Raw genomic sequence first — 50,549 nt, 5'->3', positions numbered from 1 at the left:
TAGGAACCTTTTTCATTGAGGTTTATGGGTATTGGTCAGGGGCATGGAGACTCTCTTTTAACTTTAACTTTAGTTACTTTGCAATTACGCTGGGATTAATGATAGTAACAAGTTATTATGTATGGATACGGAGGACAGAAGGAGCAGGATCCATTGTCTTTCGGAATAAAAACATAATTGATTATCTTAAATATTTTTCCCTAGGAAATCTTTGGATGTATGTATTGTATGAAAGTCGCTATCTTTATGAGCAATGGATTCCTCGTGAGTTTCCATTATATACGTTTTATGAAATGATGCTTATGGCGTTTGTAACAATTGGCTTAGCATACGCTTTAACAAAGGCGACGTTCTTGTATGACAAAGTCGTAAAATATTATTGCCTCTTCCTTTATGGAATAGGTTCGTTAATTGGTCTTGTTGTCACATTCACCACTCCTACGTTACAGCGGAATTTTTCCGAAAATACTGCAATTGAATTTCTAGCTCTAGGTATGTTAATTACGTTCAATGTACTTGTCTTTTATAGTGGAAGGGATATATTGATTTCCTTTATTCGTCAACAGTATAAGAACCTTGAACTGTATCCTCTAATTCTTGCTGTTTATTTATTAGGTGTTCTCGCTGCTTTCATAAATGTTCAGCTTCATCTTGGGGATGTTGGCTTTGTTTTTAGCTCCGTTTTCTTAGTGGTAGCAATAGCATATATTTTATATGGATTTCAAAAAAAATATGTGTATATTCGACGCCTAGGCTTAGGATTAACACTCCTTTCCACAGGGAAATTGATTTTGTATGATTTATCGTTCTTAACAGAAAGTAGTAAAATTCTTGCTTATTTCTGCTTTGGAATTGCCTTATTAGGAATTTCATATATGTATCAAAAGGTGTCCAGTAATCAAGAAGCGATTTCACATCGAAAGGATGGAAATACCTTTTGATTTGAATACAAGAAAAGATGTGAAGAGTCCTTAAAATGGGGCTCTTTTTGTCCGTATACTTATGGGAGTTTGGATTAAAAGAATAAAAGAAAGGTTAAAATAAAGTATAGGAAAGAAACAGACCACGTGCGTTGTAGTGTACGACACGGGGTGGTCTTTTTTTATCCATAGATAGTTAGCTAGTTATTGTTTAGAAATAAACAGTAGTCAGTAAGTTGAGGGAGAATACAATATAAGGGGAGTTACAAAAGAATACTGATATAGCATCGTAAGTAGAACCGTTTCCATAGTTTCAAGGGAGGAGTTATTTTATGGAAAATGTTGTTTATGTAGGATTCTTGAGAAGGTTTTTTGCTTTTTTTGTGGACATGTTGGTCATTCTTTATCCGTTAAATCTATTCAATCATCTTGTATTTGGATTGGGTGGAGAAAAGGATACGATATGGTTTAACATCCCCATTTTAGTCATCTGGTCTTTGTATAGAATCATCTTACCTGTTACTAAGCTTCAAGGTACAGTTGGAAAAGCACTATTCGGCTTGAAAATAATAGATCACAAAGGAAATAAATTAACGCTAGCAAAATCCACTGGAAGATATTTAAGTGAATTTCTTTCAGTCGTATTATTTATTGGTTATCTTATGGTGGCTTTTACAGAAAGAAAAACAGGGTTTCATGACAAACTGGCCAAAACATATGTAGTTTATAAGAAAAATGCTATACCCCCTAGATAATAGAGGGAGGAGGGTTTGGTTCCTAGTTTTATGCTAAAGCTTTTATCGTATTGGTCTAAGAACACCTTAAAATATCAGAGTAAAATTTTATTCGTTATTTTAAAATAGCATCGTGAGAACCGTCCCCATGATTACAGATGATAATACTTCACAAGATCTGGATACTCTCTTATTTCACGTTTGCCTTTTTCACTTAGGGTATAGATGCCTCTTTTTACACGCACAAACCATCCGTAATAATTTTTACTTAATATGGATTGCGTTTTCTTTCCCGTTCCCATTTGAAGTAAAACTTTTGGTGATAATTCCCCATGATGTTCTAAGTAACAAGCAATTTGTACGCAATTTTCTCGATAAGCGGTCATAATTTGTTTTCTGTTAGAACCACCAATATTATAATCACCACTTCGGCCATTGATTTCTTTTATTATTGCTTGCCTGAGGTATTTTGCTTTTCCCATATTTATGGGACGATGAAAAGGTGTTGGTTCTATGATAACTTCCACTCTTTTTTGTTTCTCTGTGAAGGAAACAAGAATAAGACCTAACTCTAATCTTTGCAGTAAGTGACAAGCATCTCGCCACTTTTTGGAACGAGGGTTGTGTTTTTTCGGCTTCGGGATCGCAATATATACATGGTCTGTTAACCGTTGCCTTTTGGTTGCTTGTATGAGTAGATCCACACTTAAATTCAGTTTTAATTCTACAATCATTAACAGCTCGTCATCTTTTGTTACTGCCATATCACAATTTTTTACTTCCCCATAAACGTCGTACCCTTTACGCTTGAAGTACTTTTGAATGGGTTTGTATAAATCTGACTCTTTTAGTTTCACTTTTTCTTTCAAGGTTAGCACCGTCCAATTAAAAAATACTAGATTTTATTTTATCATATTAGTAGACTTTAATTTAATATATTGAAAAAAGTTTTATCGGGAGGATCAAATAATGAAAACTAATGAAATAATAGAGAAGATAAATAAAGTGGAAAATAAGAGATTAGAAAATGTACATATGCTGACAAAGGAAAATAGTGAACTAAAACTTCATGTGCCTGAGCTTCCTACCAAATGTCCAGGACTGTATTGGTTAGAGACAAATACTCCGAATCATGTTTTCGAAAACTTGGAGTTCCCATTAGAATATCAAAAAGGATTGGTCCCTATAAGTCGGATTATAACAAGTAGAACAAAATATTTACCAAAAATAAATGATGGATGGCATGTAGTATACAATGGAATGCGAAAGGATGTCAGAAGTCGTATTCAATCCCATTTGAGAAAGACAGGGGAGGGAACTGGAAGATTAGGGTTAAATGCTTATCCTGTGTTATCAAAATATGATTGGCGTATCTCCTTCTATTTAATGGATCTAGAAGAGTATAATCTTTTTTCAAGAATTTATGAAAATGGTTGGAGGACAATGTACGGTTGGCCTGCATTATGTAGGGAGTAGTGATGTATCTTCTTGTGTTCAGGGGTAAGGTATCTAACTCCAGTCGCCTTGATCTTTTCTAGTGAGGGGGGATAGGAAATGAAATGAGAAAAAAGCTGTATAAAAGAGTTTATTTCCAGTAATGGTCTAGTAGAGGGGGAAGATTTTGAAATTGTTTCTTATGTAGGTTTGGATGAAAATTATGACTTACAAAGTGTACATCGTTTCTTTAATGTAAGTTATACAGAGGAGCTCCCCAGTGACATGATTCATCATGTTCAGTCGGGAGCTTTATTTGGTATAGCAACAACCTAATTAAAGGGGCTGTCAATGAACTATTAAAGGTGAAGGTTTATATGCAACTGTCGGATCCATCCTGTGATGATCGACTACTTGAATCCTTTTTCAAAAAAAACAGATATTTTTATATGATATTTTAGTTGAAGATCCTAGTAGGATAATCCACAAGCTAGATATGGTATACCAATTGAAAAAAGGGAGGGTATTACCAATTTCAAAAAAGGTTTGAAGTATACAACAAACGGAACTTGATGCCTGTCTCCAAGACCAGTACTGCATACTGCGTCGAGGGGCAGGCATCCATTTTTCCTTAAGAATATAAAAGATAGATTGTAAGCTGAGTTAGGGGCCAATGAAATAAAGGAAGTTCCCTAGTATTTTGAAAATGCATCACGAGAACCGTCCCCATGAATCATTAGTTTTCGCTTGCTAGCATATGTGCAGCTGTCTCATGCATCTCTTTTATACCTGAGACTTGAGCATATTCTGCAACAGTGATGCCTGTCGTTGTTAGAAGTTCAACAATATGCTCTTCCATTCTTGACCAAGTTTTTCCCCCGGCATTGTCATAAGCATCAATTAATTTTGTTAATCCATCTTTACCAAAAAGTAGATGATGTGACATGAAATCTACAGATATATCTCCTATTCCCACTTCTGTCCAATCAATGAAACCAGTAGTGACATGATTGCTCTTATCAATAAGAATATGACCTGGATGGAGGTCACCATGTTTGACCCCTACATGTGTTGGCCAAAGTGAGTCATTAGTTAGCCATGCTTGCCAGCGGTCCCATAAATGTTGATTGACATGGAATTGTTTTTTCACACGATCCATTCGCTGTCTCATAGATGCTCTTAACTCACTAGCATCGAGAACTTCTACACCGATATTTTTAAATGCTCCCTGAGACAATGCGTGTAATTCAGCGAGAGCTTTTCCTAAAGAGTAATAATAATCGGACGGTACATTGTTTTTATCAAAACTCCATACATAGTCTTGCAGTTCAACGTCAATAGTAGCGGCAGGGACACCACTTAGTTGCTTATAGGCAATAAAGTCTTCTGAGAAGTAAGACCAGTCGGGAACTTGAAAGCTTACTAAATGATTAATGATATCTAACGCTTTTTTCTCTTGTAGGGCATGTCTCATAGATTTTAGTCTTCGTGGAATTCTTAGTATCCATTGATCTCCTGTATGATCTTTAGCATGTGCTACTTGAAAATCAACACCAGACTCATTGATTTTTATGGAATCTTCTACTATATCTAGCCCTTTACTTTTTGCTAATTGTTTCACTTTAATTGTATTCATATTTATATCCTCCAAATGTTTGTATTATTATTGTTAACTTTAGGTGGGAAAGTGTTTCGTATAATTTGATAATTAATTGTCCACCTTAATTTTCCATGTGTGTGTGATGTAAAGGGATGGTAATCATAAAGAAACCACAGTCAGGCTACTGTCTGTGGTGTTGAGTAAACGAAAAGCTAACAAGTAGACGGCTAACCGGTTATGAATCCTAGGCATCCGCTTTTTTACCATAAATGAAAAAAACATACGAAAAAAAGACAGATGTGTATATCTGCCTTTCTTCAAGTAAAAAAGTGTATATTTTTCCGTTGAAGATTATTAAAAATGTGCAGACTACTTCCGTTTACCCTGTATTATGAAAACAGAGCCTTTGAACATATTAAATTACTTGTTGTTCAAAGTTTGCTGGCGTAATCTTCCTGCATGCATCATTTTTAAAAACCCACCTTTCAATAATGTAACAATACTATACTTTATTTATATGTATATATCAATAAAAAGATTTGCCTAACCCCATAATGACAATGATAGTCAGAAGGAAGCTGAGTAATTGGGATTAACACTACTTCATACAGTGGGCAATAAATAGTAAAAAACAACTTTTTCTATGTCACCCTATTTGGATTTTAAGAAAATTTTTCCATTATTTAACTCAACCCAATCTAAATCGTTAAATGATTCTTTCTTTCCATACTTTTTTAAGAAATCTTCCTTACATTGGAACACTTCCATCACACCGTTTTCTAAAAAATTCACCATTTGATAAGTATTTAATTTGAAATACTTAGAAATAGCTATTAATTCACCTATATGAACAAAGCTAGGAAGATTCTTCATTATGTTCCACTCCTTTTTAAAAAATTGTGGATATGTCTTTTACTTTTTGTGTTTTGAATTGTAATAATCCTTATATCTTCAATAACTTATTTCTCAATTGTTGCATTACGGTTTTACAAAAAAAACATCTCTCCTTATTAAAATTGCCAAAACTTATGTAATATATAAGAATAACGGAAACCGGAGTGGATATTCTTACAACTTCTATTTTTGAATGGATTGGAGGTGTGGTAGTGTGAATTTTTGTGAGCTTTGTGGTCGTCAGGAGGTAGAAACAACGGTTCATCATCTCTTGCCGAAAGAGATGGGAGGAACGTTTGATGCAACAGCTAATCTTTGTCACCCTTGTCATAAACAAATTCATGCTCTATATACAAATGAAGAAATTGCTGCACGATTAACTACGATTAAGGAGTTGCGGGAGGATGTGCAGTTGAATCGGTTTATCAAGTGGATTAGAAAGCAACCGCCTACTAAAATCATGAAAATAAAAAAATCTAACGAAAGGAAGCGAAAAAATAGGAGGTGAGTCGCATTTAGGAATAATGAAAATATCATACGGTGCCAAAACCCACTGTGCTAAACATTATTGTCGTATTGGGGGTCTGGCACTTTTATCTTATAGGTTACCATCTTCTTGCAATAATCGATACGAAGGAATACCTCTCGAGAATCGTCCCCTAAGCTATCAACATTGTATCCTCCTATTATTATTAAGATGTATAAAAGAAACTAATGTATTTAGTATAAAAAGAGATACTTTTAGAAATATATAATCCCGTAAAATAACAAAATACTATATATATTGGACAATTATTGAATATAAAGGAGCAGTAAAATTGCCCCCTGCTATCTAAATTAATTCATATTTTAAAAAAATTTAGTAAAATAAAACGTTATTAAACTAAAATCACAAGAGGGATTTGATTAAAATATAAAAGAGTAGCAAACGCAGAATCCGACAAAAACGGCTATTCAGTTGACTTTTTCTATTATTTTAATACACTACTTATTAAACTTTAAATAAAGTTTAATATATTGGTTGACTGAAGTTTAGTGGATTGATATAATTATAGCAATTAATCAGAATATTTTTAATAAACAAATTTAAATTTTTTTAGTGAATGTGTAAATAGTGATTACATAAATAAATGGATGGTTATTTTATTTGGGATTTCTCCTTGGTTAATGATGTAAACGTTTGCAATTGTGCGAGATTCTTCATTTTATTTCTTTGTTTTAAATTACCTTTTGAAAAATCAATGATATATATGATTTTTCAGTAGGATAATTTTTATAAAAAAGAACTAAAGGAGGTAACTAAATGTTTAAAAGGTCTTTATGGATTACTATGTTACTAGTCTTTTTATTCGTCTTAACAACAGCTTGCACATCAAATACTGGAAGCAATGAATCGGTGAACGACGGTAACAACGGTAACGACGACAATCAGGGGGAAGCAAATAATTCAGATGATGAAAAAATTGAGCTGCGCATGTCCTGGTGGGGTGGGCAAGAACGTCACGACCTCACATTACAGGTGATCGAATTGTTTGAGGAACGTCATCCTGAAGTGAAGATCGTAGCTGAGTACTCAGGTTTTGATGGCTATTTTGACAGGTTAACGACTCAATTTGCATCGGGTAATGCTCCTGATTTGATTCAATTGGGGGGAAGTGTCAACGATTACGTGGACAGGGATGTTTTATTGTCACTGAACGATTATGTCGGCTCTGAACTCGATACAAGTCTGATTGATGAGTCTGCAATCAATGCTGCAACGTTTAATGGAAACTTATATGCCATGAGTCTTGGAACGAATGCCCGTGGCATGCTATTGAACAAGTCTGTGTTTGACGAGGCAGGTATTCCGCTACCTGATGATGAATGGACTTGGGAAGATTACACGGAAATTGCCTCACAAATTACAACATCTGTAGACGGTGTATATGGTACACAAGTCGGAAGTCCTAATATTTTCGAATATTTTATTAACCAGCGAGGAAAAGTTTTACATGTTGACGGAGAACTTGGGTTTGATATGGATGATGCCCTTGCTTGGTTCCAGTTATGGGAGGATATAGGGGACCAAGAGGGATTAGTGCCGCCAGAAATTCAAGCTGCTGCACCAGAGGGTGATGCAGGACAGTCCCTTATCGTATCAAGGGATGTGGCCATGATGGAGATTCCAAGTAATCAACTTGGATCCTTCATGAGTGCTTCAGAAGATGAGTTTGTTATTCATATAATTCCGTACAGCTCGGAGACAGGTATTAACGGAGTTCCACTTCGTCCGAGTCAACATTTGGCTGTAAACGCTAACACAGAACATCCTGAATGGTCAGTGAAGTTTATGGACTTTTTTGTGAACGACTTGGAAGCAACCGCAATTTTGGAAAGTGACCGCGGGGTACCGGTGAATTCGGATGTAAGGGCAATGTTGATTCCGGAAATGGATGAGATTAGTTCACGTATTGTTGAATACGTTGATTGGGTCAGTGCGTCATCGGATGCTGATTTTATTCCGTTCTTCCCAGGATACAACGAGAGTGGAGATTTATTCCAAGAAATTCACGAATCTATTTCATTCGGATTTATGTCTGTTGAGGAAGGTGCCGAGGTATTCATGGATGAACTCAACGCAATTATGGCAAGACACGCGGATTAATAGTAGGTAGAAAAGGTTCATAGGAGAGTGGCCCGTGAATTCTGGCCCTCTCCGTTAAACTGGGGGAATATATATGCTTATAAAACGAAATCCACTCGAATCTAGCAACGTTACGGGGTATTTATTCTTGCTGCCATGGTTTATTGGTTTTTTTGGTCTGATTGTGGGACCGATGTTCATATCCCTTTATTTATCCTTTACTCAGTATGATTTACTGACTCCTCCTAAATGGATCGGTTGGCAAAACTATATTGACTTGTTTGGAGATAGAAGATATATTGCTTCAGTTACAGTAACATTGAGATTCATGATTATTGCTGTGCCAACTCAGCTTCTGGCTGCATTGGGTGTTGCCCTATTGCTGAACAAGGGTCTGCGGGGATTGGGTATCTATCGCACGGCATACTACATACCTTCATTGCTCGGAGGCAGTGTGGCGATTGCCCTGCTGTGGAGAAATCTGTTTGGGATGAACGGTTTGATCAATCAGGTGTTGGCTATTTTCGGCATTCAAGGCCCAGGATGGGTATCTCATCCAAGTTACGCTCTTTATACATTGATTATTTTGGCTACGTGGCAATTTGGTGCATCCATGGTTATATTTCTAGCTGGATTAAAACAGGTCCCTACCGAATTATATGAAGCAGCGGAAGTGGATGGTGCTAACAAAACGAGGCAGCTTATGAGTATCACCCTTCCCCTTTTGACCCCTGTCATCTTCTTCAACCTTGTCATTGAAGTAATTAAATCGGTACAAGTGTTTGCCTCAGCCTATATTGTAAGTGGAGGAACCGGTGGCCCTGTGAATTCCACCTTATTCTATACATTGTACCTCTACCAAAGAGCCTTTAACTATTTTGATATGGGTTATGCTTCTGCTATGGCTTGGATCCTGTTTATCTTTCTGGCAACATTAACAGCGATTATCTTTTGGTCGTCAAAACACTGGGTTTACTATGAAGACGGAGGTGGTCGCAAGTGATAAGTTCTAGAAAGATATCGAAATTGTTAACTCATCTGTTTATCATTGTTGTCGGTCTTCTTATGATCTATCCAGTCTTGTGGCTAATCTCCAGTTCTATGAAGCCTGAGTATTTGATTTTCACTGACCCTGGTTTGTGGTCTAGAGAATGGACATTGGAAAACTATTGGAAAGGATGGCACGTTACACGTGAAGCGACATTTGGAACCTTTTTCAAAAATTCTTTTTTAATCAGTACGATTGCCGTTATTGCGAATCTTGTAACCTGCTCAATGGCAGCGTATGCCTTCAGTAGAATTAACTTCGCATGGAAGAAATTTTGGTTTGCCTGCATGTTGACGACGATTATGTTGCCTTCCCACGTAACTTTAATTCCACAGTATTCTATTTTTCACCAAATTGGCTGGATCAATACGATTTGGCCGCTGACGGTCCCTAAGATGCTGGCGACTGACGCATTTTTTATCTTTCTACTTGTGCAATTTATGCGAGGTATTCCGAGGGAACTGGACGAGAGTGCGACCATTGACGGGTGTGGACTTGTGAAGATCTATTTTAAGATTATACTTCCGTTATCCATGCCAGCATTGATTACAACTGCTATCTTTACGTTCATGTGGACGTGGGATGACTTCTTTAGCCAATTGTTGTACTTAACCACAGCTAACAATTTTACTGTTCCTTTGGGACTACGGTTATTTTTGGATGCTGAAGGGCAATCCACGTGGGGCGCAGTATTTGCCATGTCCGTTCTTTCAATATTGCCGGTCCTGACCGTCTTCTTTGTATTCCAAAAATATATTGTTGATGGTATTGCTACATCTGGTATTAAAGGATGATTAAACGACCAATTGCATATAAGGGGGAGCTATTATGGAACGACGCCAATTTGGAAGTACGGACATGAAGGTCAGCGTCCTTGGCTTTGGTGCCGCACAGATCGGCAAATACAAAGCGCCTGTTGAGGTAGTCGAACAGTTACTGGGTAGTGCTCTTGACGCAGGATTGAATGTAATCGATACTGCAGAATGTTACGGAATAAGTGAGGAACTAATCGGGCGTACAGTGGGACATCGGCGCCAGGATTATTATTTGTTTACAAAGTGCGGACATGCGGAAGGGTTGGCCGACCTGCCGGATTGGGATCCGGGATTGGTTGAGCCTAGCATTGACCGTAGCCTGAAGCGATTGAAAACAGATTATGTGGATGTTGTTCACCTTCACAATACACCTGAAAAGCTGTTGCGGCAAGGTGATTTAATAGAAGAACTTCAGCGTATGAAAGATAAAGGAAAGACCCGTTACATTGGTTACAGCGGGGATTCTCAGGCAGCGCTTTATGCGATTGAGTGTGGGGTTTTCGACTCACTGGAAACCTCTCTTAACATTGCGGATCAAGAGTCGATAGATCTAACGCTGCCGGAAGCTGCAAAAGGGGGCATGGGCGTCGTCATTAAACGGCCGATTGCCAATGCAGCTTGGTATATTGGCAAGCAGCCGGGAGGCAAGATTCATCAGCCGTACTGGGATCGTTTTAATCAGTTACGATATGATTTCTTACAGGGTGATGACGTTATGGGACAGGTTTCAATTGCACTGCGTTTTACTCTGTCGGTTCCTGGAGTGTGTACCGCGATTGTTGGTACAAGAAAAGCCGATAGATGGCTTCAAAATGCAGAGATTCTGAAGGATGGACCATTAGAAGTCGAACAAATCCAAGCGATTCGTGATCACTGGAAAGCAGTTGCGCGAGCTGATTGGATCGGAGTTGAATAGTTGTTGATACTCTAAGAAGGAGGTTGAATGGACGTGGACAAAATAAAGATTTATGAGGAAAATCACTCCTACTGGCAGTACAAAGGTAAACCGATTTTGTTGAGAGGGGCAAGTGATGAAGATAATTTGTTTCAATGGACGGACGAAACACTGATCGAGCATTTAGATTTGCTTTTATCCGTAGGCGGAAATTATGTAAGGAATACAATGTCCGACAGGGATCCGGGAAATGTATATGCATTTAAACAAATCAATGACAATCTTTATGACTTAAATCAGTGGAATGATGAGTATTGGCAAAGGCTTGAGTTCTTTTTGAAAGAAACGAAGTCAAGAGATATCATCATCCAATTAACGCTTTGGGATCAGCACGATTTAAATGCTTGGGCAACGCATCCGTGGAACCCGAAATGCAATGTAAACATTGACGAACGTACATTGCAGAACAGTGATGCGTTTTTTCAGACAGTGACAACAGGAAATACAGAGGTATTGAATTATCAAAATCAGTACATTGACAAGCTCTTGTCCATGACTTTGGAGTACGATCATATCTTGTACAACATAAACAATGAAAGCTGGGCGGGAATTGACTGGGAAAATTATTGGGCGAAAAAAATTCATGCTGCAGTAGATGAAAGAAATGAATCTGTGGAAATTACGACAATGCATATGTATCCAGCTAGTTCAGTTCGTGCATGCTTGCATTATCGAAATTTGTATTCATTTATTGATATATCTCAAATTAATCAGGATTCGAAAGGTCAAAAAGGACAACGTCACTGGGATGAATTGATGCGATATAGGAATGTCGTACAGACTGCGGGCCTTATGCCGTTGAACAATGAGAAAATTTATGGGAGTCAGGCAAATATATCACCAAAAATCGTTACTTACAATACATCAGCAGGTTTGAAAAAAGAAGCTATACAGCGATTTTGGCGGGATGTTTTTGGAGGATGCGCATCGGTTCGGTTTCATAGACCAACAGATGCGTTCTGGGGGATAGGCTTGTCAGAGGAGGCTATGGCAAGTATCAAATCCTTAACTTTGTTGCTGGAACAGTTAGATGTCTTCCAGTGTACTCCGAACAACGGGTTATTGAATGACAGAAACGAAAATGAAGCCTATTGCATGGCGAATATTGGAGATCAATATGCCGTTTATTTTCCTGAGGATGGGTCGGTTGAACTTGATCATTGGATTTATGGAGAAAGCATGAACCTGATGTGGTTAAATATTGATGAACAGAAATGGCTTGAGGCTGAAAGCGTAAAAGTGGAGTGGGAAACAGTCGAGCATGAATATAAATTCAAGGGGAGAGTTCGTCTTACCACACCAGGATCAGGATCATGGGTTGCACTGCTAAGTATGTGATGTCTACTAAATACATGATGAATGTTGTCTCTCATGTTTCAGTACTGTGATCTATGGGATCAGTTGTAATTAGTTGGATTAGGTATTGGATAATGGAATTGGATTGATGATACAACACTTTTAAATGAGGATAATTATGCTTATGAACAAGATTAAACAGCCTTTAAATAATATTAATGCCCCATCCTATAATTTGGATGGGGCAGAATTATGTTAATGTTTATGTAAATAGAAGGACTAATTAATATCAAGACAAGAATTTCGTTCTACTAGCTCCGTATCAACGAATACTTTTGTTTTGTTGTTATCATCATTTTCAATCTTTTCAATTAATCGATCTACTGCGATGGTAGCAATCTTGTTTTTAGGAACATGGACGGTTGTTAATTCGGGATTGATAATTTGTGCTTCCCAAATATCGTCAAAACCTATTACTGAAATATCGTGAGGAACTCTTAAACCAAGCTCATTCAAGGATTTAATAACACTAATAGCCATGTAATCACATTCACAAAATAAAGCTGTGGGAAGATTATGTCTATTTGCCGCAATAAGCTCCTTAAATTCATTTTGTGATGTGACAACTGTTGGAGGTAAGCTGTACATGTGTTTTTTTTCTAGCTTGATATTTTGTTCTTGTAGAGCTAATTCAAAGCCTTTTTTTCTCATTTTGAAATTATACATTCGGGAGGTAGACTCCACATAGCCAATTTTTTTGTGACCTTTATTTAATAGGTATTTTCCTGCGGAGTAGGCCCCTAGAGTATTATTCATTACGATAAAATCAAGATTTATAGTATCAAAGCATGTGTCAATAATCACTAGGTTATTAAATTTTGAACCGATATATTCTATCTGCTCACCACTTAAGTTAGTGCCTAACAAAATAATGCCATCAGAGTGTAATTCTTTTTTAAAAGTATCAAGTACATCATAAAAGTTGTCAATTTTTAGTGAGGATATCATTAAAGAGTAACCTCGTGACTGGATATTCTCACTTAAATTTTGCATAAGTTCCGTAAAGAAAGGGAAATTTTCGTATTTTTCAGAAACAATACCAGTGCCGGTAAAAGCTATAAACCTTAAGATTTTATTATTTTTCTGCCCCTCGCTAACAAGTTGCCGAGGACTGTATCCATGTTCTTGGGCAATTTTTAAGATTTTTTCTCTAGTAGCCTCGCTTAAACCAGGTTTTCCATTTATAGCAAGTGAAACAGCAGATGTAGAAACGTTTGCTAGTTTAGCAATATCTTTTATTTTCATATGTACCACCACTTCTGGATTTATGGGTTATTATTAATCATTAAACGCTTTTACAATATTCTACATTTAGTTACACTAAAATACAATAGTTAGCTAACTTTCAAATATGAAAGTTAAGGGGGAGAATGTTGTCCAATAACAACAGAACTGAAGAAATGTATTGCCATTAATAAAATGGAAAACATGTTGAATTACTAGATTTAATTGTTTTTGTTCAAGAGTACGTTTTGAAGTTTAAATTTATGCAGAATAACCAATAGAAGAAGCAAAAAGGCAAAAATATTTTAATAAAATAGTTATTATTTCGTCTGCCATTTTATACCCTTTCCTATAAATGTTCTGTCTTGTGTTTTGGTGGATTGAATTCGTATATGAGGGTAGTGTTGTAACTTTATTGAGAGTCATAGTATACAACTATATAATAATAGATTAATTGAGTATCCCTTTTGCTCAGAATAAATGTAATCGTGTTATAACAGAAACATTGATGAAATGGAACGAATGAGAATCCGCGGGAAAAACAATTGGTACGAAAAATCTTCGAGTTGTCTCAAGGTATATATCTCCATATCAACACTAGCAGAGGACGAGACAGAAGCCTTTATTAAGACTGTTCTTTCTTCCCGGGTGCAGAAGCATTGCGGAGCTAGGAGGGCGACATTACACCGTCGCCCACAGGATGCGGGCGGACCTTAGGCATAATTGGAGGACGGCCACAATTGCGCCTTTGCCTGAGGGACGTGGTGGGCGGAACTTAGGTTTAATTGGAAATTCTTCAGAGCTCATTAAAACTATTAGAATAATATATCCAGTGATGACCGACACTTCTGAGCTGAGGGAAAGCTCAGAATAGATTATAGGGAAGTATTTTCTACAGTTGTAACTTTTTCCTGCTGTTTTTGTTCATATTTTTCTTTTTTATCTATAATCGTTTTAAATGATAAGTCAGCTAACCACATAATATAGAAAGCAGTAAGACTAACACCAAAGAAAAGAAGTGAAGCAGGTATTCTAATAAGCCAGAAGTAAATTCCAACAATACCAACAATCATAAAAATAGTAAATTTGAAATTAGTAATACCGATCATTAATGAATATTTGATGTATTGACTAAATTTAAGATCATAATGAACATAAACCGGAATAATGTAGAGAAGAAAAATAATATAAAGGATACCTGCTAAAAACAGTAAACCTAATAGAACAGTATTTAATATACCATCGACTATTGTTAAATATAGTAAATCAATATATAGTACAGAGCCAACGACAAGAATAATAAGACCGAATAAATTTCCTTTAAAGAATTCTTGTTTAAATGTAGCCCAAAATGTTTTTAATACTGGAATTTCAGTTTCACCCATTATCCACTTCCTAATTATAGTAAACATTGCGATAGCAGCTGGCATAAAACCGAAAAGAATTAAGCCAATAAAAGTGAATAAAACCCATAATATATTTATGTATGCTACGCGCATAATCCATTCACAAACTCTATAAACACCGCCCATTAATCCACCCATTTGCATTGAACATCCCTCTTCCCTGATAAATAAATGGTGACGCGAATTTGTAAGCTTTATTATTTAGTGGTTACAGGTTGTAAAGATTGAACTCCTATTGTTGATTTTCGTTCTACTACTTCTGTATCGATAAAAATTTTCATGCTTGTATCGTCATTTTTTTCAATTTTATCAATTAACCGGCTTACCCCCACTGATGCGATCTCATTTACCCTTACATGTATAGTTGTTAGCTCAGGGCTTACTACTTGCGTTTCAAATATATTATCAAACCCTATAACTGAAATATCTTCAGGTACTTTAATATTTAATTCAGTTAAAGATTTTATTACACTAATTGCCATATAGTCACACTCACAAAATAAGGCTGTTGGAAGGTTATTCTTATTTTTCATTATTTTTTGCTTGAACTCCTCTTGTGAAGATACAACTGTAGGGAACATTTTATAAAAATTTTCTTTGCCAATGGTAAGTCCATTTTCATTAATGGCATTCAGAAAGCCTTCTTTTCGTTTTTCGAAGTTGTAGATTCTTGAATTAGATTCAACATAACCTATCTTTGTATGACCTAAATTTATCAAGTGTTTTCCAGCCTGCCTAGCCCCAAGAGTATTATTCATAACAATAAAATCTATGTTTTCTGTTTCAGAGCAGGTATCTAGCACGACTAAATTTGGCTGACATCTTTCTACTATTTTTATTTGCTGGTTTGTTAAGTTAGTGCCTAAAAGGATAATTCCAGATGATCTCTGTTCGTTTTCTAATTTAAAAATATCTTTCTCTAAATTTTCACTGTTTATGGAGGAAATGATTAATGAATATCCTTTAGAAGCACTTATATTATCAATATTGTTTATTAGTGCCATAAAGAAAGAAAGAGACTGATATTGTTCTGATACAATCCCTGTATTTGTACAAGCAACAAAACGAAGGAAATTTGATCTAGAGGTTGACTCTTCTTTTGAAAACGAACGGCGCTTATATCCGTGTTCTTCAGCAATTTTTAATATCTTATCTCTGGTTTGTTTACTAACTCCTTGCTTACCGTTTAGTGCTAATGAAACTGCAGATTTAGAAACGTTTGCGAGCTTTGCAATATCATCTATATTCACTAAATGAACACCACCTTACGTTATTTTTAGACAGTAAGAAAATACTATATTTAAATAGATTGAACATTGTATAAAAATTATATCATATTTCTAATTGTTTAGTCTAAAATTTTAGATTATTTTAGTATTAATTTTACTTATGTTTACATAACTGTTATATATAAAAAGTCTAAAAATCCATAAAAAACTATTGACTTAATTATTTTCAATTGCTACTTTTGTGGTAAGGATAATGAAGTGTAATAAGCTGATATAGCAATTTTATACATGTTATAGTACTTCTAATAAAAAAAAAGAAGTATAGATAATTTTTATCATTTCATATTATTTTTTACTTATTGATTAACTAAAATATTTAATTTGGTTATATAAAATTTAATTCCCTTTTGGCGAGAAATAATTGTCTTACAGAATTATAAGTTAATTGAAGTATTATAGGTTAGAAAGTAACGAGTTTTGTAGATTGTATCCCACATGTTAATTCACAAAGTAAAATCAAAAGCGGCTGATGATATATTTCATAACTTTAACTTTAAGTCTTCCTGAAATATGAAAGGAGATATTGAAATGTCAATGATTGATAAAGGGGCTCTTTTTGGAGAACGATATCGAGTTATTGTGTCTACTGATATTGGGGGAAGTGATCCAGATGATTTTCAATCCATGGTTCATTATTTGCTCTATTCCGATTTATTTGATACAGAAGGACTTATTTCGTCACCTTGGGACAAAGGAACAGTAAAGGATATTTATGATGTTATTGATCAATACGAAATTGATTTTCCAAATTTACGGACACATTCAGCTGACTATCCTTCACCTGATTATTTACGTTCGATTACAAAGCAAGGTACGATGGATTTTGCTCCATTTAAAGGCTATAGCAAAAGAACAGAAGGGTCAGATTGGATTATTGAATGTGCGAAGAAAGATGATCCTAGGCCAATATATATTTTAGCTTGGGGTCTTTTAGAAGATTTAGCGCAAGCCCTTCATGATGATCCAAGTATTAAAGAGAAGCTTAGGGTGTATTATATTGGGGGACCTAATAAAAAATGGGGATTGAATGCATACGAATACATACGTGAACATTATCCTGATTTATGGATGATAGAAAATAATTCAACCTATAGAGGTTGGTTTGTTGGTGGAAACCAAGATGAAGATTTAGGTAACAAAACTTTTGTCACTAATCATGTTGTAGGACATGGTGCTTTGGGAAATTATTTTGGTAATCATCTAGGTGGAGTAATTAAAATGGGTGATACGCCAACTGTCTCCTATTTGTTAAAGGGTACTCCTGATTCTCCAGAAAATGCTAGTTGGGGTGGAAGCTTCGTCAAAGTGATGAGTCGACCAAAGTCGGTTTTTAGAAGGAATACTAACTTAGATGATATAGTAGAAGTTTTTGAAGTTCTAGAGCTGGTTTTTAACGGCCCTGACTTAGGAGTAGCTCAGGATAAATCGGTATTCTCGCTGATTGTCAAAGGTCAGGAATTTGAAGGGTTTTATTGTGGTAGTGGGGAATATAGGGTTCGATTTATGCCAAAATCAATGGGAGAATGGTCTTATTTGATAAAAAGCAAAATCCCTGTATTAGATGGACAATCTGGTGAGTTTACGTGTGTTGAAGAATCAGAAGCAGGCAGATCAAAAGACTGTCAGCGGTATCCTAACTGGTGGTCTGACTTATTGGATGAAGAGTATGCCGAACAAGAGCATAAAGGGGCAAAAACAGTAAATAAATGGCGTGAACAATTCTTACGAGATTTTCAAAATAGGCTAGATAGGTGCAAAGGAAGGACAAAACAAGATTAAGTGAAAGCATGGGGACGGGTATAGTGCTTCCATATCTGAGTTAGATGATGGGAGCACCAAAATCTATCAGTTAGTCTCTAGGTTCGCCTCCATAGAGTTCAATTCGTGTATGATCCCCTTCATCTGCAGCAACGATTTTAAAGGCGAATTCCTGATTTATTCCATCACTTTCGTAAATGTTCAAGTACATACGTTTTGCACTCCCTAAGATGGATTGTGATTCCCTAAATTCTTCATAAAGTTCCTCAATGCTATCCCGGTCTAACGGGCTTGTCATTTCAATCAAATATCCTTCCTTAATTATATCGATAAAAGGATCATCGTCCCCATAAACTTTAGTTACATCCTTTATTTCAAAAGTCCATAGTAAAAGGAATGTTAGATGGGAAATCATCAGGGACGCCATCAACAGTTGCTGCTGTGTTTATTTCTTCCGGAGGCTCCTCTTCCTCTAGTGCATCATTTGTTTCACCATTGTTCTGATCATCGGTGGTTTCCTTTCAGGCTTTATCGTTAGTATTGGTTGTTGCTTCAGTTTCATCATTGATAGATGGTACTTCAGCTTCTGAATCGGAACTATTATCATTTTCCTGACATCCGCTATTGATCAACACAGCAAAAAATAACAAGGGGATTATCCAGAATTTCCGTTGCATCAAGGTACAAAACTCCTTTATCATTTATATATATCTATTGATGATGATAGCAAAGGTTCAGCATGTAAAATATTTTCCAAAAATATAAATTGAAGAAACTGTAGATGTTAGATCGATAGTATTCCATATTAAAGGAACATATTAAATATATTTAAATAGCATCGTGAGAACCGTCCCCGATTGTTCAAAAGAGTATTTGGAATATTTTAAATATTAATTAACAGAATATAGATATTTCATTGTTTTATGTACCAATGAGAGTATAATAAGAAAATAGATGTCATTTCATGACTAAAATTTCAATCACTTGAATATTTTAGGTGTTTTATTTTTCCATTTATAAGTTATTCTATTTAAGGCTTAAGGCTTATGAGGAAATACTACTGTGGCTGCTTCAGACAGTAGTAGGGATTGATTAAAATTAATTTAGAAGGTACAAAATCAAATTTATAGGAGAATGTATGATGAACGAACATAAAATATATATACTCCTAACACGTACAGGAACAGTTCTTTCGAGGTTAATTCAACTCTATACTAGAAAAAACTATAATCATGCCTCCATATGCTTTCATTCATCTTTTATGGAGGTTTATAGTTTTGGAAGGAAAGTTCCTAGAAACCCATTTATCGGTGGGTTTGTGAAAGAGGATATTCGTGCAAGTTTCTTTAGCCAAGCGAGCTGTGCAGTCTATAGCTACACCGTAACGGATGATCAGCTGCAAAGAATGATGACTTATATGAGAAAAATAGAGGAGCAAAAGGAACGCTATCGTTATAATCTATTAGGCTTGTTTGCTATCGCAGTGAATAAACAAATTGATAGGAAATACGCTTTCTTTTGCTCGCAATTTATCGCAACGGTTTTACAAGAATGCGAGGTTATAGAATTTAACAAACCACTTTCCCATGTGGCTCCATATGATCTAGTGGAAGGAACCAACTTTCAACTGGAATATCAAGGTACGCTAGCAAACTTCTACAAAGAAATTGACTTACAAGTGAGTAGTAGTATAGGAATACTTCATGGAGAATGGGAGCCAGAATTGGAAAAAATGTCATAATGGAATAATAATAGCCATCTAATATGATAATGTGTTCCTTTACTATCACCCCCATTAAAAAGGTAAGAAGAAATGACCATCAAAATCATGTATTTTGATGGTCATTTTTTTACGTTTAAAGGTAATAATTTATAAATTTTTTTCTAACGTTGTCTAGCTCCATGCGCCATCACCTCGTGTCAAAGAACCTGCCCGTATAAAAAGTAAATAGCACTTTTTAACGGCCAGAACATTTGCATTTCGGTGGGAGACAGGATGTCGATATTACGCCGTTGCCTACAGGACGTAGGCTGTACTTAGGCGGAATTGGGGCGCATTGCGCTTTTCTTATCATCTTTAGTTTATGTGTAATTCGGAGTTTGAACACGTACGAAAGGAGACATAAAATCCTTTAGTTTACACCATACTTTTTATTAAGGGGAGATGGGTAGGAATCGAAGGGGAAGCTGTAAAAAAAGAGATTATTTTTAGTAATAGTTTAGATGGGAAGAAACATCTTGATATTGTTTCTTATGTTGGATTAATGAAAATGAAGAATTATGATATTCATTTGTATGTCTAGAATAGCAGAAACACTTTTACTTATTTTATACCATTTTATACCAGATTAGCTATTGACTAGAACGTTTGCGGGGAATATAATTCAGTTAAACGAAGGGAACGGACGTTCTTTTTCGTAGGGGGAGTGGTGTAGATGGTTGAATCTTGGACGGATCATGATCGATTATTTAAAGAATTGATTTCTACTTTTTTTGAGGAGTTTATGGTGTTGTTTTTTCCGGAAGTTCACGAGCAGCTAGATTTTACCAATACTCATTTCTTGTCTCAAGAGATATTTACTGATGTTACGGATGGAGACAAACATGAAGTAGATTTATTGGTAGAAACGAAATTAAGGGGGATGGATAGCTTAATTATTGTACATGTTGAATCCCAAGCAAGCTTTCAAAAGCAATTTAATGAAAGAATGTTTATTTATTTTAGTAGAATATTTCAAAAATACCGCCGCAAAATACTTCCCATTGCTATTTTTAGCTATGACACTCCTAAAGATGAACCTAACGCATTAGCGATTAATTTCCCTTTTGTACAAGTACTGAACTTTAACTATTTATCTATTGAATTAAAAAAGAAAAATTGGCGTGATTATATCAGGAGTGAAAACCCTGTAGCTGCCGCATTGTTAAGTAAAATGGGTTATAATAAGGATGAACGAATTGAAGTAAAAAAAGAATTTTTTAGAATAATCATTAGGTTAGAGCTAGACAGAGCTCGAGAATCGTTATTAACTGGTTTTTTCGAGACGTATTTGAAATTAACTGATGATGAGGAATACCAATTTCAAGAAGAGGTGAAAGCAATGGATCCAAAGGAGGCCAAGAAAATTATGGAAGTTATCACTTCTTACGAAAGAAAAGGAATAGAGATAGGTGTAGAGCAAGGAATAGAGCAAGGAATAGAAAAAGGAATAGAGCAAGGAATAGAAAAAGGAATAGAACAAGGAATAGAAAAAGGACTAGGACAAGTAGCAAAGCGTATGTTAAGTAAAGGGAAAAAAGTGGATGAAATCATCGATCTAACAGGTTTATCTATTTCTGATGTGGAACGTCTAAGAGCTGAGATGGATATAGAGATAGACTGATTATCACAAACATGTACCAGGTTATAGCATTATAATTTGGAGGACAGATTAGACAGAGCTCGAGAATCGTTATTAACTGGTTTTTTCGAGACATATTTAAAATTAACCGATGATGAGGAAAACCAATTTCAAGAAGAGGTGAAAGCAATGGATCCAAAGGAGGCTAAGAAAATTATGGAAGTCATCACTTCGTACGAAAGAAAAGGAATAGAACAAGGGATAGAACAAGGAAAAGAACAAGGATTAGGACAAGTAGCAAAGCGCATGTTAAGTAAAGGGAAACAAGTGGAAGAAATCGCAGATCTAACGGGTTTGTCTATTTCTGATGTGGAACGTTTGAAGGAAGAAATGTGGTGGGAATAAACGTTATACGCTAGTTTACCCCCATTATCCTCCTTTAATGATAGAAACGATATCGAAGCCTCATGGTACTACAAAGTAATTTTCTTTGAAGGCTGGAACTCTGCTCATGCATCACGAGAACCGTCCCCACAGATAATTTTCAAAAAAGCAGCAATTGCAATTGGTAGTGTACTAAATGGGCTTAACGCTAACCCAATCACAGGTAAAAATACTGGTGACGCTTGGAATATGACTGCTATTGCTGTTAGTATTCCTCCGTAACACACAAATTTGGCTTTATTCATTTCTTTTCTTTCAAATGAATAACCTCTTTCTTATAAAACGCTGTTACGTTTTTAAAATATAAAATCAAACGCCTCGCGTCATCCAGATTACCTAACAGACTACGATTTTTTCACTAAGTTCTCATAGGACAATTTCAAATACAGTGCCTTTTTTAAAATCAGTCACTTTTGAAGAGCCATAAGCTCCTAAAAATAGTCTTTGTTGATTCGAATCTGTTCCTAAACTAACATAATAAGCGTCCTCGTCACCAAAATTAAAACCGATGTCAATCACATGAAAATATTCGGTCGATTATTTATTCTTGTTTGACCCTGACTATAAGCAAGAACTCCTCTTGTTGGATTCTCAGATTCTTCCCGGCGGGCAAAATCCGTAAATACAACACTTCCCATTAAATCTGGGATGCTATTTCCCATGTAGGCCTGCACTCCTGTTAATGCTGTTCCCTGAAACTTAGTTGGGCGGGTTAATCATTCCCGTTCGGCTTCAGCAACCATTCTTCTACCGTATCGGTGTGGTCATATTTTGTTTTTCTATTGTTCCACTTCAGGTTTAATGTGGTTATATCACAAGGATCTGGTTCAAAGGAATCAGAAAGAGCACCAGGGCCTTGCGTACCAGCGACGGAATAGTGAAGATAAAACAGTCCGTTATGATAAAAATCGGGATGAAACGCTAAGCCTACCAACCCCGTTCATCATACCCACCTCTAGAACCAAGTTCTATCACTCTATCGCGAATATCTAAAAAAGTCCTTGCTTTTCCGTTTCCGATACATAAAACCTCTCCTACCTGTGTTGCTACAAATAAACTTTCGAATGAGTCACCGGAAAGTACCGCCGATTTCAACACGGTAGGTAAATTTATAATACTTACAATAGGACGTAGATTCACTTTCACTTTGTTCAACTCCATTCTCCCCACTTTGTCTTATTTCCCTATAAGAAGAATATGAGTTGAATGTATGAAGTAGCACCAAATTAGGTGTATGGAGGAAGGATCAAGTACCTTTTAGGGGGAATCTTGGAAAAATATGTGAGTTAGAGTACGAACAGCCGTATAGTTATGATTTAACGTTTCGGGGATTAGGCAACCATACCCATTTGATTTATTTGAAAATTTTGAATAGGTAATAGTTAAAAAGTACAAGCATGTTTTTCGATTAAGAATATACTGAATATAATTTAGGCAGTAGGGAGGTGAAACCATGAGAAAACCTTGGTTTAACCATTCTTGTATTAGTAAACAGGAATTTCATTTAAGTAATGCCATGCGTTTAGTGTGGGAACAACACGTGTATTGGACAAGAATGACAATCAATAGTATTGCCTTCGGTTTACCTGATATAGACGCTGTTACTACGCGTCTACTCCGAAACGCTACAGATATGGCTAATTTACTAAAGCCTTTCTATGGAAATAGAATTGCAGCAAAGTTCACCAAATTACTAAGGGATCATCTAATAATTGCTGCGGAACTTGTTAATGCCGCAAAAGCAGGAGATCAAGAAGCTGTTGCTGATGCACAGAGAAGATGGAACAGAAATGGAGAAGATATTGCAAAATTCCTCAGTAGAATAAATCCTTTTATATCAAGAGATGAATTCCAAGAAATGTTTTTCGAACATCTGGAAATAACTACAAAGCAAGCGTTATTAATACTCCAAAACAAATTTCGATCAAGTATTTTTGTGTTTGACGAAATTGAATTGCAAGCTTTACAAATGGCGGACACATTAACGAAGGCAATTGTGAGACAATTCCCCAGAAGGTTTCGAATAAAGATTTGCTAATAACTTCATAAGAAAAATCAAGGCACTCATATCAGTGCCTTTTTTAAAAGTTAAATATTTACTTTGGAAGTCTAGCTCCAGGCGCCACCGGCTCGAGGTCAAATAACCTACACGATAAAAAGTGTAAGATCGCACTTTTTATTGGACACCACATTTGCTTGTCGCCGGAGATAGGATGTCGACATTACGCCGTTGCCCACAGGACGTGGGCTGTACTTAGGCGTAATTGGGGCGCCTTGCGCTTTATTGCCTTTTATATGTGAATGGTAAGGAGAAACAATTGGTTTATCACTTTTACAAGTTTTATTTTTGTGTTAATATGAACACGTTCATAAAAAAAACTTGTTCATAAAAAGAACAGGTTCAAAGTAGTGGTAATTCGTAGTTTATGCTTAAAAATAAAGGAGGGTTGCACGGAAAAAGGGACAAACGGCTTGCTTCTTGTTCCTTTTTGGAAAAGTGATGATACTATTTAAAAACTAATTGGAGGTATGTGAACAACATGAATAATTCTAGAGTGGAGAAATCAATTTTTTGGCCATCATTATTATTAATTGTTATTGCAACGTTATTATTAGTCATTTTTCGAGAAACTGCAGGTCCAGTCGTATCTAATATGATGACCGGTATTACTTACCGTTTAGATTGGGCATTTGAATTTTTAACCATAGGGTTATTTATAATATTACTTTGGTTAATGGTAGGAAGGTATGGGCGTGTGAAGCTTGGAGATAAACACGATGTACCGGAGTTTTCTAGGTTCAGCTGGGGAGGCATGTTATTTACAGCAAGTATGGGGACAAGTATTATGTTTTGGTCGATTGTGGAACCGATTTACTATTATACTTGGCCGCCATTTGGATTCGAAGCAGAGTCAAGTGCTGCTGCTGAATATGCTGTAAGCTATGGCTTATTTCACTGGGGTATTTCTGCTTGGGCGTTATATGCGTTGCCTGCTGTAGTAATGGCGTATAGTTTTTACGTGAAGAAGAACGCGTCATTAAAAATCAGCGCTGCCTGCCGAGGTGTACTTGGAAAGCATGCCGATGGTTTTCTAGGAAAAACCATTGATGTATTAGTGATATGGAGTATGATTGGCGGTCTTGGTACGTCATTAGGTCTTGGTGTACCAATGGTAGCTGCCGTACTTGGTAATTTAATTGGAGTAGAACAATCATTATGGTTAAACATTGCAATTATCGTTATATGGACATTTATCTTTAGTTTCAGTGCGTATTTCGGATTATACAAGGGTATCCGAAAGTTAAGTGATTATAATGTGTACATGGCATTAGGTCTTGCATTATTTGTAATCATCGTGGGACCGACACTGTTCCTTCTATCTTATTTCACCAACAGTTTAGGAATAATGCTTGATAACTTCTGGATGATGAGTCTATATACGGACCCGATTCACCAGAGTGGATTCCCACAAGCTTGGACTGTATTCTATTGGGCATGGTTTGCTGCGACAGCACCGTTTATCGGTATCTTCGTAGCGAGAATTTCAAAAGGGAGAAGTATTCGTGAGCTTGTATTTAACGTGTTATTATGGGGGTCACTTGGAAGCTGGTTATATTTCGGTGTCTTCGGCGGATATGCCATGGACTTACAGTTAACTGGTCAACTTAATTTGGCACAAATTCAAGCAGAACAAGGAGATACCTCTGTCATCGTGGCTGTTCTTAATTCATTGCCGATGCCAGTCGTTGTTTCAATTTTCTTCCTTATTTTAGGATTTATCTTCTTAGCTACTTCTTTAGATTCAGCCAGTTATGTTATTGCAAGTGTGGCTACGAAAAACTTATCGGAAAACGGAGAGCCAGCTCGTTGGCACCGTCTCATGTGGGGAATTCTTCTTTCCACATTAGCAATCAGCCTTACAATTGCAGGAGGACTAAGTGTTGTACAAACTTCATCTGTATTAGTTGCTGTTCCGGTGTTGATCTTATATGTTCTAATGACAATTTCATTAATAAAATGGTTAAAACAAGACGAGTCGATCCATGTATATGTTAAAAACGAGACAGAAGGGAAGTAACAAATGACTGCAGGACGGAAAGATATTCAGCGTGCGAGAATGTGGAAGTATTTTTTGGATGCTGCAACGGAAGTGATTGAAGAAGAAGGAACGAAGAAAGTAACGATCCGTAAGATTGCTGATCGGGCTGGTTTTACGAGCTCAACGGCGTACAATTACTTCAAAGATTTATCCCACTTAAAGTTTTTTGCTGCGATGCGTTTTACAACAGACTATCTTAACGACCTGCCATCTTATATGGATAAGGGATCAAATAGAATCGAGAAATGGTTATACTCGTGGGAGTGTTTTTGTAAGCACTCCTTCGAGCAACCGGAAATCTATTCGATCATTTTTATGGATAATCTAGGTACGCAGCCACAAACGCTTTTAGATGATTATTACAAAATCTATAAAGATGACATCATCGGTTTACCAGAGCAAATTCAATCGATTATTATGGAACACAGTTTTTCAAAAAGAAGTGCCTTATATATCCAAAGTGCCGTGAGTGAAGGATTCATAAAAGAAGAGAATATTGATCTCATTGCAGAAATGACACTGATGATTTGGAAAGGCATGATGAATACTTTTATGAATCAACGGCGTGATTTCACCAAAGAAGAGGCTGTGCGCCGTACACTCTTTTTAATCGAAGAGTGTGTCATGAATGTCGTTGAAGAGGAAAGAAGGGGAGAAATTTCCTTTTCTCCTCGAATTTAAAGAAACTTTTACAGGAGAGGATGAACCTCATTGGTTTTTAACATCAAGGATTCAAAAGAACGGAGAATTAAAAGGGAATTCCCATTTAAGATAAAAAAGAGAGAACATGTGTGGATCCCCATGTCTGATGGTAAGAAGCTAGCAGCTACCATTTGGCTTCCGGAAGATGCAGAGGACAATCCCGTTCCAGCGATTTTAGAGTATATTCCTTATCGTAAAAATGATTTTACAGCTATTCGAGATTCGATCAGACACCCTTATTTTGCGGGGCATGGTTATGCCAGTGTCCGTGTGGATATAAGAGGCTCTGGTGATTCTGACGGAATTTTACTAGATGAATATTTAAAACAAGAACAAGACGATGCACTAGAAGTGTTAGATTGGTTAGCTGCACAGCCTTGGTGTACAGGCTCTGTTGGAATGATTGGCAAATCATGGGGAGGATTTAACAGTCTGCAAGTAGCAGCTCGTCAACATCCTGCGTTGAAGTCAATTATTACATTATGTTCCACAGATGATCGTTATTCAGACGATGTTCATTACCGTGGAGGAAATGTCCTTGCTTCCGATATGCTTTGGTGGGCATCCACGATGTTTGCTTATAATGCCCGACCACAAGATCCAGATGTAGTAGGGAAAAGCTGGCGAGAAAATTGGCTTGAAAGATTGGAGCATACACCTCCGTTCGTAGAAGAGTGGCTACGACATCAGCGAAGAGACGACTATTGGAAGCACGGCTCTGTGTGTGAAGACTTTTCTGCGATCAACATTCCGGTTTTTGCAGTAAGTGGTTGGCAGGACGGATATACGGATGCCGTCTTCCGTATTCTCGAGAACTTACCGGAACAAAGTAAAGGTCTTATCGGACCATGGGCACATGAATATCCGGAAGTGGCAACGCCGGAACCTGCCATCGGTTTTCTACAAGAATGTTTACGTTGGTGGGATCAGTGGCTAAAGGGGAAAGATACCGGCATCATGGAAGAGCCGAAGCTTGTTACCTGGATTCAGGACAGTGAGCTGCCACAGGTGACGTATGAGGCACGACCAGGAAAATGGGTTGCTGACAACACTTGGCCGGCGCAATCCGTCACCGATACCTCCTTTTGGTTAACAGAAGAAAGGTTAACAAAGGAATCCATAACAGGTGAAAAAATAGAGATTCCTAGTGTGCAGCAGCATGGCTTATATGCAGGAGTTTTTTGTCCGTTCGGTCAACCGGGTGATCTTCCAGGGGACCAACGCCTTGAAAACAGCAAGTCTGTAGTATTTACTTCAGAAGCATTTGAGGAACCAATGGAATTATTAGGCCATCCAGTTTTTCATGCTGAACTTTCGTCGGATCAAGAGGATGCCTTACTTGCTGTAAGATTAAGTGTTAAAGCACCTACTGGCGAATCTACACTAATAAGCTGGGGAATGTTGAATCTCACTCATAGAGATTCTCATGAACATCCAGAAAAATTAGTACCGGGGAAAAAATATAAAGTTGCTGTCCAACTAGATTCATTAGGCCAACAAATTCCTAAAGGCCACCGTTTGGAAGTAGCCGTATCCCCTACGTATTGGCCGCAAGCATGGCCATCTCCAAAACCTGTGACGTTGACATTATACACAGGAGAGGAAACCCGTTTAACGTTGCCAGTTCGTACACCTCAAGAAGAAGATGCCGTTTGCGGTCAATTTGGTCCACCTGAAACAGCTCAAGTGATGGATCGGGAAATTATCAGGAAGGAAGAGAGAAACCGCAATGTCGTCCACAATTTAATTGATGGTGTATGGAAGATAGAGGACTATTCGGACGAAGGAGAACGCCGTCTTCCTGAAAATGGCATACAGTACGGAAGCAAAAATAGAAATACATTTAGCATAAAAAAGAATGATCCACTTTCAGCAAAGGTTCAATGTGAATGGGAATTGAACCTAGGCCGAGATCATTGGCAAACAACATTAGTCACCTACAGTGAAATGACAAGTGATGAAACAAACTTCTATCTGATTAATACAATGACAGCCTATGAAAAGGACGAAAAAGTCTTTCATAAAACATGGGAAACGGCAATACCAAGGGACCATGTATAAAGGAAAATGGGCGCAGCTAGCTTATTCAAGTATTTTATATTTGGATAAGCTAGTTTTTTGAAAGATTAAGTATAAAATTTTACTCTACGTAGGTTGTCTAGTTCCATGCGTATTAATTAATGTAGTGGAGATTATTTTTGAATAAATAACGTTCTTGAAGAATCGAGTGCTAGTCCCCCAGGGCGCTGATAATACTATACGCATTTGGGGGCTGGTATCTCCTTTGGTAAAGAAAGAGATGTGGAAATGCATCACAAGAACCGTCCCTAAGTCGAAAAATATGCATCTATGTTCCCATTTTCATACTAAATTATACAAATTCAGTTGACTTACCACATGAAAGTCGCTAAGCTTTTAAAAAAGAAAGTAACATTCCTCTATAGAGAACTCCTACACGGAATAAAACCTACAAGAACTTCCTTATGTTTACGTAACAAATATTAATATAAAGTAGAATTAAGTAATGTACTACATATTTCTGAGACAGTTTGGATAATAGGTAAAAACTTGCTCACCTTATTTTTCTGAATATTGAAAATTCATAAGTGGTAAGGTTAGTGTGCTCTAATTGTTATTTTAAAAAATGTAAGCGCTTTATTTTTATAATCTATCAAATGTAAGGAGGGATTTTTATTGTATTTGCGCGGAAAGCCACCATAAGGCAAGGAAGGAGGAAGAGATTACCACCGCATTATAAATAATACTTAAGGGGGAAACAAATTAGTGAAACAAATTTGTAGAATTACATTCAGATTAACTTTAATATTTGCTTTAGTATTTTCTTCGTTCGGAATGAGTTTTATTAATGAAGGACAAGCCACCAGTACACAAATATATGAAGCTGAAGATGCCCCAGTACTTTATAAAGCAGGCGTTTATAATAATCACGATGGGTATACAGGAACAGGATTTGTGGATTATGTACCCAACGAGCCAGGTGGATATATTGAGTGGGTTGTAACAGCACCTTCAGCAGGTACTTATACGTTAGATTTTAGATATGCTCATGGAAGAACAGATGATAGACCAGGTGAAGTACTCGTCAACGGTAATGTCGTCGAGAGTTCTCTTCCATTTCCTTCAACTGGAGCTTGGAATAATTGGGGAGTATCTAGTATGACAGCTGAGTTGAATGAAGGAAGTAATACAGTTCGCTTAATTGGAATCGGAAATGAAGGTGGAGTCAATATAGATCACCTTAAGTTGACTGGTGGAAGTGAAGCTCCTCCTAGCGATCCTGAACCAACAGAACCAGTAACTTCCATATTTACGGACAATTTTGAAGGGGCAACCTCAAGTAACATATTTACAACAGATTATATGACCCTTCCAAATGACTCTTCTAAACCTATGTATATTAGGACTGGTGGAACCGTTACAGCAGAGGGAGGAACAATAACGTTAGGTAGCGGAAGAACGACAATAGGCGCTGAATCTAATACTAGCTCAACATCTTCTAGTACCCCTGGGGGAGTATTTGATTTAAGTGAACCGTATCAACTTAAATTAAATATTACGACAGCAGGAGGAGACAGTGGTAAAAAGTTTCAAGTGTATGTAGATAATAATACTACTGGTCAGGCAAATTCCATTCATGGATCTGCCTCTAAGGTATATGAGGTAGCAGCAAATGAACTGTCTACAGGGGAGTTGGTTCTCGACTTAGATATTGGAACTACTCATTCATTCATTCAACTTCGTACGGAAAGCGGTGCTACTGTAACAATTGATAGTGTGAATATTGTTCGTCCATCGGATGAAGAGCCAACAGAACCATCTGATCCTGAGCCAACGCCTCCAAATACACCTTCTGGTTTAGTAGCTTCTGCTGAAGATGGAGAAGTGACATTATCATGGAACGCTGTATCGAATGCGGATAATTATAATGTGAAAAGATCTACAACAAGTGGAGGTCCGTATAGTGCAGTAGCTACAGTAAGCAACACAAGCTATACGAATACATCAGTAACAAACGGTACTACGTATTACTATGTTGTAAGCGCTGTCAATGGTGATGGAGAAAGTAATAACTCTTTACAGGTAAGTGCAACACCTGAAGCGCCTCAGCAAGACCCTAGTGATCCTTATGTGGTCGTGTTTGAAGATAGCTTCAATGATCAAGCAACAGGATCTATACCTGCTGGATATAGTGTGGATGAAAGTGGAGGAACGGTTAGAGTCTCCGCAACACCTAGTACGTCCAATAAAAGTGTCTATCTGAATAACACAAGCACTTCAGCCAATGTAACACTAACGAAAGAGTTCCCAGAACAATCGGATGTTGTTACTTTCTCTTTTACATTTATGCAGGAACAAATGACTAGTTCGACTAAAATAGCAAGAATTATGGGCGGAGATGAAGTAGGGGTTTTCTTAGAGACTAGTAATGGAAATCTAGCATATCGAAACTCTAATGATACATTTACACCGTTACTAAGCTATAGCGCTGGTACATGGTATGACTTTGTCGTAGTAGCGGATATAACGAATAATAGAGCAGATGTATATATTGATGGAGAAAGAAGAATAAGTAACGCTAATTTCTACGATCCAGTATCTAGTATTGATTCATTCGATTCTTTCACACCAAACAGTAACACAATTGGTCATTATCTTAATGATGTAATGCTTGTGCAAGGAGCATGGCCTCCTGGAAGTGATCAGCCTCCTGTTACACCAAGTGAGTTAATCGCATTTCCTGGTGACGAGCAGGTTTCATTAAATTGGACAGCTTCCACAAATGCAAGCAGCTACAATGTAAAGCGTAGTACAACTAGTGGAGGCCCATATACGACAATTGCTTCTGAAATTAATTGGACGAGCTTTACAGATTCAAATGTACAAAATAATGTAACTTACTATTATGTAGTCAGCTCAGTCAATCCTCAAGGAGAAAGTGCAAATTCTGCACAGGTAAGTGCAACACCTCAAGTACCAACAATACCTGAGATTCCTGAGGGTGATCGTACATTTTATATAGCACCAAATGGAAGTAATAACAACTCAGGTACAGAGTCTGCTCCATTTGCCACATTGAATCATGCTGTTGGTATTGCTCAGCCTGGAGATGTATTTGTTCTAAGAGGTGGAACCTATTATCATGATACAAGAATAGATATTAATAGAAATGGTAATTCAAATAAACCAATAACGATTGTGGCGTACCCTGGAGAAACCCCTACCTTAAATTTCTGGGATCAAGCAGAACAGCCAGGGCGTGATGGCATTAGGTTGAATGGGAATTACTGGCATATTATTGGCGTTCATTTAACAGGAGCTGGAGGAAATGGATTTCGTATTCATGGAAGCCACAATATTTTAGAAAGAAATGTCGCTTATGAAAATCGTCTAACAGGTATTCACTTGGAAGATGGTTCTTACAACTTAATTAAGAATAACGATAGTTATCGTAATTTTAATCTTAGAGGTCGAGTAGGGAATATGGCTGATGGATTTGCTGCTAAGTATGAAGCGCTTGGACCTGGTAATGTTTTCTATGGGAATAGAGCTTGGGAGAATTCTGATGACGGTTTTGACTTCTGGATGGCATCTAGTACTATAATACTAGAAAACAACTGGTCATTCGGCAATGGAGATCCATCCATTTGGAACCATCCTGATTTTGATGGTGGTGGTAATGGATTTAAGCTTGGAGGTAACCATATAGCTGGAAATCATATTGTAACTAGAAATATAGCATTTGATAACCACGGTAAAGGCTTTGACCATAATAATAATAGAGGTGCTTTAACCTTGATGCATAATACTGGCTACAACAATGGAATTAGGATTAATGGTCGTAATTTTGACTTCCCTAATAATCCAGAAGATGGTGACTATGTATTTAAAAATAACCTGAGTGCCGAGGGGCGTGTAGATGATAGATTTGCAAGCAATTCTATCCATGAAGGGAATAGCTGGCAAATTGGTACCGTAACACCAGATATGTTCTTCAGTGTTGATACGTCGTTAGCTAAAGGACCTCGCCAACCAGATGGATCTTTACCAGATATCAATTTATTTGAACCACGTCCAGAAAGCTTCCTTGTAGATGGCGGGGTAGATGTAGGAGATCCGTATAATGGAACAGCTCCAGATATTGGTGCAGTAGAGTATAGTGGGAACTAAAAGAATGTGAAGTTAATTGTGCCTGACCCCTAGTGTGGTAATGCTTTTACAGTAACGGGGGTTAGGGACTCTTTTTTTGTGAATATATGTATGAAAGTATTTCAATTTAAATTACCGTTTTTATACAATTTTTACTCATCATAAAATTATGAATCCTTATCCACCTGTAAAACGTAACTTGATTATTATTAAATAGATAGTTGTGTTATGGATGTAAGGATTTTATGTTTTTTTACTAATTTCTGAAACACTTATGTAATGAACAAATTTTTTCAAAATTTTAATCGTAAATGAATAAACTTATGTATGACTATTTCGGAGGAGGAGTATAGATGTTGATTTTAACTTCAAAGGAATCAAGACTTTTAGCAGATTTATATGACCTTGAAAAGATGCAGGTTGAAAAAGGGGAGGGAGATAAGGACATACGGCAGTACAATAATGATGGTTTGCAGGAACAACGGCTCAAAAATTTAGAGCAAAGAGAAGTCATCGTTTATAACACGAAAGAAGAAAGATATGAGTTTTCCCCTTTGTATCGTGAGTTGCTTACTATTTGGTTAGAACCGGATGTTTATGTTGAAGTAGAAGAACCAATAGAGAATCCACACGGCTATGAAATGGATAAGTCGAAGGAATTTTTCATCAAAGAAAATGAAATATTACTGGTGAGTGTAGAAGATCAAAATGTGACATTACGCAAATTAACTCCCAGCGAATTAGGGAAGGAAGTGCTCCTTGCGACAGGCATACAGGTTAAGGAGTCAACGGAACCATCAACAGTAGAAATTGCCATTACGAGTTCAGATTTCGGAAAACTTTCTTCATGGGTAAAGAGAAAGAAGTTTGAAAAATTCGATCAATACGTTTCCGATACTGGGGTAGATCGTGATCTTTTCCTCAAAGCTATCAGTCTATGGAAGAATAACACTTTACCACTGCTTTCTATTTATACTCCTGATGAAGGACTTCAAATAGATAATATACTTCTTGTCTGGAATGACACATTGTATCTAATAAAAACAGCTGGTTCATTAAAAGGAACTTTTAGAGAAATTGTAAAGACATCTACCGCAGATTATATAAGTTCAGCCATAGATTATGAGAAAAACACGCCAGACCGCATTAAAAAGGTGTTTGGTGTATTTTAAATAGAGTGCGATTCGCCGGGACGGTTCTAGCGAATCATTCGTTTTGCTAAACGAATGATTCAGTAGAACCGTCCCTGTATTTTACTTATTGGCTGATCTTGTCTAATTTAGTAGAATGAATGTAAAGAGACTAGAAAGAGTCGGTCCTATATTATTATTAATGATGTCATAAATTCACTTGAGAAAGGTGATTAATTTGGAGAAGTACCCATCGAAACGTGTAAAAGAGGCAACCTATTTAACAGCGGAAAAGGCATGGAGTTATCGAGCTATTTTACGTTATTTTTACATCCAGCATGAACGGATGCGGGAGTTTTTGTTTCCTGAGGAGATTTTAGACTATTTACATAAGGACTATGCTTTTCAATCATATGAAATGGATGAACTCCACCAAGATCTCGATGCCCTAGTGAGATGGGGGAATTTAATTGCTCGGCAGGAACTGGGAAAATCAAAGACGATTGAAGAGTTCAAGAAGAAGCGATTTCGATATCAATGTACGCCATATACAGTAGAGTTTGAACGGATGCTAATTCAATTAGAAAGTGTTGGAGAAACTTTCGGTGGTTCACTGGAAAAGAAGCAGTTTGAACGCCTCTATCAAGTACTGCTTCGTGTGGAAGGAGTCGTGCAACAACAAACGAAAGAATCAGACGAAGAATGTGCTCAAATTTGGAAGGATGTTTTAACGTATTTTCGGCAAATCACTCAAAATACGTCGGATTATATTGCCTATATAAATAGTGAAGAAGTGGAAGAAAGAATGCAAACCGAAGCATTTCTCATATACAAGGATCAATTTACGACCTATCTTCGGGATTTCATTATTGCCCTTCAAAGTACGGCATTACAAATACAAGAATTACTTTCCTCTATTTCCCAAAAAGCATTGACACCATTTTTTCAACAAGTAACGAACCATCAGCAGCAAACTTTCCGTTTTTCTGAGAAAAGAGAAGGAGAGGCTACCGGAGAAAATTCTGTGAATGAATTGATGGAAAAATGGGATAGTTTAGTATCTTGGTTCCTAGGAAATGAGCACGGCGAAAGTGAGTTTGAAATGTTGGAATCACGGACAAATGAAGCGATTCGCCGGATTACTCGTGTCGTTCAGCGGCTAGGTGAACGACATCAGCATTTCCGTAGTCGAAAAAAAGATTATATGCATCTAGCACAATGGTTTGACAGGATAGACGATATAGAAGAGGCCCATGAGCTTTCATCGGTTGTGTTCGGAGTGTTTCATACAAGGCATTTTTACGGCGATCATGTTCCAACAGAAGATATTTATATGGATGTATGGGAAGAAGCACCGATGGTTCATGAGACGAAACCAAGAATCAGAGGCTACCGAGAAAAAACAAAGGCTGGTTCTATCCAAAATAATGAAAAGAAGAAACAGGAAATTCGAAAGAGACATTTAGCGGAACAAAGAAAAGAAAAAGCACTGATCGAGAAATATATGAAAGAAGGAGAAATTCATTTAGCTCAAATTCCAAGAGTGGAAAGCTCTGTCCGGAAAACGTTCCTTGTATGGATTGGAAAGGCAATGGGGAGAAAGGACCGAACGATAAAAACTGAATTTGGTCGAGAAGTTCATGTGGATATTGATTTAAAAGAAAAGGTTCTCCTTCATGCAGACGATGGAGTGCTAGAAATGCCCAAGGTTGTATTTCGTTTTCGATAAAACTACTATGTAAACAACAGGAAGTGTATGAAATGGAAAAGCAAGTATTTGATGAAAAATTGCAAGACTCCTTAGCTACTTTGATGGAGCAATTCTGGGTACTTCGTTCTGTAGAACCAGAAGTATACCATCAAATCCGTCAGCGGGAACATGTATTAAAACGATATGTTGCCGATAAATTTGGTTTTGACCTTATTGTTCATCAGCATTTTATTAAGCTTGAGAAAATACCAGTGGAACCAAAAGAATGGATGGGAATTCAAGAATTTACGGATTCGATGGATTATGCCATTTTTTGCTGTGGACTTGCTTTTACAGAACGGAGATCAGTGGACGATCAGTTTCTTCTATCAGAATTAACGGAAGATATTCATGATATGTATCCTGGAGAGTTTTCCTTAAACTGGACGAATTATCAGCACCGGAAATCATTGGTTCGTGCCCTGAAAAAAATGGTCAATCTTCATATTATTAAAGCGGTAGATGGGGATATTGAGCTATTTGCTATGAACGAAGAGCAAGAAGTACTATATGAAGTAACCGTCTATGCTCGGTATTTTATGAGATCATATCCCGATGATTTGTTCCAATATAGGTCGGTCAAGGGAATTCTCGATAGTGAATGGAAACGACATGAAGGAGATGAACGGAGAAAGCGAGTGTATCGAAAGTTAATGTTTTCTCCTGTTGTTCATCGAGAAAAGGGAGAAGATCCAGACTTTGCCTATATTCGAAATTTCCGAAATCGACTTCGGGAGGATATCGAAGAGCACTCACCATTTCGATTAGAAGTATTTAAAAATGCCGCCATGCTCATGCTCGATGAAAGAAAGCAAAAGTATACATTGTATCCTGACCAAAAAGGAGTCATGGATGTGGCACTTCATTTTTCAGCAGTGCTTCGCCGTGACTTAGAAAATGATGCAATTAATGACTTAGGAGAAGTAAGACTTACTACTAGCGAACTAGAACGAATCCTCGAAAAAGCTGTTAAAGAGTATCAACACGGATGGAGTAAGCAATATCGGGAGATGACGGTGACCCAATTGAGAAAAGAACTAGTCGATTTTTTAAAGGAATGGGAGCTGCTTCAAACAGAGAAGGAAACGGGAATGCTTATATTTAAATCCGCTTTAGGACGATTGGTAGGAAAATACCCACGGGATTATTTGGAACGAGAAGGTGAGCTGAAGTAATGAGTAAATGGATGATGAATCGAGCAGGTCTATTAAATTTTTGGTATTACGATGAGGAAGTTTTTGATTTTTCTGATGGGAAATTATTGCTTCGAGGAAGTAATGGTTCAGGTAAATCGGTTACGATGCAAAGCTTTCTCCCAGTTCTTTTAGATGGGAAAAAATCACCAGATCGTCTTGATCCGTTTGGTTCGAAAGCGAGAAGGATGGAAGACTATCTTTTAGGAGAGAAAGAAGTTGTGGACCGTGATGAACGAACAGGTTACTTATTTTTAGAATATAAAAAGAAAGATACAAATCAATACATGACAACAGGGATCGGACTGCAAGCGAAACGGAACAAGCCGATGAAGTTCTGGGGATTTGTGATTACGGACAACCGAAGAATTGGATTCGATTTAGAGCTTTATAAAACGGAAAAAAGTGGAGGTGAAACAGAAAAAATTCCCCGATCTCGCGTGGAACTGGAAACGGTGATTGGGGAAGGGGGACATATTGTACAAACCCAAAAAGAATATATGGCATTAGTGAATAAATATATATTCGGGTTCGATACGTTAGAAGCATATGAGGACCTCATTAAGCTACTTATTCAGTTAAGAAGTCCGAAGCTTTCGAAGGATTTCAGGCCAACGGTTATCTATGAAATTCTCGAGGCAGCTCTTCCTCCCTTAACAGATGATGATCTACGGCATTTATCGGATACAATTGAACAAATGGATCAGACGAAGCAGCAAATAGAACAGTTGGAACGGGAATGGGAAGCCATTAAAAAAGTCAATCAAGCGTATATCCAATACAATCAGCGCAGACTGGCGGATATTGGTCAGGAATGGTTAACGACGAGAAAAAAGCTAGGGAACGAGAAAAAAGAGCTTACTTCTTTACAGGAGAAAAAAATCCAATTAGAGCAAGAGATTGTTCAGACCCGTGAGGAACAACAAAGGTTAGATCAACAACAAGAGGTCTATGGAAAAAAGCAAGAAAGGTTAAAGTCTCATAAAATATGGAACTTAGAAAAAGAACTCCGGGGAGAAAAAGATAAACTAGCTGAAGAGGAGGAGAAGCTGCAGAAAACAGAAAGCCATCTGTCTCAACTTTCCAGGAAGGAAATTCAACTCAGAGAAGAGAAGAACAAATCGGAGGAGCTTGTACAAGAATTAGAACAAGCGATCACAGATAAGCTAGAGGACATGGAATATAGTGTGGAAGAAGCCTCGTTTACAAAGCACGCCATGAACGTGACTGACTATCTTCGCGTTCGCCAGACTAGTTTTGATTTTACCGTGTGGAAAAAAGAAGCTGACAATCATTTGAAGCAGTTAACCGAAATGGTTGATCATTTTCGTGAATTCGACAGGTTAAAAAAAGAGTATGAAGCAAAGGATATGGAACGGGCAGAGGAACAGCGAAAGCTCGATAGAAAGCTTCAGGAAGAAAAGGGATGGGCTCGGTTATTAGAAGAAGATATTGAAAAGAAGCGCGGGGAAATTCATGAATGGGTACAAGGAATAGCATGGATCACTGATCTTGAGAAGCGTTTGCAGCAAAGTTCACGGGCACTCCAGACTCTTTATAAGGGAACGAATTATGATCAAGTGAAAGATCCTTTTCGGGATGCTTATCTTCAGTTTGAAGACGTACAGCGTGCCAAGAGAAATGACCTTAGTTTTCAAAAAGAGAAATTAGAAGAACAAAAAATAGAGAAAGAAGCAGAGCTGAAAGAATGGCGTGACAGAAAAGATCCTGAACCAGAAACGGCGAAAGAAACGAAAATGGCACGGCAGGAATTGGAAAAACAAGGACATTCTTTTATTCCGTTGTATGCCGCAGTCGAATTCCATGAGCATGTGCCAACGGAAGTACGGAAACGAATGGAAAGTGTGCTATTAGATACAGGGATATTAGATGCGTTAGTGATGAATGCAGAGTGCGAAGTTGTGCATGATCGTGTCCTTACATCAAATCCTGTTTTACTGCAGCAAACGTTGGGAGATTATCTGAAACCAGATCCAGAAGTGCATTCCAATGTTTCAGCAGAACGGGTCGATGAGGTGTTACGGAGTATTGTTGTTCATCAAGACGAGGGGTCGATGGTCATTCACGAGGATGGACGTTATCAGATCGGCCTGATGAAGGGGCATGCTCTTTCCTATAAAGAAGTTAGGTATATTGGACGATCTGCGAGAAAGCGATACCGGTTAGAACGTATTGCGGAAATCGAAACAGAATTGGCGACGATCACAGCGGAAATAAGTGATGTCCTTTTAACGATTCATGCAGTAGACGAAGAGATGGCTCTTGGAAAAAAGAAGTTGGACAGCTTCCCAGGAGATGCAGACTTAAAAGAAAGCTTTCACCAATTGGAAAATGTTAAATTTATCATCGCCCGTCATCGCGAACAACTGGACAATTTGGATCAACAAGTTCGGGCAGTTTATAAAGACTACCTAGAAAAGAAATATGTAATAGATGAAGGAGCTCGGCAATTTGATTTAGAAAAAACGTTAGCATCTTATGAGAAGGCTCAAAAAGAGATGGCTTATTACAAGGACGAGTTATTCGGCATTGAAACTTTGCATACAAAATGGTTCAACGAAATGAGGCGAGTTAACGAACTAACAGAACGAATAGAAGAGATCATGTACCAAGTAGATGACCTTCGCGGAGAATTCAATATTACTAAAGATCGGATCGAACGGCTAAAGCAACACGTAAATCAAATTGAGGAGCAACTTCAACAGGAAGGTGCCGACGATATTCGTAAGCAAATTGATGAAGTGGAACGACTTTTAGATAGAATCTCGCAGGAATTAGTGGTTGTAAACCAGCGACTGCCTAAAAGAGAAACGGCGCTGAGTTATGTGGAACGTGATATAGAATCACAGCAGATTCGTTTTGAATTTTGGACAAAGATGGAGAATGCTTGGGCACATTCCTTTAAGCATGAAGCCGAATACCACTTTGTTTTTCCAAAAGAAGATTTGGTAGATTCTTCAGAACTGGACCTTGCTGAAAAGGCGAAACGGGAGTTTGGAAGTCTAGTAACGGAAAAGGATGCCAGTAGAATTGATGGGTATTTGACAAGTACGTACTATGGGCAGTATTCCGATTTGATGGAATATAGGATGAATGATTACCAAGCTCATTTGGAATTACCTTCTTGGATGGGGAACGAGCTTGAGGCAGAGTACAAGCCTTTTGTGGAGCTGTGGGGTCAAAAGTCGAACCGACGGATCATTGATCTGGATTATCAAGGGAAACGTGTCAGTCCGTTTTATATTCAGGAGGTTATTGAAAAGGATCGGGAACGACAAGAAAATCTGTTAGATGAGCAGGATCAGGAGCTTTATGAAGATATTTTATTTAAATCTGTAGGAAATAAACTGCGAAGCCGAATTCGACGGGCAAAGAAGTGGACGAAGAAAATGGATCACCTCATGGAAACACGGGATACTTCTTCTGGCTTAACCTTTTCCATCCGTTGGAAGCCAAGAACAGCAGAGGTCGAGGAAGAGCTGGATACAAATGATCTTGTTGACCTTCTCATGCAAGATCCACGTTTATTGAAAGAACAAGACTTACAGAAAATTACGGGGCATTTCCGTTCAAAAATTATGAATGCAAAGCAATTACTTGATACAAAAACAGAAGGGCAAACATTACTTCAAGTTTTAAAGGAAGTACTAGATTACCGTAAGTGGTTCTCGTTCGTTCTATCATATCGAAGAGAAAATGAACCGAAACGGGAGTTAACAAACTATGCCTTTTATAAGTTTAGTGGTGGGGAAAAAGCGATGGCGATGTATATTCCATTGTTTACGGCATGTTATTCCCGTTACCAGGAAGCCGATGAAGGGGCTCCATATATTATTTCTTTGGATGAGGCATTTGCTGGAGTGGATGAAAATAATATTCGGGAGATGTTTGAAATTGTCGAGCACCTTGGCTTTAATTATATTATGAATTCCCAAGTATTATGGGGAGATTATGATACGATTTCAAAGCTAGCTATCTGTGAGCTTGTCCGTCCGAAAAATGCAGATTTTGTCAGTGTAATAAATTATCAATGGGATGGAAAAAAACTTTCGGTGAGAGATTTAGAGGCAGAGTCGCTTGCAGCTGGATTAGAAAACACGGATGAAGAAGCATTTGAAAACGTGAAGTAATAACTCGGATGAGTTACTAGTGTGTGGAAAGGAAGGGGCATGTGATGGAAAAAAAGTTGAATGATGCACAGCAATTTTTTCTGGATTATCCTGTATATCGACGTCTTTTCCTGCTTTTTAAGAAAAAATATCAGTCATTAGGGAAGATCGGCGGTACTGTAAATGTCGCTGATTTTTCTTCCGATGACTTGGAGCATTTAGCTTCTTTTTTTGGAATGACAAGTGCGGAGCTTTTGGAAAAAGGAAAGGGAAAGGTTTCCCTTTTAGCATTTGAACGTCAGCTTAGGCGGACAAAGTTTGAAGGGATAAGCTTAGTTGAGCTTTTAGAGCATTTTTTTGACGAGAAAATTCTTTCTAACACAGAAGTGAAAAACCAGAAGACTATATTTTTCCTAGAAACATTTAAAGATTTAATAGGGCGATTTCCAGAAATTTCTTTTTGGCTAGTTTATTTAAAGAAGAAATCAGCCGATACGTATTGGATTTATCGAATAATTGAAGAGAAGCCTGGGCGATTTAATGAATATGTTTCCATATTACATGAGGCATTTGAGAATCTCCCTGAAGAAGCAGAACGAATGCCCATGTTCAGTCAGCGCATCTCTCAGAATCCCCATGCTTTTGACATAAACACGGAGTTAGGTAAGCTTTGGCTTCATTTACTGGCTGTACACGATGGGGGAGATGAAGAAGGAGATAATGGGAGGAAGGTTCCATCGGACAGCGAAGGGATTAACCTATTATTAGAAAAATATAGACTTTTTCGTGACGATATCACGAATTTTGTAACAGCAGTGAATATATTAGGGGAAACGTCTGAAGGGGTGCATCCAGTCTGGGAAGCAGCTGTATTAAAGAAAGTCCCATCGGTCTTAAATATTCCAATTCGTGAATTAACGTCTATAATAAGAGCTTATTTACCTGATCGTTTCGACGGAAAAAACGTGTGGGTAGTGGAAAACTCAGGTGTATTTTCGACCATTTTAGATCGTTTTCCAAACGCGCCTCTTATTTGTACGCATGGACAATTTAAACTGGCAACGTTGAAGCTATTGGATTTGTTAGTAAAAGAAGGCTATCACCTTATGTATGCCGGTGATTTTGATCCAGAAGGTGTATTGATGCTTCAGCGGCTAATGCAACGTTACGAAGGACAGGTCTTTCCGTGGCGAATGGATGCGGAGCATTACTTTGCATCAGATCCTGCTGTTCCGTTATCGGAAGATCGTTTAGCTAAGCTAAATAATATTACAACGGTTGAATTAAAAACCTTAAAAAATACGATTCTGACAGAGAAAAAAGCGGGTTATCAAGAAGGGATTGTTTCGTTATATTTTGAGGATCTTCGTTTGTGAGGAAATGCTGGACTAAAGTACCTGCCCCCCGGTATAGAACACACTGGGGCTCAGGCACCTTTTCCATGTTGTTTTGTAAGGGTGATATGTATCTAAATGGAAATTTGTTCATATTTCCATTTTCAATATCTTGACACAAATAGAAAGGAGAATTCGCTGATTTTTTACCAAAATCTTCAAATCTATAGTATTATAAAAGGGGAATAATGGATGATTAGATCTTAACCAAATATTGAAGGAGACACTTGTTCTGGAAATGATATCTGACAGACCTTAGAGATTCTTCGGGACGGTTCTAGCGAATCATTCGTTTTGCTAAACGAATGATTCAGTAGAACCGTCCCCACTTGTCTGTGATATAATATTACAAAAAAGAGGAGGGAGGAAATATGACTGGTAATACTTACTTACGGGAAAGGGTTTTACTTGAATTAAAAGAAATAATTTTAGATAAATTATCTGGTGAAAATGCACGTGTTTATTTATTTGGATCTTGGGCCAGAAAAGAAGAAAGACAAAGTTCTGACATTGATATTGCCATTGAATGTTCGGAAATTATTTCTCCAAAAACATGGAATGATCTTCTTGAGAGTATTGAGGAATCTTCCATTCCATATCGTGTTGATATTGTAGATATTCATACAGCCAATTCAGCTTTAGTAAATAATATTAAAGAGGAGGGGATTTTGTGGAAAGATTACGCGAACGAATAATATCAGCGGAAAAAGCACTGATTTCACTTAAAGAACTCGTTTTGATTAGTGCTCCAAATCCGATTGAACGAGATGCGATGATACAACGATTTGAGTATACATTTGAAGCTTGTTGGAAAACGGCGAAACAATACTTATTCGATATGGAGGGAGTAGATGTTGGTTCTCCTAAGGGCGTAATCCGTAGCAGCCGTGAAGTAAACTTGTTTAATGATGAGGAAACGATAACTGCATTAAATATGGTAAATGATAGAAATCTTACTGTTCATACATACAATGAAGAAATAGCGATAAAAATTCAGTCTAGTATAAAAGAATACTTTATCCTTCTAGAAAATTGGATTAGAAGAATGAAAGAAAGGATAGAGTAAAGCACTTTTGTGCCTGTCCGCCAGTACAGTCTTTAATTCAAAAAGACCTAGGGGAAATGCGATAGTTGAACCATTTAAATTAAACGAAACATATGTGAATTTTTGGACAAATAATCAGCTCCAAATTCCCGGAATTGTAGAAGGGTTTATATTAATGAAGGCAGAAGGAAAGATTAAGCAACAACCCGATCTTTTACAAGTTCTTTTTTAAAACAATTAGATAAGAGATATACTTTAGTGTCAAACGGATTTAAGTGACCCCCGGTATAAAGTATTACCGGGGGTCAGCCTTTTCATTTTTTCCACTGTCCCGATGGATACCGTTCCGCAATGAAACTATTGTCCAACAGGAACTGCTTCATTTACCACTTCATCTGGAGCAGTAATTTCATCATATTCATTGAAATCACTATACGTAAAGCTTGCTTCATACTCTAGTAATATTTCTCCTTCACCTGAAACGACTTGGAGTTCCATGTTATGACTGAGCAGGTAATACGAATCCTTTTCTACTACTAATTCATACATGCCTGCAATATTTGCCTCCTCCAATCGCCTTGCAGAAAGGTGACTTAGATCGTCGTGAAATATGGCATCATAGGCTTCTGCTTTGAATTTTAGTGAATAATGATCCCCATTATCTGTGATTTCAAATTGATCACTAAAATCTGTGTATTCATCAATATCTCTCAATCCTGTATCTGCCCAAGCTTGAAAACTATGATTATCGTCACTTCTTGGCATTTTAAACCACATGTCTTCTTTTATATACATTGCATCTTCAACCAAATAATACTCTGCCTCTTCATCCTCATATTCTGAAATAACATTTCCGTACATCGTGAACACATCATCCTCAGAAAATGCCATTTTCATCAGCATTTCTGAATCAATCTGTTCACTGCCGTCTCCACTTGTATCGGTTTCGAAAAAGGATCCTTCAAGCTTATAACTCATTAAATTATCCATCGCTTCAGAAGTCTTCACGATTATTTCATGACCTTCGCTTGAGAAGGCCTCTTCTACCTCGTTTGTGCTTTCCTCCTCTTCGTTATTTGCTTCTTCGTGTGCATTCTCCTCTTTCTCATTATAATCTTCTGTTGTCACATTTTCTTCGTTTTCATTTGCAGAGTTATAATTACTCGCTTCTTGGTCATTCGTACTACACGCTGCCAACCAGCTCATTATTAATATTGTAAAAACAAATAGAAATTTTCGCATGTGTAAACCTCCTTCATTGTATATACGGTTACAGTACTAGAATGTACCATTCAAGAAGGAGATTTTCTATTATACGAAAGTATAAGTTGCAAGTTTGGATGTTTCTAAGTCCAAAGGGAAGATGTTTCTTAAATCGTATTACCCCTAACGAACTCCGGGTTAAAATACTCTAATTCGGATAAAGACTAATCGACATATAATTATCTAATTTTCGACTAGCCAATCACGAGAACCGACCCTACGATTCCTGCTTTTACAGATGAAGATATTTACTTTCCATTAAACATTGCTAAGAGTTATTGATGTACCCTTCTCCATTTAACCAATAGTTTACTAATGTTTTAGATAGAAAAAGCTTGTTATAATAACATAGGTTGTTAGCTTCATCGGTGGCTATAGCTACCGTGTAGAACGCAGAAAACTAAATAACTTCAAGAAGGAGAAACAAGAATGGCAGAGAATTTTTGTATTAGTTGTGGAAATGCGCGGAAGGGGAGTGCAAATTTTTGTGGCAATTGTGGTAAAAAATTTTCTTCGTATAACATCGAGAAACAAAAGTTGTTCCCGTCTCACCACCCTAAACCCTTAACATTGAATATAAACGGAATCACAAAATTTTTCGATAAAGGACCAAGAGGAATGATTTCTGTTTTCATTAGTATCATTCTTGCTGTATTACTCTATTTTTCTGCATTCTATTTAGAGTCCTATATGCATTATTATGCTCCCGTAGCATTAACTTATTTCACTATTTTAATTATATTAATAATTGCATTTCAAGTATGGGCAGTGTCCCTTCAGTTGAAGCGAAGAAGTTTTTCACCTTTGATTCCAACCTTCATAGGTATGTTTTGTGTATTAGTTTCAGGGGTGTTGATAAGGGATTTTACGAGTTGGATAAATCAAAATAGTGCATTTGTCACGAGGTCTGACATAAGTGATTTAATCTTAATATTATTCACATTTATATTTTACATTTTTATTTGTGGAGTCAATATTTTCACTACGTTTTTCATTGGAAAAACGGAAAAAATCATCCAACAAATGAAAAATATCTTTCCAAAGCATGTAGGGAATTCATTTGGAAAATAAATAATGTAGAAAATAAAGCGACTAATCCACAGTACACAGTACAGTTACGTTTTATTGTAATGGGTGGACAAGGAACCATCATATAGATAAAACGATGACTTACAAAATGCACAGCGATTATTAGATATAAGTTATACGGAAGAGCTCCCAACAGACATGATTCATCATGGTCAGTCGGGAGCTCTATTTTTGTATTTCACACACTCCATTTGTAATTCTGGATTGCTTTAATATTGATTATTATAGAGAGATTACGTGAATTTTGTTGATGCTGTTTCCTTACATTTATAAATAGTTAAAAAGCATAAGGAAAAAGGACTTTTAAAGTACTTTGGTGCCAGACTACCAGTGAGTTAATGCTTTACTGCATCTGGAATCTGACACCTTTTGTTCTAGCTACCCAACGCAGACTTCAAAACTTGGATGTATTGGTTAACTGCTCGTTTACTTACTTCTGCATTCACTTCAACCCTTTCAAATGCGTGAAAACAACCAGGATATAAATGGAACTCCGTTGGCACACCCGCCTGGTTCAGTCGTTTTACATAATCGATCGTTTCATCACGGAAAAGGTCTAACGTTCCGATACACGTATAGGTTGGGGGCAGCCCAGATAAATCAGTTGCTAAAGCAGGAGAAGCATAAGGGGATATTTCTCCATGTAAATGTTCACCTAAATACATTTTCCATGCGTGAATATTCTTTTTCCTGCTCCATACGCGATGATCCATTATCTCATAACTGGAAGGTGTTGTACTGCGGTGATCAATCATTGGATAAAGCGGCATTTGAAAAACGATGGAAGGACCTTTTCGATCTCTTACTAATAATGCTAAAGCAGCCGTTAATCCTCCTCCTGCACTTGGTCCAGCAATAGCGATTCGAGAACGATCTACCGAAAGTTCTTGTGCTTTTTCATGTAGCCATAGAAAGGAAGTATAGCAATCTTCTAATGGTGCTGGGAAAGGATTCTCTGGTGCTAAACGGTAGTCTACAGACACAACAACACATCGAGCTTCAGAGACAAATTTTTGGCACAAGTAATCATCACTTTCCACTTTGCCAAACATGTAGCCACCACCGTGAATCCATAAAATGCCCGGAAGAAATTCATCATGTTCTGTTGGTTTGTAAATTCTCAGTTGAATGTCAGGTGCACCACTTGGTCCTGGAATATATTTATTCGTTATGGTGACCGACTTATCTGTCGGAATTGGGTTTCCAGCATTCCTTGCATTTACTAACCTTCTTGCTTCTTCCATGTCAATTGTTTCCCAATCAAAGTCTAAAGTAATCATCTCTGAAAATTTCTGTTTTAAATCAGGATGTATTTTTGTCGTATCCATATCCACTACCTCCATACAATCTACTATTTTAATGATATTAATTGAATTTAACTAGCTAAAACAAAAGACCTAACCTTTGGAATGTTCCGAATATTGGTGGCGAGTATCAATGCTTTAAAACTTTTATTTAGTAACTAAACAATATGTATCTTATACATGCTCATTATTTTACCACTCAAATTAAAAAAAGTAATCTATGAGGATTATAACTATTTTGCTGGTGTTTTCATCGGGACGGTTCTATCGAATCATTCGTTTAGCAAAACGAATGATTCAGTAGAACCGTCCCTATATATCCGTAGCAAAAAATAATTAGCCTATGTATATTGTGGATGGAGATTCAAATCTATATTTCTGATGGGAGAGTGAAGGGAATGAAACGGTGTAAAGTGTGTAGAAGAAAGCCGAAGCTAGAAAGACGACTGAATAGTGAGGGGATTTTATTCTGTTCTGATGATTGTTATGAAGACTTCGACAATTCTCCTGATGATTTTAGTCATCCATATATTGATGATTATGAAGCGGTCCGGTTTGAGTACATCGAATGGATGAAAAGTTATGAGGACGATCTTTATAAGTATTGGTTGTTTGGGTCACCGAAAAAAACAGATTTAATAGAAGCTATTGAAAGTGTCGTAGAGGAGTTTTAGGACTACTCTCGATTAGAAGGAACAGATGGCGTATTCTCAGAAGAAATTTATCACTACTTGCTGCAATTGGAAGATTTCCAAAAGGTAATTGAGAACTGGGAAGTGGACGGAAAAGAATTGAAAAAACGTCGCAAGCAATTGGAACAAAAAAAGAAGGGAGGTTCTGTTAGATGAGTAGAGGGGAGCTATACTATGATAATGGTCATTTAAAATATGAGGGAAAGTTAAAAAATAATGAACCTCATGGGTATGGTAACGGATATTGGGAAGATGGGAGTATTATTTGGTATGAAGGTCCTTTCAAGGATGGAAAGCCGTTTGGGAAGGGGAAATTCTATTATAAAACAGGCCACCTCAGTTATGAAGGAGAATTTGAAGGATTGCAATATGTAGGGGAGGGAACGGAGTATTATGAAAATGGCAACATTAAATTTACTGGTCGATTCCGGAAATGCCTATACTTCTTTTACGGAGCAAGATTATATGTAGAAGGAAAACTTTATTATAAAACAGGCAAGCTTCGATATGAAGGGACGTTTAAAGGATTGAAAAATTACGAGTTTCGTAAAGGAGTTGAATATCTAGAAAGTGGAAGGGGAATTATTCATGGGTACTCTGTAAATAGTAGATAAAGCAGGTTTTTTTAAAAAAATAACAAAATCTCTTTTTCTTCATTTATGGCTAAAATTTTTCTATATATGACTATTAGATAGTAAGTCTAGTAATTAGGGGGACAGTTGGGACCTTGTCCCATTCGGTGATACTTTACTACGCTGCACGCTGGGGGTCTGGCACTTTTTATTCTGTGACAGATCACTGTCCCCATGACCCATTTCCTGTTCATTGGTCATCATCTATAGTGGAAAGCTTTTAATTGAAGTGAAATATAATACTAGAAGTAGTAAGAAGCCGAAAAAATCCGTTTAGGTTAGTTATTAGAAAGTTGTCTATTTAATCGTTCTATGTTTCTTTCATTGTCCACCGATTTTGCCCAAGTAATCTCTTGATCCATTCTCAACAATTCGAGTTTTCCCATCATTTCTGCATGTTGTTTTTCCTGGGTTGCTTTCATTCCTGCCATGTCTGCTTTCACTTCTGCCATGTCGTCTTTCATTCCGTTCATGTCAGCTTTCATACCATTCATGTCATCTTTCATTCCTATCATTTCGTCTTTCAATGTATCCATATCTTCTTTTAGGTGCCCTACCATGGAAACGAGTTGTGTAAGCATTCCTTCAAACCGATCCATTCGTTCGTCAGTCATTTTAATCACCTCCTTTTAGAAGATTATACTACCTTTTTATCCCGTTTACTATATAAAAAAGTAGATTCTAGTAGCGGGGAAAATGGGGGGCGTTCCCCTTTTCCTGTGCATAAGCGGGGGCTGTATCTTTTCCTTTTTATTAAATGCATGTGGAACAGAGAACAAAGAAGGTCAAGGAGATAGCAATAATGAAAATGAGAATGAGACTGAAGATGAATTAAACAATGATGAAACTACGAATGAAGTGAATAGTGATCAAAGCAACGAAGAAGAAAAAGAAGATGAAGTAGTAGCAAACAACTACGAGTACTTGATATTACAGGTTAGGTCACCATGATATTAACTACTTCAATATCTTAGGAAGAAAATCTATAAATATAATTGAAAACTTTGAATATAATTGTGTTACTACTAATTTATGTATTTCCATGAATGCCTCTAATGGGTTAGGAAAAGGAAACAAGGGGCAGGGGGCAGTTCAAGTCCTGTCCCCATGCCCCAAAAAATTAATCGACAAGTGAGTTACTTGTCGATTAATCTTACTATGCGATACTGACCTTTTCTTTCTTTTCCTCTTCTATAATACTCAAGCTTTGACGATATTCTTCAGCAACTAGAGTAGTAGTGAATTCTACGGTTGGATCAATGTCTTGCACAACCTCTTGCAATTTTTCTACATCGGAGGAGAAAAATTCTTTGCGAAGATTTATTTTGTTTACTCGTTGCTCCTCCAGTTGCTCATGAATTTTTTGCTCAAGCTCCACAGCATTATCACTAAATACCATGGCATGTATGTCGAATTTAAATGGAACAGAGGCATTACCTAACTCATCAATCCTATCAAGTGGGTTTAACCTTCTTGTCATCCCAATCTTAAATATATTATCACCAAAAGATCCTAGATTTGAAATTACATAAACGTAACCAGCTCTTCCATTAGCACGCTTAACAATCTCTTCTTTTTGCTCTTCTAGTTTATTTATTTGTTCCCCAAGTTCTTCTAATCTCGAATTAAGTGCAACTATTTTCTCAGGGTCTTTTTCCAGTTCAAGTAGTTGTTTATTTTTCTCAATTTCTTGTCTGTATTTTTCTTCTTCCTTCTCTATTTTTTTCTTTTCTTCTTCTAGTAATCTACGTTCTTCAGCTTCTTGCCTCATTTGTTCCTTTATACGTCGCTGTTCTTCTTTTTCTAATTCTTTTTGAATGTAGAATTTATATTCAATCTGAATTGCATTTTGAAATAATGGATCTAATTCGGATAAAAATCTAGTTATGGTCGGTAGGATTTGAGCATTCCCGTTCCCACAGATTATTAAATATTTATTAATTAACTCTTTAGCGCTTTCCAATGAATTATCTAGGTTTGTATATCTTAATTTATGCAAGATATTTTGTAATTCAGCTTGTAAACCTATGACCATCAAGTGATAGATAGTTTTATTGGCTTTTGTTGTATACCTTGATTCATATGATTTAAGTAGTTTTTGAATTTCTCTATT

At 37.1% G+C, this 50,549-nt stretch carries 42 protein-coding genes and 1 pseudogene; 29 read left to right on the top strand and 14 right to left on the bottom strand.

The window, feature by feature from the left end:
* Positions 1 to 941 (top strand): DUF2339 domain-containing protein (locus QA612_RS20865; protein ID WP_278285769.1); only part of this gene is annotated, 941 nt, incomplete at its 5' end.
* Between the two features lie 311 nt (positions 942 to 1,252).
* Complete coding sequence (locus tag QA612_RS20860) at positions 1,253 to 1,675, top strand: RDD family protein (RefSeq protein ID WP_278285768.1); 423 nt, start codon at positions 1,253 to 1,255, stop codon at positions 1,673 to 1,675.
* A gap of 131 nt (positions 1,676 to 1,806) precedes the next feature.
* Here the strand turns inward: QA612_RS20860 and QA612_RS20855 are convergent, their stop codons facing one another.
* The gene (locus QA612_RS20855; protein WP_278285767.1) at positions 1,807 to 2,523 is read right to left on the bottom strand and encodes a DUF2161 domain-containing phosphodiesterase; all 717 of its coding nucleotides are present in this window, start codon (positions 2,521 to 2,523) and stop codon (positions 1,807 to 1,809) included.
* Positions 2,524 to 2,623: 100 nt separating this feature from the next.
* On the opposite strand from QA612_RS20855, the gene QA612_RS20850 reads away from it, so the two are divergent.
* On the top strand, positions 2,624 to 3,130 hold the full coding sequence (locus QA612_RS20850; protein ID WP_278285766.1) for a hypothetical protein: 507 nt from the start codon (positions 2,624 to 2,626) through the stop codon (positions 3,128 to 3,130).
* Between the two features lie 694 nt (positions 3,131 to 3,824).
* Here the strand turns inward: QA612_RS20850 and QA612_RS20845 are convergent.
* Both QA612_RS20845 and QA612_RS20840 read right to left on the bottom strand, forming a co-directional pair.
* On the bottom strand, positions 3,825 to 4,724 hold the full coding sequence (locus QA612_RS20845; protein ID WP_278285765.1) for a macrolide 2'-phosphotransferase: 900 nt from the start codon (positions 4,722 to 4,724) through the stop codon (positions 3,825 to 3,827).
* A 615-nt stretch (positions 4,725 to 5,339) separates the two neighbouring features.
* Positions 5,340 to 5,561, bottom strand: coding sequence for a hypothetical protein (locus tag QA612_RS20840; RefSeq protein ID WP_278285764.1), 222 nt, complete (start codon positions 5,559 to 5,561; stop codon positions 5,340 to 5,342).
* 214 nt (positions 5,562 to 5,775) lie between these two features.
* Between QA612_RS20840 and QA612_RS20835 the strand changes: the two genes are divergently transcribed.
* From QA612_RS20835 to QA612_RS20810, 6 genes are all read left to right on the top strand, one after another.
* Complete coding sequence (locus tag QA612_RS20835; protein WP_278285763.1) at positions 5,776 to 6,090, top strand: HNH endonuclease; 315 nt, start codon at positions 5,776 to 5,778, stop codon at positions 6,088 to 6,090.
* A 795-nt stretch (positions 6,091 to 6,885) separates the two neighbouring features.
* A complete protein-coding gene (locus QA612_RS20830; protein WP_278285762.1) occupies positions 6,886 to 8,229 on the top strand; it encodes an ABC transporter substrate-binding protein in 1,344 nt (447 codons plus the stop codon).
* A 73-nt stretch (positions 8,230 to 8,302) separates the two neighbouring features.
* Positions 8,303 to 9,211, top strand: coding sequence for a carbohydrate ABC transporter permease (locus QA612_RS20825; protein WP_278285761.1), 909 nt, complete (start codon positions 8,303 to 8,305; stop codon positions 9,209 to 9,211).
* Positions 9,208 to 10,050 (top strand): carbohydrate ABC transporter permease, encoded by an 843-nt coding sequence (locus QA612_RS20820; RefSeq protein WP_481804464.1) that lies wholly within the window; start codon positions 9,208 to 9,210, stop codon positions 10,048 to 10,050. Before QA612_RS20825 ends, QA612_RS20820 begins: the two co-directional genes overlap by 4 nt.
* A gap of 34 nt (positions 10,051 to 10,084) precedes the next feature.
* Positions 10,085 to 10,987, top strand: a complete 903-nt coding sequence (locus QA612_RS20815; RefSeq protein WP_278285760.1) for an aldo/keto reductase — start codon at positions 10,085 to 10,087, stop codon at positions 10,985 to 10,987.
* Between the two features lie 27 nt (positions 10,988 to 11,014).
* Positions 11,015 to 12,364 (top strand): hypothetical protein, encoded by a 1,350-nt coding sequence (locus QA612_RS20810; protein WP_278285759.1) that lies wholly within the window; start codon positions 11,015 to 11,017, stop codon positions 12,362 to 12,364.
* Between the two features lie 237 nt (positions 12,365 to 12,601).
* Here the strand turns inward: QA612_RS20810 and QA612_RS20805 are convergent, their stop codons facing one another.
* The 3 genes from QA612_RS20805 to QA612_RS20795 form a co-directional block, all read right to left on the bottom strand.
* Complete coding sequence (locus QA612_RS20805) at positions 12,602 to 13,627, bottom strand: LacI family DNA-binding transcriptional regulator (RefSeq protein WP_278285758.1); 1,026 nt, start codon at positions 13,625 to 13,627, stop codon at positions 12,602 to 12,604.
* Positions 13,628 to 14,481: 854 nt separating this feature from the next.
* Positions 14,482 to 15,156 carry a YesL family protein gene (locus QA612_RS20800; RefSeq protein WP_278285757.1) on the bottom strand — a complete coding sequence of 225 codons (675 nt, stop codon included), beginning with the start codon at positions 15,154 to 15,156 and terminating at the stop codon, positions 14,482 to 14,484.
* A gap of 53 nt (positions 15,157 to 15,209) precedes the next feature.
* The gene (locus QA612_RS20795) at positions 15,210 to 16,262 is read right to left on the bottom strand and encodes a LacI family DNA-binding transcriptional regulator (RefSeq protein WP_278285756.1); all 1,053 of its coding nucleotides are present in this window, start codon (positions 16,260 to 16,262) and stop codon (positions 15,210 to 15,212) included.
* Positions 16,263 to 16,829: 567 nt separating this feature from the next.
* Between QA612_RS20795 and QA612_RS20790 the strand changes: the two genes are divergently transcribed.
* Positions 16,830 to 18,080 (top strand): nucleoside hydrolase-like domain-containing protein, encoded by a 1,251-nt coding sequence (locus tag QA612_RS20790; RefSeq protein ID WP_278285755.1) that lies wholly within the window; start codon positions 16,830 to 16,832, stop codon positions 18,078 to 18,080.
* Between the two features lie 70 nt (positions 18,081 to 18,150).
* On the opposite strand, the gene QA612_RS20785 is transcribed toward QA612_RS20790, so the two are convergent.
* Together QA612_RS20785 and QA612_RS20780 are read right to left on the bottom strand one after the other, a co-directional pair.
* On the bottom strand, positions 18,151 to 18,474 hold the full coding sequence (locus QA612_RS20785) for a hypothetical protein (RefSeq protein WP_278285754.1): 324 nt from the start codon (positions 18,472 to 18,474) through the stop codon (positions 18,151 to 18,153).
* 106 nt (positions 18,475 to 18,580) lie between these two features.
* Positions 18,581 to 18,736: a hypothetical protein gene (locus QA612_RS20780; RefSeq protein ID WP_278285753.1), complete on the bottom strand. Its 156-nt coding sequence runs from the start codon at positions 18,734 to 18,736 to the stop codon at positions 18,581 to 18,583.
* Positions 18,737 to 19,200: 464 nt separating this feature from the next.
* On the opposite strand from QA612_RS20780, the gene QA612_RS20775 reads away from it, so the two are divergent.
* The 3 genes from QA612_RS20775 (at position 19,201) to QA612_RS20765 (ending at position 21,805) form a co-directional block, all read left to right on the top strand.
* Positions 19,201 to 19,800 carry a hypothetical protein gene (locus QA612_RS20775; RefSeq protein WP_278285752.1) on the top strand — a complete coding sequence of 200 codons (600 nt, stop codon included), beginning with the start codon at positions 19,201 to 19,203 and terminating at the stop codon, positions 19,798 to 19,800.
* A gap of 694 nt (positions 19,801 to 20,494) precedes the next feature.
* Positions 20,495 to 21,442 carry an RpnC/YadD family protein gene (locus QA612_RS20770; protein WP_278285751.1) on the top strand — a complete coding sequence of 316 codons (948 nt, stop codon included), beginning with the start codon at positions 20,495 to 20,497 and terminating at the stop codon, positions 21,440 to 21,442.
* A gap of 36 nt (positions 21,443 to 21,478) precedes the next feature.
* The gene (locus QA612_RS20765; protein WP_278285750.1) at positions 21,479 to 21,805 is read left to right on the top strand and encodes a transposase; all 327 of its coding nucleotides are present in this window, start codon (positions 21,479 to 21,481) and stop codon (positions 21,803 to 21,805) included.
* A gap of 104 nt (positions 21,806 to 21,909) precedes the next feature.
* Here QA612_RS20765 and QA612_RS20760 read toward each other — a convergent pair whose 3' ends face one another.
* Positions 21,910 to 22,089, bottom strand: a complete 180-nt coding sequence (locus QA612_RS20760) for a hypothetical protein (protein WP_278285749.1) — start codon at positions 22,087 to 22,089, stop codon at positions 21,910 to 21,912.
* A 121-nt stretch (positions 22,090 to 22,210) separates the two neighbouring features.
* A pseudogene (locus QA612_RS20755) lies at positions 22,211 to 22,999 on the bottom strand (hypothetical protein).
* 298 nt (positions 23,000 to 23,297) lie between these two features.
* Between QA612_RS20755 and QA612_RS20750 the strand changes: the two are divergent.
* The 12 genes from QA612_RS20750 (at position 23,298) to QA612_RS20695 (ending at position 43,477) form a co-directional block, all read left to right on the top strand.
* Complete coding sequence (locus QA612_RS20750; protein WP_278285748.1) at positions 23,298 to 23,882, top strand: nucleoside/nucleotide kinase family protein; 585 nt, start codon at positions 23,298 to 23,300, stop codon at positions 23,880 to 23,882.
* A 502-nt stretch (positions 23,883 to 24,384) separates the two neighbouring features.
* Positions 24,385 to 25,923: a BCCT family transporter gene (locus QA612_RS20745; RefSeq protein WP_278285747.1), complete on the top strand. Its 1,539-nt coding sequence runs from the start codon at positions 24,385 to 24,387 to the stop codon at positions 25,921 to 25,923.
* 3 nt (positions 25,924 to 25,926) lie between these two features.
* Positions 25,927 to 26,625: a TetR/AcrR family transcriptional regulator gene (locus QA612_RS20740; RefSeq protein WP_278285746.1), complete on the top strand. Its 699-nt coding sequence runs from the start codon at positions 25,927 to 25,929 to the stop codon at positions 26,623 to 26,625.
* Between the two features lie 30 nt (positions 26,626 to 26,655).
* Positions 26,656 to 28,707, top strand: coding sequence for a CocE/NonD family hydrolase (locus tag QA612_RS20735; RefSeq protein WP_278285745.1), 2,052 nt, complete (start codon positions 26,656 to 26,658; stop codon positions 28,705 to 28,707).
* Between the two features lie 723 nt (positions 28,708 to 29,430).
* Positions 29,431 to 32,835 carry a right-handed parallel beta-helix repeat-containing protein gene (locus tag QA612_RS20730; protein ID WP_278285744.1) on the top strand — a complete coding sequence of 1,135 codons (3,405 nt, stop codon included), beginning with the start codon at positions 29,431 to 29,433 and terminating at the stop codon, positions 32,833 to 32,835.
* Between the two features lie 332 nt (positions 32,836 to 33,167).
* Positions 33,168 to 33,986: a hypothetical protein gene (locus QA612_RS20725; protein WP_278285743.1), complete on the top strand. Its 819-nt coding sequence runs from the start codon at positions 33,168 to 33,170 to the stop codon at positions 33,984 to 33,986.
* 196 nt (positions 33,987 to 34,182) lie between these two features.
* Positions 34,183 to 35,673: a TIGR02677 family protein gene (locus QA612_RS20720; RefSeq protein ID WP_278285742.1), complete on the top strand. Its 1,491-nt coding sequence runs from the start codon at positions 34,183 to 34,185 to the stop codon at positions 35,671 to 35,673.
* A 32-nt stretch (positions 35,674 to 35,705) separates the two neighbouring features.
* On the top strand, positions 35,706 to 36,869 hold the full coding sequence (locus QA612_RS20715) for a TIGR02678 family protein (RefSeq protein WP_278285741.1): 1,164 nt from the start codon (positions 35,706 to 35,708) through the stop codon (positions 36,867 to 36,869).
* Positions 36,869 to 41,038, top strand: coding sequence for a TIGR02680 family protein (locus QA612_RS20710; RefSeq protein ID WP_278285740.1), 4,170 nt, complete (start codon positions 36,869 to 36,871; stop codon positions 41,036 to 41,038). The genes QA612_RS20715 and QA612_RS20710 overlap by 1 nt, the downstream gene beginning before the upstream one ends.
* Before the next feature lie 44 nt (positions 41,039 to 41,082).
* A complete protein-coding gene (locus QA612_RS20705) occupies positions 41,083 to 42,393 on the top strand; it encodes a TIGR02679 family protein (protein ID WP_278285739.1) in 1,311 nt (436 codons plus the stop codon).
* A gap of 389 nt (positions 42,394 to 42,782) precedes the next feature.
* The gene (locus QA612_RS20700) at positions 42,783 to 43,106 is read left to right on the top strand and encodes a nucleotidyltransferase family protein (protein WP_278285738.1); all 324 of its coding nucleotides are present in this window, start codon (positions 42,783 to 42,785) and stop codon (positions 43,104 to 43,106) included.
* Positions 43,082 to 43,477 carry an HI0074 family nucleotidyltransferase substrate-binding subunit gene (locus QA612_RS20695; protein ID WP_278285737.1) on the top strand — a complete coding sequence of 132 codons (396 nt, stop codon included), beginning with the start codon at positions 43,082 to 43,084 and terminating at the stop codon, positions 43,475 to 43,477. Before QA612_RS20700 ends, QA612_RS20695 begins: the two co-directional genes overlap by 25 nt.
* A 336-nt stretch (positions 43,478 to 43,813) precedes the next feature.
* Here the strand turns inward: QA612_RS20695 and QA612_RS20690 are convergent, their stop codons facing one another.
* Positions 43,814 to 44,698: a DUF6612 family protein gene (locus QA612_RS20690; protein WP_278285736.1), complete on the bottom strand. Its 885-nt coding sequence runs from the start codon at positions 44,696 to 44,698 to the stop codon at positions 43,814 to 43,816.
* Positions 44,699 to 45,148: 450 nt separating this feature from the next.
* On the opposite strand from QA612_RS20690, the gene QA612_RS20685 reads away from it, so the two are divergent.
* Positions 45,149 to 45,790, top strand: coding sequence for a hypothetical protein (locus tag QA612_RS20685; protein WP_278285735.1), 642 nt, complete (start codon positions 45,149 to 45,151; stop codon positions 45,788 to 45,790).
* A gap of 392 nt (positions 45,791 to 46,182) precedes the next feature.
* Here QA612_RS20685 and QA612_RS20680 read toward each other — a convergent pair whose 3' ends face one another.
* The gene (locus QA612_RS20680; protein WP_481804463.1) at positions 46,183 to 47,136 is read right to left on the bottom strand and encodes an alpha/beta hydrolase; all 954 of its coding nucleotides are present in this window, start codon (positions 47,134 to 47,136) and stop codon (positions 46,183 to 46,185) included.
* A gap of 374 nt (positions 47,137 to 47,510) precedes the next feature.
* On the opposite strand from QA612_RS20680, the gene QA612_RS20675 reads away from it, so the two are divergent.
* Together QA612_RS20675 and QA612_RS20670 are read left to right on the top strand one after the other, a co-directional pair.
* The gene (locus QA612_RS20675; RefSeq protein WP_278285733.1) at positions 47,511 to 47,786 is read left to right on the top strand and encodes a hypothetical protein; all 276 of its coding nucleotides are present in this window, start codon (positions 47,511 to 47,513) and stop codon (positions 47,784 to 47,786) included.
* 170 nt (positions 47,787 to 47,956) lie between these two features.
* Entirely contained in the window at positions 47,957 to 48,418 is a 462-nt protein-coding gene (locus QA612_RS20670; protein ID WP_278285732.1) for a hypothetical protein, read from the top strand.
* A 296-nt stretch (positions 48,419 to 48,714) separates the two neighbouring features.
* Here the strand turns inward: QA612_RS20670 and QA612_RS20665 are convergent, their stop codons facing one another.
* Positions 48,715 to 49,050 carry a hypothetical protein gene (locus QA612_RS20665; RefSeq protein WP_278285731.1) on the bottom strand — a complete coding sequence of 112 codons (336 nt, stop codon included), beginning with the start codon at positions 49,048 to 49,050 and terminating at the stop codon, positions 48,715 to 48,717.
* An 82-nt stretch (positions 49,051 to 49,132) separates the two neighbouring features.
* Here QA612_RS20665 and QA612_RS20660 point away from each other — a divergent pair, with 82 nt between their 5' ends.
* Positions 49,133 to 49,387: a hypothetical protein gene (locus QA612_RS20660; RefSeq protein WP_278285730.1), complete on the top strand. Its 255-nt coding sequence runs from the start codon at positions 49,133 to 49,135 to the stop codon at positions 49,385 to 49,387.
* Positions 49,388 to 49,592: 205 nt separating this feature from the next.
* Here the strand turns inward: QA612_RS20660 and QA612_RS20655 are convergent.
* A partial coding sequence (locus tag QA612_RS20655) for a GIY-YIG nuclease family protein (protein ID WP_278285729.1) occupies positions 49,593 to 50,549 on the bottom strand: 957 nt, incomplete at its 5' end.

This window comes from Evansella sp. AB-P1, from assembly GCF_029688925.1.
Classification (GTDB): domain Bacteria; phylum Bacillota; class Bacilli; order Bacillales; family Salisediminibacteriaceae; genus Evansella.
This window is presented reverse-complemented; position numbering and strand designations above follow the sequence as displayed.

Bases quoted from the DNA above. Each gene is read 5' to 3' on its own strand.
- QA612_RS20860 (WP_278285768.1), top strand. From the start codon at position 1,253: ATGGAAAATGTTGTTTATGTAGGATTCTTGAGAAGGTTTTTTGCTTTT.
- QA612_RS20850 (WP_278285766.1), top strand. From the start codon at position 2,624: ATGAAAACTAATGAAATAATAGAGAAGATAAATAAAGTGGAAAATAAG.
- QA612_RS20845 (WP_278285765.1), bottom strand. From the start codon at position 4,724: ATGAATACAATTAAAGTGAAACAATTAGCAAAAAGTAAAGGGCTAGAT.
- QA612_RS20840 (WP_278285764.1), bottom strand. From the start codon at position 5,561: ATGAAGAATCTTCCTAGCTTTGTTCATATAGGTGAATTAATAGCTATT.
- QA612_RS20835 (WP_278285763.1), top strand. From the start codon at position 5,776: ATGGATTGGAGGTGTGGTAGTGTGAATTTTTGTGAGCTTTGTGGTCGT.
- QA612_RS20830 (WP_278285762.1), top strand. From the start codon at position 6,886: ATGTTTAAAAGGTCTTTATGGATTACTATGTTACTAGTCTTTTTATTC.
- QA612_RS20825 (WP_278285761.1), top strand. From the start codon at position 8,303: ATGCTTATAAAACGAAATCCACTCGAATCTAGCAACGTTACGGGGTAT.
- QA612_RS20815 (WP_278285760.1), top strand. From the start codon at position 10,085: ATGGAACGACGCCAATTTGGAAGTACGGACATGAAGGTCAGCGTCCTT.
- QA612_RS20810 (WP_278285759.1), top strand. From the start codon at position 11,015: ATGGACGTGGACAAAATAAAGATTTATGAGGAAAATCACTCCTACTGG.
- QA612_RS20805 (WP_278285758.1), bottom strand. From the start codon at position 13,627: ATGAAAATAAAAGATATTGCTAAACTAGCAAACGTTTCTACATCTGCT.
- QA612_RS20800 (WP_278285757.1), bottom strand. From the start codon at position 15,156: ATGCAAATGGGTGGATTAATGGGCGGTGTTTATAGAGTTTGTGAATGG.
- QA612_RS20790 (WP_278285755.1), top strand. From the start codon at position 16,830: ATGTCAATGATTGATAAAGGGGCTCTTTTTGGAGAACGATATCGAGTT.
- QA612_RS20785 (WP_278285754.1), bottom strand. From the start codon at position 18,474: ATGATTTCCCATCTAACATTCCTTTTACTATGGACTTTTGAAATAAAG.
- QA612_RS20780 (WP_278285753.1), bottom strand. From the start codon at position 18,736: ATGCAACGGAAATTCTGGATAATCCCCTTGTTATTTTTTGCTGTGTTG.
- QA612_RS20775 (WP_278285752.1), top strand. From the start codon at position 19,201: ATGAACGAACATAAAATATATATACTCCTAACACGTACAGGAACAGTT.
- QA612_RS20770 (WP_278285751.1), top strand. From the start codon at position 20,495: ATGGTTGAATCTTGGACGGATCATGATCGATTATTTAAAGAATTGATT.
- QA612_RS20760 (WP_278285749.1), bottom strand. From the start codon at position 22,089: ATGAATAAAGCCAAATTTGTGTGTTACGGAGGAATACTAACAGCAATA.
- QA612_RS20750 (WP_278285748.1), top strand. From the start codon at position 23,298: ATGAGAAAACCTTGGTTTAACCATTCTTGTATTAGTAAACAGGAATTT.
- QA612_RS20745 (WP_278285747.1), top strand. From the start codon at position 24,385: ATGAATAATTCTAGAGTGGAGAAATCAATTTTTTGGCCATCATTATTA.
- QA612_RS20740 (WP_278285746.1), top strand. From the start codon at position 25,927: ATGACTGCAGGACGGAAAGATATTCAGCGTGCGAGAATGTGGAAGTAT.
- QA612_RS20725 (WP_278285743.1), top strand. From the start codon at position 33,168: ATGTTGATTTTAACTTCAAAGGAATCAAGACTTTTAGCAGATTTATAT.
- QA612_RS20715 (WP_278285741.1), top strand. From the start codon at position 35,706: ATGGAAAAGCAAGTATTTGATGAAAAATTGCAAGACTCCTTAGCTACT.
- QA612_RS20710 (WP_278285740.1), top strand. From the start codon at position 36,869: ATGAGTAAATGGATGATGAATCGAGCAGGTCTATTAAATTTTTGGTAT.
- QA612_RS20705 (WP_278285739.1), top strand. From the start codon at position 41,083: ATGGAAAAAAAGTTGAATGATGCACAGCAATTTTTTCTGGATTATCCT.
- QA612_RS20700 (WP_278285738.1), top strand. From the start codon at position 42,783: ATGACTGGTAATACTTACTTACGGGAAAGGGTTTTACTTGAATTAAAA.
- QA612_RS20690 (WP_278285736.1), bottom strand. From the start codon at position 44,698: ATGCGAAAATTTCTATTTGTTTTTACAATATTAATAATGAGCTGGTTG.
- QA612_RS20685 (WP_278285735.1), top strand. From the start codon at position 45,149: ATGGCAGAGAATTTTTGTATTAGTTGTGGAAATGCGCGGAAGGGGAGT.
- QA612_RS20680 (WP_481804463.1), bottom strand. From the start codon at position 47,136: ATGGATACGACAAAAATACATCCTGATTTAAAACAGAAATTTTCAGAG.
- QA612_RS20675 (WP_278285733.1), top strand. From the start codon at position 47,511: ATGAAACGGTGTAAAGTGTGTAGAAGAAAGCCGAAGCTAGAAAGACGA.
- QA612_RS20670 (WP_278285732.1), top strand. From the start codon at position 47,957: ATGAGTAGAGGGGAGCTATACTATGATAATGGTCATTTAAAATATGAG.
- QA612_RS20665 (WP_278285731.1), bottom strand. From the start codon at position 49,050: ATGACTGACGAACGAATGGATCGGTTTGAAGGAATGCTTACACAACTC.
- QA612_RS20660 (WP_278285730.1), top strand. From the start codon at position 49,133: ATGGGGGGCGTTCCCCTTTTCCTGTGCATAAGCGGGGGCTGTATCTTT.